This window comes from Herbaspirillum sp. RV1423 (genome assembly GCF_000577615.1).
Lineage (GTDB): Bacteria > Pseudomonadota > Gammaproteobacteria > Burkholderiales > Burkholderiaceae_D > Herbaspirillum.
In genome coordinates, this window is record NZ_CBXX010000010.1 from 1 (window position 1) to 56,175 (window position 56,175).

At 61.4% G+C, this 56,175-nt stretch carries 56 protein-coding genes and 5 pseudogenes (1 of these 61 only partly in view); 51 read left to right on the forward strand and 10 right to left on the reverse strand.

The genetic code is table 11. The features are described from left to right. From RV1423_RS11825 to RV1423_RS11840, 3 genes and pseudogenes are all read right to left on the reverse strand, one after another. Positions 1-559 (reverse strand): annotated as a pseudogene (locus RV1423_RS11825) (branched-chain amino acid ABC transporter permease); the annotation flags it as partial. 482 nt (positions 560-1,041) lie between these two features. Then, the gene (gene ispH, locus RV1423_RS11835; protein WP_034296758.1) at positions 1,042-2,001 is read right to left on the reverse strand and encodes a 4-hydroxy-3-methylbut-2-enyl diphosphate reductase; all 960 of its coding nucleotides are present in this window, start codon (positions 1,999-2,001) and stop codon (positions 1,042-1,044) included. A 10-nt stretch (positions 2,002-2,011) separates the two neighbouring features. Then, positions 2,012-2,467: a peptidylprolyl isomerase gene (locus RV1423_RS11840; protein WP_034296759.1), complete on the reverse strand. Its 456-nt coding sequence runs from the start codon at positions 2,465-2,467 to the stop codon at positions 2,012-2,014. A gap of 113 nt (positions 2,468-2,580) precedes the next feature. On the opposite strand from RV1423_RS11840, the gene radC (RV1423_RS11845) reads away from it, so the two are divergent. The 6 genes from radC (RV1423_RS11845) to RV1423_RS11870 all read left to right on the forward strand — a co-directional run bounded on the left by radC (RV1423_RS11845) (position 2,581) and on the right by RV1423_RS11870 (position 5,945). Continuing rightward, positions 2,581-3,255, forward strand: a complete 675-nt coding sequence (radC, locus tag RV1423_RS11845) for a DNA repair protein RadC (protein ID WP_034296761.1) — start codon at positions 2,581-2,583, stop codon at positions 3,253-3,255. Between the two features lie 148 nt (positions 3,256-3,403). Continuing rightward, positions 3,404-3,640 (forward strand): 50S ribosomal protein L28, encoded by a 237-nt coding sequence (gene rpmB, locus RV1423_RS11850; protein ID WP_007877026.1) that lies wholly within the window; start codon positions 3,404-3,406, stop codon positions 3,638-3,640. Positions 3,641-3,664: 24 nt separating this feature from the next. Next, positions 3,665-3,832 carry a 50S ribosomal protein L33 gene (gene rpmG, locus RV1423_RS11855; RefSeq protein WP_034296763.1) on the forward strand — a complete coding sequence of 56 codons (168 nt, stop codon included), beginning with the start codon at positions 3,665-3,667 and terminating at the stop codon, positions 3,830-3,832. A 235-nt stretch (positions 3,833-4,067) separates the two neighbouring features. Further along, entirely contained in the window at positions 4,068-5,270 is a 1,203-nt protein-coding gene (locus RV1423_RS11860) for a site-specific integrase (RefSeq protein WP_034296764.1), read from the forward strand. 23 nt (positions 5,271-5,293) lie between these two features. Then, complete coding sequence (locus RV1423_RS11865; RefSeq protein WP_034296765.1) at positions 5,294-5,635, forward strand: type II toxin-antitoxin system RelE/ParE family toxin; 342 nt, start codon at positions 5,294-5,296, stop codon at positions 5,633-5,635. Beyond that, positions 5,625-5,945, forward strand: a complete 321-nt coding sequence (locus tag RV1423_RS11870; RefSeq protein ID WP_034296767.1) for a DNA-binding protein — start codon at positions 5,625-5,627, stop codon at positions 5,943-5,945. The genes RV1423_RS11865 and RV1423_RS11870 overlap by 11 nt, the downstream gene beginning before the upstream one ends. A gap of 68 nt (positions 5,946-6,013) precedes the next feature. On the opposite strand, the gene RV1423_RS11875 is transcribed toward RV1423_RS11870, so the two are convergent. Beyond that, on the reverse strand, positions 6,014-6,823 hold the full coding sequence (locus RV1423_RS11875; protein WP_034296768.1) for an abortive infection family protein: 810 nt from the start codon (positions 6,821-6,823) through the stop codon (positions 6,014-6,016). A gap of 521 nt (positions 6,824-7,344) precedes the next feature. Here RV1423_RS11875 and RV1423_RS11880 point away from each other — a divergent pair. The 17 genes and pseudogenes from RV1423_RS11880 to RV1423_RS11950 all read left to right on the forward strand — a co-directional run bounded on the left by RV1423_RS11880 (position 7,345) and on the right by RV1423_RS11950 (position 26,508). Beyond that, a complete protein-coding gene (locus tag RV1423_RS11880; protein WP_034296770.1) occupies positions 7,345-7,812 on the forward strand; it encodes a hypothetical protein in 468 nt (155 codons plus the stop codon). Beyond that, on the forward strand, positions 7,809-9,932 hold the full coding sequence (locus RV1423_RS28530) for a DNA cytosine methyltransferase (protein ID WP_051516646.1): 2,124 nt from the start codon (positions 7,809-7,811) through the stop codon (positions 9,930-9,932). The genes RV1423_RS11880 and RV1423_RS28530 overlap by 4 nt, the downstream gene beginning before the upstream one ends. 24 nt (positions 9,933-9,956) lie before the next feature. Beyond that, positions 9,957-12,596 (forward strand): Z1 domain-containing protein, encoded by a 2,640-nt coding sequence (locus RV1423_RS11890; protein WP_051516647.1) that lies wholly within the window; start codon positions 9,957-9,959, stop codon positions 12,594-12,596. After that, positions 12,593-13,639: a PD-(D/E)XK motif protein gene (locus RV1423_RS11895; RefSeq protein WP_034296773.1), complete on the forward strand. Its 1,047-nt coding sequence runs from the start codon at positions 12,593-12,595 to the stop codon at positions 13,637-13,639. The genes RV1423_RS11890 and RV1423_RS11895 overlap by 4 nt, the downstream gene beginning before the upstream one ends. Then, the gene (locus tag RV1423_RS11900; RefSeq protein WP_034296775.1) at positions 13,611-15,503 is read left to right on the forward strand and encodes a hypothetical protein; all 1,893 of its coding nucleotides are present in this window, start codon (positions 13,611-13,613) and stop codon (positions 15,501-15,503) included. The genes RV1423_RS11895 and RV1423_RS11900 overlap by 29 nt, the downstream gene beginning before the upstream one ends. Continuing rightward, entirely contained in the window at positions 15,500-16,405 is a 906-nt protein-coding gene (locus RV1423_RS11905) for a hypothetical protein (RefSeq protein WP_155835093.1), read from the forward strand. The genes RV1423_RS11900 and RV1423_RS11905 overlap by 4 nt, the downstream gene beginning before the upstream one ends. A 3-nt stretch (positions 16,406-16,408) precedes the next feature. Further along, entirely contained in the window at positions 16,409-17,209 is an 801-nt protein-coding gene (locus tag RV1423_RS28535; protein WP_051516648.1) for a hypothetical protein, read from the forward strand. 4 nt (positions 17,210-17,213) lie between these two features. Beyond that, positions 17,214-17,618 carry a very short patch repair endonuclease gene (locus RV1423_RS11915; protein WP_197034928.1) on the forward strand — a complete coding sequence of 135 codons (405 nt, stop codon included), beginning with the start codon at positions 17,214-17,216 and terminating at the stop codon, positions 17,616-17,618. Between the two features lie 392 nt (positions 17,619-18,010). Next, positions 18,011-18,517 carry a DNA repair protein RadC gene (gene radC / locus RV1423_RS11920; protein WP_034296779.1) on the forward strand — a complete coding sequence of 169 codons (507 nt, stop codon included), beginning with the start codon at positions 18,011-18,013 and terminating at the stop codon, positions 18,515-18,517. Between the two features lie 535 nt (positions 18,518-19,052). Continuing rightward, positions 19,053-19,880 carry a DUF932 domain-containing protein gene (locus RV1423_RS11925; RefSeq protein WP_034296781.1) on the forward strand — a complete coding sequence of 276 codons (828 nt, stop codon included), beginning with the start codon at positions 19,053-19,055 and terminating at the stop codon, positions 19,878-19,880. An 88-nt stretch (positions 19,881-19,968) separates the two neighbouring features. Then, entirely contained in the window at positions 19,969-20,094 is a 126-nt protein-coding gene (locus RV1423_RS30830) for a hypothetical protein (RefSeq protein ID WP_255344206.1), read from the forward strand. Positions 20,095-20,876: 782 nt separating this feature from the next. Beyond that, a complete protein-coding gene (gene istA, locus RV1423_RS11930; RefSeq protein ID WP_034296783.1) occupies positions 20,877-22,376 on the forward strand; it encodes an IS21 family transposase in 1,500 nt (499 codons plus the stop codon). After that, positions 22,336-23,127 carry an IS21-like element helper ATPase IstB gene (istB, locus tag RV1423_RS11935; protein WP_081768798.1) on the forward strand — a complete coding sequence of 264 codons (792 nt, stop codon included), beginning with the start codon at positions 22,336-22,338 and terminating at the stop codon, positions 23,125-23,127. The genes istA and istB overlap by 41 nt, the downstream gene beginning before the upstream one ends. Then, positions 23,124-23,342, forward strand: coding sequence for a hypothetical protein (locus RV1423_RS11940; protein WP_034296786.1), 219 nt, complete (start codon positions 23,124-23,126; stop codon positions 23,340-23,342). The genes istB and RV1423_RS11940 overlap by 4 nt, the downstream gene beginning before the upstream one ends. A 189-nt stretch (positions 23,343-23,531) precedes the next feature. Further along, positions 23,532-25,436: pseudogene (locus RV1423_RS11945) on the forward strand (ParB/RepB/Spo0J family partition protein); the annotation flags it as partial. A 270-nt stretch (positions 25,437-25,706) separates the two neighbouring features. Continuing rightward, the gene (locus tag RV1423_RS29800; RefSeq protein WP_155835094.1) at positions 25,707-26,207 is read left to right on the forward strand and encodes a hypothetical protein; all 501 of its coding nucleotides are present in this window, start codon (positions 25,707-25,709) and stop codon (positions 26,205-26,207) included. Then, positions 26,200-26,508, forward strand: coding sequence for a DUF736 domain-containing protein (locus RV1423_RS11950; protein ID WP_034296788.1), 309 nt, complete (start codon positions 26,200-26,202; stop codon positions 26,506-26,508). The genes RV1423_RS29800 and RV1423_RS11950 overlap by 8 nt, the downstream gene beginning before the upstream one ends. A gap of 47 nt (positions 26,509-26,555) precedes the next feature. Here the strand turns inward: RV1423_RS11950 and RV1423_RS11955 are convergent, their stop codons facing one another. Continuing rightward, complete coding sequence (locus RV1423_RS11955; protein WP_034296790.1) at positions 26,556-26,852, reverse strand: helix-turn-helix domain-containing protein; 297 nt, start codon at positions 26,850-26,852, stop codon at positions 26,556-26,558. Positions 26,853-27,294: 442 nt separating this feature from the next. Here RV1423_RS11955 and RV1423_RS11960 point away from each other — a divergent pair, with 442 nt between their 5' ends. The 12 genes and pseudogenes from RV1423_RS11960 to RV1423_RS12010 all read left to right on the forward strand — a co-directional run bounded on the left by RV1423_RS11960 (position 27,295) and on the right by RV1423_RS12010 (position 35,334). Further along, positions 27,295-27,645 carry a DUF2958 domain-containing protein gene (locus RV1423_RS11960; RefSeq protein WP_034296791.1) on the forward strand — a complete coding sequence of 117 codons (351 nt, stop codon included), beginning with the start codon at positions 27,295-27,297 and terminating at the stop codon, positions 27,643-27,645. Between the two features lie 361 nt (positions 27,646-28,006). Further along, positions 28,007-28,804 carry a DUF2285 domain-containing protein gene (locus RV1423_RS11965; RefSeq protein WP_034296793.1) on the forward strand — a complete coding sequence of 266 codons (798 nt, stop codon included), beginning with the start codon at positions 28,007-28,009 and terminating at the stop codon, positions 28,802-28,804. Between the two features lie 84 nt (positions 28,805-28,888). Then, positions 28,889-29,185: a helix-turn-helix domain-containing protein gene (locus tag RV1423_RS11970; protein ID WP_034296794.1), complete on the forward strand. Its 297-nt coding sequence runs from the start codon at positions 28,889-28,891 to the stop codon at positions 29,183-29,185. A 35-nt stretch (positions 29,186-29,220) separates the two neighbouring features. Further along, positions 29,221-29,700: pseudogene (locus tag RV1423_RS11975) on the forward strand (replication initiator protein A); the annotation flags it as partial. 243 nt (positions 29,701-29,943) lie between these two features. Beyond that, positions 29,944-30,315 (forward strand): annotated as a pseudogene (locus RV1423_RS11980) (replication initiator protein A); the annotation flags it as partial. A 241-nt stretch (positions 30,316-30,556) separates the two neighbouring features. Further along, positions 30,557-30,730, forward strand: a pseudogene (locus tag RV1423_RS29040) (transposase); the annotation flags it as partial. Between the two features lie 166 nt (positions 30,731-30,896). Continuing rightward, complete coding sequence (gene parA / locus RV1423_RS11985; protein ID WP_034296795.1) at positions 30,897-31,535, forward strand: ParA family partition ATPase; 639 nt, start codon at positions 30,897-30,899, stop codon at positions 31,533-31,535. Continuing rightward, positions 31,532-31,774 (forward strand): hypothetical protein, encoded by a 243-nt coding sequence (locus RV1423_RS11990; protein WP_034296797.1) that lies wholly within the window; start codon positions 31,532-31,534, stop codon positions 31,772-31,774. Before parA ends, RV1423_RS11990 begins: the two co-directional genes overlap by 4 nt. Next, complete coding sequence (locus RV1423_RS11995; protein WP_034296799.1) at positions 31,771-32,313, forward strand: DUF2840 domain-containing protein; 543 nt, start codon at positions 31,771-31,773, stop codon at positions 32,311-32,313. Before RV1423_RS11990 ends, RV1423_RS11995 begins: the two co-directional genes overlap by 4 nt. Continuing rightward, on the forward strand, positions 32,310-32,870 hold the full coding sequence (locus tag RV1423_RS12000) for a S26 family signal peptidase (RefSeq protein ID WP_034296800.1): 561 nt from the start codon (positions 32,310-32,312) through the stop codon (positions 32,868-32,870). Before RV1423_RS11995 ends, RV1423_RS12000 begins: the two co-directional genes overlap by 4 nt. Further along, complete coding sequence (locus RV1423_RS29805) at positions 32,867-33,388, forward strand: hypothetical protein (protein ID WP_155835095.1); 522 nt, start codon at positions 32,867-32,869, stop codon at positions 33,386-33,388. Before RV1423_RS12000 ends, RV1423_RS29805 begins: the two co-directional genes overlap by 4 nt. Next, positions 33,385-35,334: a relaxase/mobilization nuclease and DUF3363 domain-containing protein gene (locus tag RV1423_RS12010; protein WP_034296805.1), complete on the forward strand. Its 1,950-nt coding sequence runs from the start codon at positions 33,385-33,387 to the stop codon at positions 35,332-35,334. Before RV1423_RS29805 ends, RV1423_RS12010 begins: the two co-directional genes overlap by 4 nt. 21 nt (positions 35,335-35,355) lie before the next feature. Here RV1423_RS12010 and RV1423_RS12015 read toward each other — a convergent pair whose 3' ends face one another. Then, positions 35,356-36,270: a LysR family transcriptional regulator gene (locus RV1423_RS12015; protein ID WP_034296968.1), complete on the reverse strand. Its 915-nt coding sequence runs from the start codon at positions 36,268-36,270 to the stop codon at positions 35,356-35,358. A 192-nt stretch (positions 36,271-36,462) separates the two neighbouring features. On the opposite strand from RV1423_RS12015, the gene RV1423_RS12020 reads away from it, so the two are divergent. The 16 genes from RV1423_RS12020 (at position 36,463) to RV1423_RS12095 (ending at position 52,341) form a co-directional block, all read left to right on the forward strand. Then, on the forward strand, positions 36,463-37,599 hold the full coding sequence (locus RV1423_RS12020; protein ID WP_034296969.1) for an MFS transporter: 1,137 nt from the start codon (positions 36,463-36,465) through the stop codon (positions 37,597-37,599). A gap of 16 nt (positions 37,600-37,615) precedes the next feature. Next, complete coding sequence (locus tag RV1423_RS12025; RefSeq protein WP_034296806.1) at positions 37,616-38,650, forward strand: EthD domain-containing protein; 1,035 nt, start codon at positions 37,616-37,618, stop codon at positions 38,648-38,650. Between the two features lie 300 nt (positions 38,651-38,950). After that, entirely contained in the window at positions 38,951-39,853 is a 903-nt protein-coding gene (locus RV1423_RS12030) for a LysR family transcriptional regulator (RefSeq protein ID WP_034296808.1), read from the forward strand. A gap of 11 nt (positions 39,854-39,864) precedes the next feature. Next, positions 39,865-40,107, forward strand: a complete 243-nt coding sequence (locus tag RV1423_RS12035; protein WP_034296809.1) for an EexN family lipoprotein — start codon at positions 39,865-39,867, stop codon at positions 40,105-40,107. 282 nt (positions 40,108-40,389) lie between these two features. Then, on the forward strand, positions 40,390-42,381 hold the full coding sequence (locus RV1423_RS12040; RefSeq protein WP_034296810.1) for a conjugal transfer protein TraG: 1,992 nt from the start codon (positions 40,390-40,392) through the stop codon (positions 42,379-42,381). Then, positions 42,378-42,830: a ribbon-helix-helix protein, CopG family gene (locus RV1423_RS12045; protein ID WP_034296812.1), complete on the forward strand. Its 453-nt coding sequence runs from the start codon at positions 42,378-42,380 to the stop codon at positions 42,828-42,830. The genes RV1423_RS12040 and RV1423_RS12045 overlap by 4 nt, the downstream gene beginning before the upstream one ends. Beyond that, on the forward strand, positions 42,827-43,855 hold the full coding sequence (trbB, locus tag RV1423_RS12050; protein WP_034296814.1) for a P-type conjugative transfer ATPase TrbB: 1,029 nt from the start codon (positions 42,827-42,829) through the stop codon (positions 43,853-43,855). Before RV1423_RS12045 ends, trbB begins: the two co-directional genes overlap by 4 nt. Next, positions 43,852-44,223 carry a TrbC/VirB2 family protein gene (locus tag RV1423_RS12055; protein WP_034296815.1) on the forward strand — a complete coding sequence of 124 codons (372 nt, stop codon included), beginning with the start codon at positions 43,852-43,854 and terminating at the stop codon, positions 44,221-44,223. Before trbB ends, RV1423_RS12055 begins: the two co-directional genes overlap by 4 nt. Beyond that, entirely contained in the window at positions 44,220-44,492 is a 273-nt protein-coding gene (locus RV1423_RS12060) for a VirB3 family type IV secretion system protein (RefSeq protein WP_034296817.1), read from the forward strand. The genes RV1423_RS12055 and RV1423_RS12060 overlap by 4 nt, the downstream gene beginning before the upstream one ends. Before the next feature lie 18 nt (positions 44,493-44,510). Then, positions 44,511-46,940, forward strand: a complete 2,430-nt coding sequence (gene trbE, locus RV1423_RS12065) for a conjugal transfer protein TrbE (protein WP_034296818.1) — start codon at positions 44,511-44,513, stop codon at positions 46,938-46,940. Then, positions 46,937-47,665, forward strand: a complete 729-nt coding sequence (trbJ, locus tag RV1423_RS12070; RefSeq protein WP_034296819.1) for a P-type conjugative transfer protein TrbJ — start codon at positions 46,937-46,939, stop codon at positions 47,663-47,665. Before trbE ends, trbJ begins: the two co-directional genes overlap by 4 nt. Positions 47,666-47,676: 11 nt before the next feature. Next, on the forward strand, positions 47,677-49,071 hold the full coding sequence (gene trbL, locus RV1423_RS12075) for a P-type conjugative transfer protein TrbL (protein ID WP_034296821.1): 1,395 nt from the start codon (positions 47,677-47,679) through the stop codon (positions 49,069-49,071). 12 nt (positions 49,072-49,083) lie between these two features. Continuing rightward, the gene (trbF, locus tag RV1423_RS12080; protein WP_034296823.1) at positions 49,084-49,788 is read left to right on the forward strand and encodes a conjugal transfer protein TrbF; all 705 of its coding nucleotides are present in this window, start codon (positions 49,084-49,086) and stop codon (positions 49,786-49,788) included. Next, on the forward strand, positions 49,785-50,774 hold the full coding sequence (trbG, locus tag RV1423_RS12085; protein ID WP_051516649.1) for a P-type conjugative transfer protein TrbG: 990 nt from the start codon (positions 49,785-49,787) through the stop codon (positions 50,772-50,774). Before trbF ends, trbG begins: the two co-directional genes overlap by 4 nt. Before the next feature lie 2 nt (positions 50,775-50,776). Then, complete coding sequence (locus tag RV1423_RS12090) at positions 50,777-52,075, forward strand: TrbI/VirB10 family protein (protein ID WP_034296825.1); 1,299 nt, start codon at positions 50,777-50,779, stop codon at positions 52,073-52,075. Then, positions 52,072-52,341, forward strand: coding sequence for a DUF2274 domain-containing protein (locus RV1423_RS12095; RefSeq protein ID WP_034296827.1), 270 nt, complete (start codon positions 52,072-52,074; stop codon positions 52,339-52,341). The genes RV1423_RS12090 and RV1423_RS12095 overlap by 4 nt, the downstream gene beginning before the upstream one ends. A gap of 395 nt (positions 52,342-52,736) precedes the next feature. Here RV1423_RS12095 and RV1423_RS12100 read toward each other — a convergent pair whose 3' ends face one another. From RV1423_RS12100 to RV1423_RS12115, 4 genes are all read right to left on the reverse strand, one after another. After that, the gene (locus RV1423_RS12100; RefSeq protein WP_197034930.1) at positions 52,737-53,081 is read right to left on the reverse strand and encodes an MliC family protein; all 345 of its coding nucleotides are present in this window, start codon (positions 53,079-53,081) and stop codon (positions 52,737-52,739) included. Between the two features lie 22 nt (positions 53,082-53,103). Continuing rightward, positions 53,104-54,300 (reverse strand): acyl-CoA desaturase, encoded by a 1,197-nt coding sequence (locus RV1423_RS12105; protein WP_034296829.1) that lies wholly within the window; start codon positions 54,298-54,300, stop codon positions 53,104-53,106. Positions 54,301-54,388: 88 nt separating this feature from the next. Next, on the reverse strand, positions 54,389-55,750 hold the full coding sequence (locus tag RV1423_RS12110; protein WP_034296830.1) for a mechanosensitive ion channel family protein: 1,362 nt from the start codon (positions 55,748-55,750) through the stop codon (positions 54,389-54,391). 35 nt (positions 55,751-55,785) lie between these two features. Then, positions 55,786-56,175: the 3' portion of a phospholipase D family protein gene (locus RV1423_RS12115; protein WP_034296832.1), read on the reverse strand. 195 nt of this gene lie beyond the right edge of the window; only the last 390 of its 585 coding nucleotides appear in the window; the start codon falls outside the window, past its right edge; its stop codon occupies positions 55,786-55,788.

Here is a 56,175-nt window from a genome sequence, read left to right on the forward strand (position 1 = left end):
CAATGCGCGGGTTCTCGGCGGTGGCGCGCATGGCGCGGCCCATCTTGGTCTTCTCGACAATCAGCACCAGACCGATCATGGCGGCCAGCGCCAGCATCAGCAGCATGATCTGCGTCGGCGAGATCAGCGCGCCGGCGATGTGCACCGGGTCGGAGGGCATGATTTGCGGGAATGGTACGGGGCTGCGGCCCCAGATCATCATGGCCAGCGTTTGCAGCAGGATCGATACGCCGATGGCGGTGATCAGCGGCGCCAGACGCGGCGCGTTGCGCAGCGGCCTGTACGCTACCCGTTCGATGATCATGCTGACGATCACGCATACCGGGATCGCGCCGAGGATGGCGATGATCAGCTTGACGATCCCCGGCAGCCCCGGCGCCACCGCCTGTACCAGCTTCAGGATGCTCAGCCCCGCCATCGCTCCGATCATCAGCACGTCGCCGTGCGCAAAGTTGATCAGGTTCAAAACCCCGTACACCATCGTGTAACCCAGGGCGATCAGCGCGTACATGCTCCCTAACACCAGGCCGTTGATGATTTGCTGGATGAATATGTCCATGAATGCGGCTTCCTAAATTTGTGTAACGAATAAACAAGATATGTCGCTGCAGGAAGTCCAAGCCTCTGCAATTGCATGCGAGCTTTAGAGCAAAAACTGTTCCTGATCGGGAAAAGGAAGAAAATGACCTGAAGCCGCGACGGATGTCGCTTTCAACGCGATGACACTATGAATGCAAACCAGAGGAATATGAGAAACGCGTCAAGATGGAGCGCGTATGGGCAAGGTGGGGCAGATTGTTGAAAATGCTCATGATCGGGGGCGTTCCTTCTTGGTCGAAAGGTATGACGGCAATCGAGAGGCGAGCATGCCCTTGTGGGGACTCGCCGGCTGGAGCGGGATTATACCTAAGCAGCCGAGGCAATACGAGAACGAGTGGACATGTCGGTCCGGCCTGGGCATGAGGACGATTACAGATACAAAAAAAGCGCGATGATGCGCACTTTTTTCTTCAAACTATTGCTGAACGGATATCGAAAAACTCAACCGTTGCTGACAGAGCGGCCGCTACCCAAACCCTTGGGCATCGGGAAAGTGACGCTCTCTTCAATACCGTCAAGAATGCGTACACTGCGTTTCGATCCTTCCTTGAGCCTGTCGATCACGGCCTGGACCAGTACTTCCGGTGCCGACGCACCGGCGGTGACGCCGATGCGTTGCTTGCCGACCAGCCAATCGGCATTGATCAGCTCGGCATTATCGACCATGTAGGCCGGGATGCCCTTTTTCTCGGCGACTTCGCGCAGGCGGTTGGAGTTGGAACTGTTAGGACTGCCGACCACGATGACGACATCGACTTGCGGCGCCATGAACTTGACCGCTTCCTGGCGGTTGGTGGTGGCGTAGCAGATGTCGCCTTTTTTCGGTTCGGCGATATTTGGGAATCTGTTTTTGAGCGCCGCAATGATGTCGCTCGTGTCGTCAACCGATAACGTGGTTTGCGACACATAGGCCAGCATCTCGGGATCGGCGACGTCGAGCTTCAATACATCGTCGACGGTTTCGACGAGGTACATGCCGGCTTCGGTCTGGCCCATGGTGCCTTCGACTTCAGGATGGCCTTCGTGGCCGATCATGATGATCTCGCGGCCTTCGCGGCGCATCTTGGCCACTTCCATATGCACCTTGGTCACCAGCGGGCAAGTGGCGTCGAACACGATCAAGCCGCGCTCCTGCGCTTCGGCCTGGACGGCCTTGGAAACGCCGTGCGCGGAAAAGATCACGGTATTCCCGGCCGGTACGTCGGCCAATTCTTCGATGAAAATCGCACCCTTGTTGCGCAGGTCGGCAACCACATAAGCATTGTGGACGATCTCATGGCGCACATAGATCGGAGCGCCGAATTGCTTCAGCGCACGCTCGACGATTTCAATGGCGCGGTCGACGCCAGCGCAAAAACCACGCGGCTGTGCCAATAAAATTTCAGATTCTTGCTTATCCATATCGAGTACCTTACAGAATCCCGATGATTTTTACTTCAAATCTGAGCGTTTGTCCGGCAAGCGGATGATTGAAATCGAATAGCGCGCCCTGCTCGTCGATCTCGCGCAGCACGCCGGCAAAGCGTCCGCCGCCCGGTGCGGCGAAATCGACGAGATCGCCGACGCGATACTCTTCATCCATGGAAGAATTTTCTTCCAGCGTGGTGCGCGAAATGCGCTGAATCAATTCCGGATTGCGCGGTCCAAACGCCTGCTCCGGCGCCAGATCGAAAGTCTGATGGGTCCCTTCCGGTAATCCCAGCAGACAGGCCTCAAGGAACGGCGCCAGTTGGCCTTGGCCGAATTGCAGCGTGGCAGGCTTTTCCTCGAAGGTGCTGACGATATTCTCGCCAGTCAGCGAGGCCAGGCGGTAGTGCAAGGTAAGGTAGGCGTTTTCGGTGACGACCGGGACGGATGCGTTGGACATGAACAATTTTCAGTAAGCGTGACAAATAAGCGGGTCACTTCAAGGTGACAGCCCATTATTGTAAGCCACGTTGCCTGACTCCGTAAGAACAACCCTGTATTTGTAAGGACTCTATGGCAATCACCGATTGGCCGGAAGACCAACGCCCGCGCGAGCGCCTGATCAAACAAGGAGCGCACGCCCTGTCTGACGCCGAATTGCTGGCCGTGTTCCTGCGCGTGGGCGTGGCAGGCAAAAGCGCTGTCGATCTGGGCCGCGAGATGGTCGGGCATTTCGGTTCGCTGCAGGCGCTGTTTTCGTCCCGGCTGGCGGATTTCGTCCGCATCAACGGCCTGGGGCCGGCCAAGTATGCTCAACTGCAAGCGGTGCTGGAACTGGCCCGACGCGCGCTCTCCGAGGAACTGAAAGCCGGCGCCTCGCTCAACTCGCCACAGGCGGTGAAGCACTACCTGCAATTGCTGTTTCACGGCAAGGCTTACGAGACCTTCGTGGTCCTGTTCCTAGACGTCAAGAACCGCCTGATCGAATCGGAAGAATTGTTTCGCGGCACGCTGACCCAGGCCAGCGTCTATCCGCGTGAAGTGGTCAAGGCAGCGCTGGCGCACAATGCCGCCAATGTCATCCTCGCGCACAACCATCCATCCGGCGAGGCAACCCCCAGCAGCGCCGACCGGCACCTGACGCAAACGCTGAAACAGGCGCTGGCGTTAGTGGACATCCACATTCTCGACCACATCATCGTGGCCGGGACGCAGACGCATTCATTTGCCGAGCATGGCCAGCTATGAAAAATAGCTGCCTCGATAGCACCCGCTGAATTGTTAAATAAAATTTAAAAACGAGACACAATTGTTTTTCGCAAGTCATTGAAAAATCAATGTTTTTTAGCTATACTCTCTTTTTTTCCAATTTCTGGAATTTTTAAGGAGCATTAACATGGCACGTGTCTGCCAAGTCACCGGGAAGGGGCCGATGGTCGGCAACAACGTTTCCCATGCAAACAACAAGACCAAGCGTCGCTTTTTGCCCAACCTGCAAAACCGTCGCATTTTCGTTGAGTCGGAAAACCGCTGGGTTTCCCTGCGCTTGTCCAACGCCGGCCTGCGCGTGATCGACAAAGTCGGCATTGATGCCGTTTTGGCCGACATGCGTGCTCGCGGCGAAAAAGTCTAACTAGCAGAGTAAAGGAAATCTATCATGGCTAAATCCGGCCGCGACAAAATCAAGCTGGAGTCGACCGCAGGTACAGGTCACTTCTACACCACGACAAAGAACAAGCGTACAACGCCTGAAAAGCTCTCGATCATGAAGTTCGATCCGAAGGTACGTAAGCACGTCGAATACAAAGAGACCAAGATCAAGTAGTTGATTTTTCTCTTGTCGGTAAAAAAGCCCCGCGATTTGCATCCGGGGCTTTTTTATTTCATGCTGTGATCAGCACCGAATTTGGCTGATCTACGCTGAGGCCCGCCACAGCGAGTTTCCCTAGGGATCAAGTGGATTCACCATACCCCGGTGCTTTCCGCAACCCGATCCGGTTTCCATCCGCTTGGCTCCCAGCCGACACCTGGAAACTGGCTCATTCCTCCTAGGAGTCAGCATGGCCAAAATCAAACTCACCAAGACCGCTATAGACGCGGCGCAACCCCAGGCGCAGTCCGTCGAACTGCGCGACACCCTGGTGCCCGGCTTCATGTGTAAGGTTACACCAGCAGGCCGCAAGGTGTTCATGCTCCAGTACCGGACCAATGCCGGGGAGCGGCGCAAGCCCGCCATCGGCCTGTACGGCGAGCTGACCGTCGAGCAAGCCCGCTCGCTGGCGCAGACCTGGCTGGCCGAGGTCCGCCGGGGCGGCGACCCCGGCGGCGACAAGGCCGAGGCGCGCAAGGCACCGACCGTCAAGGAACTGTGCGGACGCTTCATGTCGGACTACTCCAAGGTCCGCAACAAGCCGAGCACGCAAAAAGGCTACCAGGGCAACATCGACCGCAACATCATCCCCATTCTGGGCCGCATGAAGGTCCAGGACGTCAAGCGCCCGGACGTTGCGACGATGATGAAGAAGCTGGAACCCACGCCGATGGAGGCCAACCACACGCTCGCCGTCATGCGAAAGATGTTCAACATGGCCGAAATTTGGGGCTTGCGGACGGATGGCACGAACCCGTGCCGGCACATCCCCCAATACCCTCAAGGCAAGACCACCCGGCTCATCACCGACGAGGAAATGGGCAAGTTGTTCCGGCATCTGGACAAGGTGGAGGCCGAAGGCAGCGAGCCACCCATCGTCACGCTGGCCATCCGCCTGCAGTTCGAGTTCGCGGCACGCCGCTCCGAAATCCTATTGCTGGAGTGGACCTGGGTCGATCTGGAGAATCGGCGCGTGGCCTGGCCTGATAGCAAAACCGGCGGCATGTCCAAACCGATGAGCGAGGAAGCGCACCACCTGCTCTCGACAGTACCGAGGCACGAGGGCTCGCTCTATGTGCTGCCGTCGCTGCGCGATCCGCTCAAGCACATGACGAACGGGGAGCACTACAACGGCTGGAGCCGCATCCTGAAAGCTGCCGGCGTGCAGCACGTCGGCACACACGGTATCCGGCACCGTTCGGCCACCGACATCGCCAATTCGGGCATCCCGGTCAAGGTCGGTATGGTGCTGACCGCGCACAAGACGGTGGCGATGTTCATGCGCTACATCCACACCGAGGATGCGCCGGTGCGTCAGGCGGCCGAACTGGTGGCGAACCGACGCAAGACGGTGGTGGCGGGCACGATTGCCACACCAGTCTCTGTATCTTGACTGTCATTCGTTTATAGACGAAAATGGCAACCTACGAGATTGAGCACTACCTGAGTCCCGGTGAGCACAAGGACTTGTACATCGACTGGCTGAAGCGGTTACGCGACACGCAAGTCAAGGTTGCGGTGGTACGGCGCGTGACCCGCATCGAGCAAGGCAACTTCGGTGACCACAAGTTCTGTCGCGAGGGCGTGTGGGAACTGCGCATCGATGCGGGGCCGGGCTACCGGGTGTACTACGCCTTGTCGGGCCGGCGTGTGGTGTTGCTGCTGTGCGGCGGCGACAAGAGGACTCAGGACGCGGACATCGCCCGGGCGGTGGATTACTGGCAGGATTGGCAACGGAGAACAGATGATGAGAAGTAGACCCCATGACGATGCGATGGCTGAGTTGTACCGCAACGATCCCGCGTTCGCGCTGGAAGTGGTCAACGGCATTCTGGAAGACGGCGACCAGGCCGAACTACTGATCATGTTGCGCCAGATGGCCCAAGCCTTCGGTGGCGTTCAGGCGGTGGCCGAACAGGCGCACCTGAACCCGACGCAACTCTATCGCACGCTCTCGCCGAAGGGCAATCCGGCGCTCAACAGCTTGCTGGCAATCCTCAAGGCGATGGGGCTGCGGCTGGCGGTGCAGCCGTTGACTGCGCCCGCCGCGCCGGCGCATGCCACCTGAATGTGGCGTTGATGTCGGTCTGCGACATGACGGCCATGGAGATGACAACGCCTGATGGCGGCTTTGAATCAGTCCCTGGGCTGCGCGCCTAGCCAGCGCTCCATGACAAAAATAACCACCGTATGCGATGCGTGGACTGCCAGCCGGGCCTCGGATGCCACGATCTGCGGCGGCTCAATGCCGCGTCCATGCGCTGACCCGATGTGCGTCCGGTAAGCGCCAACGCCATCAACGATCGAGGCCAAGCCTTGCAAAATCCTTTTCTGATCGTCCTGCAAGGTATGGTCAATGTTGAGGCCAAGATGCTGCTGCACGACTTTCCAGAGTGGGCCAATTGTCTGCTTCGCTGGCATTTCCAGTCGATTTGTTTCGATATAGGTCTTGCACAGTGCTTCGATGATGGCGCTGGATGCCGTGATCGCCGCATGAGGGTCACGATCAATTTGTGAAATTGCGCGACCAAACTCCGACTCAATGGACGCGAAGTCCCTGGTCTTGAAATAGTCAGCGAGTGTCTTGGCGGCCGGACTCGATCCCGCCAACGTAATGAAGCCATTCGTCTGGTACGACAACTGGTTCTTGGCCAAATTAGCTCTGATGCGTTCTTGATCTGCGCCGACGTGGGGCGACAGATCGGATACTTCTTGATCCATGAATCGCTGAATGAGCTGACCGAGAACGTGCAGCGCATCGATGCTTGAATCGTCGTTGCAGCGCTTAAGCCAGGTACTGCACTTGGCTTCGAGGTTCCCTTCAGGTGGATCTCCTGGCGCACCGCTCTCCCTCAGAAGGGAATCCAGTTTGGAGTGGCTGTAGTAGGCCGCAGCAATGACCGGGGCAACTGCGCCGATGACCGAATTTGGAATCTTGTTGTTCAAGGTGTGCTCCCTCTGGATTGAGACGAAATACCTCCAGTTTCGCGCAATCCGGGCATCCCGGCGTGCCGCCGTCGGGCTCGCGGGCGTTGCCCCGCGCCTCGTGTCGAGTCGCGGCCGTGCGGCTTTGATCCCTGACGCCTCCAGCCGTCTCTGCGTTCCCGGCCTGCGCGCTGCGCTTGCCCTCCAAGGGGTCGGCTGTTCAGCCCATCCCCGCCGCACTCTGTTTGGCGCCCCTGACAGCCGCCGAACAGGCTGTGCCTGATCGGACTGCGCACCACGATGTGCTCACATCGATTTAGATGACGCAGCTATGTTGCTTTTTCTTTGGCGCTGCGTACCGATATGAACCTGAATGACGTGACCGAATGGCCGACACGATCGACAGACACAGCGACTGAGCACTCTGAACCCATGCCTGCGGTTCAACGGCCGAACCACCAAAACGTGCATGAAGCCTGTTACCATAACAACTGTTTATCTTGTTACTGGCAACAAGATATTTGCGGGGACAATATCACGATATGCTCAAGCTTACCCCACAACAAGTTGTGCAGGTTGCACAACTGTCGGACCAAACCCTTCGCCACTGGCGTCGGGTTCTGCCGCCGCTGGCCGGTTTGAACGGCTATACGCCGTGCTTTGCCCCAGGCGACGCACTGGCGCTTCTTGTCGTGCGTCATTTGGTCAAGGTTATGGGCATCAGTGTGGGAGCCTTGGCTTCTGCCTCCACGGGTCTTTTTGACCTTTGCCGCAATACCAGCTGGCCGCACCTGTCGGATCGGAGCCTTCTCATCCAAGTGGAGCTTGGTGCAGTGAACATCCTGACACGCGCACCTGATTTGGAGGAGCCCGCAATACTGGTTCCGATGCGCCCCTTTGCCGAGCAGCTTCAGGCTGCTTGGGCGAGCAGCTTTCCCCCCATCGATCAGCTCCCACTTCAATTCCCCGCGCCTGTCGTTTCGCGCCCAGCTCGGATGGCAGGCGCATGACTGAGTTGATGATCGAGCTTCGAGCTGAAAAAGCCGCGACTGCGCTATCCCCACCAGTGCTGGAAGGGGCTGGCACCGTCACTGCGGATTTGGGCCCAGTTTGGATTCTCGAAGAAGCGGCCGGCCATCTGCGTTCACAGGGCAAGAAGGGGGACGCACCACGAATGCAGCTCTATCGGCTCAACGGCGATGTACTTACCGCCGAGCACGAATTGGCCCTTGATGCAGATGCCAAGCGTGCCGATGTAGCCATGTCCCTTCTGGATCTCGCGAAAGCGCGCCGCGGCGTATTGGTCTGCAGCTATCGAACGGTCGCTACGGCACAACTCGTTGAACGCCTTGAGTCGGGCAATAGCGGGCTCCACTACGTCCTGGAGATTGATCCGACCCGCCGCGTCGCCTTTGCGCGCGCTCGTGACGGAGTTCGCTCCGCCCCGCCCAAAGAGCGAGTCGAGACGGCCAGCTGGCAGCCGGTCAGTCTAAGCAAGCCTGCCGGCGCCAGCGAGTGCTTTGCGACCAATCTCGGAAAAGCCTCGTTGGGAGACATTGAGGATCTAACTTGCTTTGCGCTGTCCATCGGCGGCATCAAGGGATACCAGCGCGGCGTTCTCGTTGGCATGACATCGTTGGAGCTGGATGACAAGCTGAAGAGACTTGCCCAACTACTCGCCTGGACTCGCTGGATTCGACTCGCAGTGCGAAAGGAAAAACGAACGCGAGCACAGCCTGCTTCAGGCCGCCTGCGCTCGAACGAAGCAGGAGAAGGCACCGCGTCTCTTGACATACTCGTACGCGCGAACCGGAGAATCGCGGCCGATCATGATGTGCGGGCAGCCGAGCAGCGCTCACTGCTTGCTGAGCGCCCGCCGCAATTGAAGCGCCGTCTCACAGCCGGCAAAAAAACTTTGAACGTCGTTGAGCTGTTCGCGGGTGCGGGTGGCATGGGTCTCGGGTTCCTCGGCGCGCGTGCTTCGGATGGCAGGGGCTACCGCATCGCAGGGTCGGCCGAGATACACCCCATCTACACGCAGACGATGAAGCAGAACCATGCCTACATGGAGAAGACCGGGTTGACGCCGGCCGGCACAACACCGTCCGAATATGCACCCATGGACCTTTGCTCAGACAAAGTTAGGGAGCGTTTGGGCGCGATGGCCAAAGGGCATGGCGATGTCGACGTGCTTATTGGAGGCCCGCCGTGCCAAGGTTTTTCGAGCGCGAACCGCAATAGCTGGTCGAGCTCCAATCCCAACAATAGGCTGGTGGACGCATTCTTGGACTGCGTCTCTCAAATGGCGCCCAAAGTTCTGCTGATGGAAAACGTCCAAGGAATATTGTGGACGCCGCGGGACGAGTCGGCTTCCGATTTAAGCGTCGCCGCACATGTGCTGGAGCGCTTGGCAGACATGGGCTATCTCGTATTTCCCAAGCTGCTGGACGCAGTTTGGTATGGCGCGCCGCAGAACCGCAATCGGTTTTTCCTTCTCGGCATTCACAAGGACGTGGGATACACGCCCGAAGAATTTGGACAATGGGGGCCATTCCCGCAGCCAAGCCATGGACCAGGCACAGGCAAAGCCTTCGTGACTGTTCGCGATGCTATTGCTGACCTCCCCAAGCTTGGGAACGGCGACGATCTTTCCGAGCGTCCGTACGAGCAGGACGCCGCACGCCTTCAGCAAAACCCCTTTCTTCGAGCCATGCGCGCCGGCGCGCCGAAGGGCATTATTTGGGACCACGTCACTTCCCGACACGCCGAATACGTCATCGACCGCTACAAGGGTATTGGCCAGGGACAGAACTGGCAGGCAGTACGCGAACTGATGACCAACTATGCCGACGTAGAGCGAACGCACAGCAACATCTACAGGCGACTTGCCTGGACCGAGCCGGCCATCACCATCGGCCACTATCGCAAGAGCATGATCATCCACCCGTCGCAGCACCGGGGGCTTTCTCTTCGCGAAGCTGCCCGGCTGCAGAGCTTCCCGGATTGGTTTCGTTTTGCCGGCTCGGCATCGGGCAGCCCCGGAGGGCTGATGCACAAGCAGCAGCAACTCGCCAATGCGGTCTGCCCAAGTGTGACAAAGGCCGTCGCAGAATTCATTCTCAATCTTTAGAGCAACAAAATTAAAGGGGGGCGCATGGCGCTGAGCAACGGAACAAACGATCAGATCGGCCAGCTGGCCGAACAAATCCTCGACTCTGTTCGCGCGGGAAGGACGCCCGAGGAAGCCGCTACGCGCCTATCGACACTCCTGCCCGCCAACTTGGTTGAACAAGCGTTGCTGCGCTACAGAGATGCCAGCCGTCGCGTTTGGACCATGAAGGAGCCGGGCAGCATTCACAAGAAGCACTTCGACCCCTGGTATCTTGGGCCAGACCCATCGGACAAACTGTGGCATTCCTATGCCAAACATCTGCACGACAAGGGATGGGACCCGGCCGCCATCAAAGACATTGATGACGCGTCGACGCGGGTTGTATCGTTGCTCGACCCGCCGGGGAAGGCGCAGATTCGGACGCGTGGGCTCGTACTCGGCCATGTGCAGAGCGGCAAGACCGCAAGCTTCACAGCCGTCATCGCAAAGGCCGCCGACGTAGGCTACCGGTTCATCATCGTGCTGTCGGGGATGAACAACGTCCTGCGCTATCAGACGCAGTTGCGCATCGACGAAGATTTGATTGCTGCCAACCTGGAGCATTGGATCACGGTCACCGACATTCAGGACGATTTCGCCGCAAAGACCAACGTCAACTCGTTCCTTACTGAAAAGCATTCGACGAAGGTGCTGGGCGTCGTGAAGAAGAACAGCGCCCGCCTCAAACGCCTTCACAAATGGCTCACTGGCGCACGGCCTGAAGTTCTGCGCGCATGTCCTGTGCTGATCATCGACGACGAAGCCGACCAGGCCAGTCCCAACTCGCATCCAAAGCCGGATGAGCGAACCAAGATCAATGAGCTGATCCTCAAGCTGCTGGCCGACCTCCCCAAGGCGGCGTACGTGGGCTACACCGCGACGCCGTTCGCAAATCTCTTCATCGATCCATCACTGCCGGAAGACCTTTACCCGAGCGACTTCATTGTCGACCTTCCCCGCGGCAAGGGTTATTTCGGCGCGGAACAAATCTTTGGCCGCGCACCGCTGGACGAGAACGAAGAGCCGGTAGACGGCCTGAACGTCATTCGGCTTGTACCAGATCAGGAAGCGCTGCAGCTGAGGCCGCCGAGCAGGGACGCTCGCTTCACGTTCACCCCGGAAATCACGCCCACGCTGCGCGAAGCGACGCTGTACTTCTGGATGGCCACGGCCGCCCGGCATACGCGCGGCCAGCGGGGCAAGCACGCCACGATGCTCATCCACACCACACAGTACGCAGTGGTCCACCGCAACGCCAAAACTGCAGTCGATGCGTTTCAGGCCGCTGTTCTAAAGCAGATTCAAAAGGGCGATGCCGCGTTGACCGCCGAACTGGAGGCGCTCTGGCTGCGGGAACAATCTGCCCTACCTTCGCAAGAATTGAACGAAAACCCGGTTGCGTTCAGCGACGTGATGACGAAGCTCGCCCAAGTCGTCAAGCGCACCGAATCGAAGGTGGAGAACGGCACCAGCCCAACGCTCGACCGGGTCGACTATCAACCGGACGCCGACGGAAACGGCCGCATCTACATCGTCATCGGCGGCAATGTGCTGTCGCGCGGATTGACCTTGGAGGGGCTGACCGTCAGCTTCTTTATCCGCTCTGCCTCGGCGTACGACACGCTCCTTCAAATGGGCCGCTGGTTTGGGTACAGGCCTGGCTACGCCGACCTTGCAAGAGTATGGATGACGAAGGAGCTACGCGACTACTTCTTCGATTTGGCCAGCGTCGAACGCGAAATCCGCCAGGACATCTCGCGCTACAAGCATGGAACCGTCACGCCGATGGAATTTGCCGTTCGGATTCGACAGCACCCCGCGCTCGCCATAACGGCCAAGTTGAAGATGCAGCACGCAGTGCAGGCCAAGATGGCTTTCAATGCCAGGGAAGTGCAGACGATCGTGTTCCGCCATGAAGATCTGGCTTGGCTTGACCGGAACCTTAAGGCCGCACGGGATCTTGTCGGCCGACTGCGCCAAGACGGGATGCAGCCCACCACCGTAGCCGACAAGCCGCACCGTCTGTTCCTGAACGTACCGTCGTCCCGTGTGCTTGAGTTCCTCGGTGAATACGAGATTGACCAGAGCAACAGTGAAATGCCGAAGGCTCTGCTGCGCAGCTACATTCAAGAGCAGAACCAGCGCGGCCACATTACAAGCTGGACGGTCGCAATTGTTACGCGCAAGCAGCCTATCGCTGAGCTTGGGACCATCGATCTCGGCTTTGACGACGAAGTGCCGCTCGTGAACCGCGCTCGATTCCTGCGTGAGCGGAATCCTCAGGTTGTCGACATCAAGGCGCTGATGTCGGAAACCGACGTCGCCATCGACGTGCCGCTGCAGTCTTCTGAGTTGCGCGGGCGGGACCGCGACCAGTTGCGAGACCTGAGGGACGGCGCGTCCCCGGATAAGGGACTTCTTTTGATCTATCCGATCGCAAAGAACTCCCAGCCTCGCAAAGACAGCAAGGAGCGTGCGCCGCTCGGAGCCGTGCAAAACGTCATTGGTCTCGCTTTGGCCTTCCCCGACGTGCCTCAGAACGACCTGACGCCGCAGAACTACATGACGGTAGAGCTTCCAGATTCCAGCATCGAGCAGATCGACATCGACGACCTCGAAGACATGGCAGAGACAGAGGAATGACAAGCAACAGCCAATGGAGTGCAGAAGACGGCTGGCGCCAGCTGGAATTGGCCTCGACAGTCCCAACGCAGGGCGAGTTTCGGGTATTCGACACCACACTGCATACTGTGCAGGGTGCGGTGCTCCTGGCGCTCGATGCATCGGGACTCCGTCATGTCCTCGTTCCCGTCGGCGACGACTTTCAGCCCGTCCACGATCGGCGCAGCGGCGGTGTTCATTTGACGACGCACCCGCTGGTCGATGCAGCCGGGCAGCGGCAGTTTCTTGACCTTGCCTGTCAAAAGCAGCATCTCAACGGCGTCTTTACGCACTTGGCCGACGAGGTGCTTGCCGCGCTTCGCGAAAACTCGGACAGGCCGTTCCAGACGTGCCGAGAGACTCTGCAGCGATGGCGCGAGCTGCTTGACCGCGAGATGCCAACCATCCTGTCCATGGAAGCGCTGTGCGGATTATTCGGCGAGCTCTGGCACCTTGCTCGCGTTGCAGAGATAGATCCTCTGGGGATCTCGGCCTGGCAGGGTCCACATGGCGCAAGGCACGACTTCACAGTCGCGGGCTGTGCTCTGGAGGTCAAGACAACGATCCGGCGCGACGAATGGAAGTTTCGCGTTCATGGCCTGAAGCAGTTGGAAAAGCCTGGCGATGCAGCGCTGTACCTGTGCGCGATGCGCTTGGAATTGAATGGCGCTTCTGGCACCACTGTCCCGGATATTCTTCAGCAGATACTGCAGGCCGGCGTCGATCGACGCGACCTGCTGGGCCGCCTTTCCCTGGCCGGATACGACATGCGCGACGAAGCCCACTACCGGCAGTTTCGTTTCGATGTCATCGACCTTCGAACGTACGAAGTGGCTGGATCGTTCCCCCGGTTGATCGAGCCGTCTTTCGAGCCTGAGGGCGTGCCTGCCGGCGTCTCCGACATCCACTACACCATTGATCTGGCAGCTTCGCCTACCCCGCCTCTTCAGGCAAACTTTCTAGGCCGCGTGCACGCCGGGCTTGCAGGAGTCCGCGATGCCGGCACCTCTGGACCTGCAGTCTGAACTGTTCTCCGCCACAGGCGGTGCGGCCGCTGAAGGAGTTTCAAACCAGCTGGGCCGGCCGCGTGCTGACCGCTTCAGCCTGCTGGTGCGCGAGGCTGTCCAGAACAGCTGGGATGCAAGGCTGGCTCCGGTCGGCGGCGTGCGGTTCCAGGTGGATGGCTACACGCTCGGCCAGAACGCGCGGCGGGCGCTGGCTGACCAGGTATTTGTGGATACACCATCCTCCGTGGGTATTCGCACCCGCCTCCTCACCGATGCCGACTTCGCGGTGCTCGCCATCAGCGACTTCGGCACGCGCGGGCTCAGCGGTCCCACGCGCGGAGACGTGGTTCCGCAACCCGGCGAATCGACCAACTTCGTCGATTTCATGCGCTACATCGGCCGACCACCGAACCGTGCATACGCGGGCGGAACCTACGGATTCGGAAAGGCTGCCTACTTCCTTGCCAGTTCCCTGAAGACCATCTGCGTCCATACGCGCTTCAGCACAGGGACGAGGGTGGAGCAGCGCTTCATGGCTGCCGCGCTGGGGTCTCAGTTCGAAACAGATGGTCCTTCTGGCCAGCGATTCACCGGCAGGCACTGGTGGGGCCGCATGGCGCAGGATGGAGTTGTCGACCCGATCATCGGCGCAGATGCCGATCAGTTCGCGCAGTTGCTCGGAGGCATCGGCCGCGCGCCGGACGCAACGGGCACCACCATCTATGTGCTTGCCCCTGACTTCCAAGAGGCACAGCCACAAGTCGTGCTGGCCGATATGGGTCGAGCTTTAATGGACTATTTCTGGCCAAAGCTGGTCGATGGCCCGGATCAAACCCCCTCCATGACATTCAGCGTGCGATGGCAGGGCACCGAGTTGCCGTTGCCGGAGGTTAGCGAACCAGAGCTGGCTTTGTTTGTGCAGGCTTTTGTCGCAGCGTCCGCCAAACAGCCTTCCGACAGAGCAAAGCTGGAAGCCATCGCTTCCCAGCGGCCCAAGAAGCTTCTTGGTCATGTCGCTCTTGTGCGCCAGCCGGCGGCCTTGATGAAAAGTGCGGCCTCCGCTGCGGAGCCTGAAGATGTCGACTCAAGCATGTACCAGCGCGCATTGCGACGGCCGCTGCACCACATTGCCGTCATGCGGGCACCGAACTTCGTTGTGAAATACGTGGAAGGGCCTTCAGTACCTTATGAGCTTGTCGAGTATGCCGGCGTGTTTCGGGTCGATGCCGAGGCAGATGCAGCATTTGCACGTGCGGAGCCGCCGACGCATGACGATTGGATTCCCGATCTTTTGCTCGATGCCGCCGAGAAAACCTACGTGCGGGTGGCCCAGCGCAAGCTGAAGGAGGTAGTCCAAGCATACGCCGCACCCCATGCAATCGAAGCGGCAGGCGGTGGCATGCACTCAGTAGCGGCCTTCTCGCGCCTTCTCGGCGGGCTCGTACCATCGTTGAATCCTGATGCCAACAGGCCGACTCGTCCGCCTTCCACTCCCCGCGGGGGTGAGGGCAAGCCTGGCGCCGGCGGACGAGCCGCCCCCGCTCCTCAGATTGCATTTGTCGATGAACCGACCACCGAACTGATTGACGGCGTCCCAGCCATGGTCGCCCGCTTTCAAGTATCCGGACAAGCTTCCCAGCCTGTCCAGGTTGTGGCGCTGTCCAAGGTAGTCATAGCCGATGGCTTCGAGAGTGATCCGCCTGAAGGGTCTGAGCAGCCACGGGTCTTGAAATGGGTAGCGCCGGACGGCCAGACAGTAGCGGCTGGCACCGCCAGTTGCGAGGTTCCTGTCGACACCGGCATATGGGCAGTTGTTGTAAGCATTCCCCCTGATGCCATGATCTCCGTTTCCCTCAAGGCAGAGCCCAAGGTGGGCCAGTGAAGACTGCAACCGCAGTTCCCTATAAGCGCGCGGCGTCGCACCGCCTCACGGCCAGTCAGTGGGAAGTTATTTCGACTGAGCCTCCCTCTCCCCTTCCGCCGATTCTGTCGGGACTTGACTACGGTTCGGTGCTGCGCATCCGCCGAGAGGTAATCGTCGACCTGTCAGGTCTGCGCGCCGACTGCGGTCTTGCAGCAGATGTTCCGCTTCTTGTGGCAGCGAGCTGGTCGAGCGCCGGCACGATGCTCCGGCGCAGCCTCGGCAGTGTCAACCTCTCCAGCGATGACGACGCATGCCTGGTGGAAATCGCGGGAGACATCTCTGGAGGCGACATCGCTGGAACGCTGCACATCGATACCAGCATTCTGGTAGCTCATGCGCAAGACAGCGGCGCGCCGCTGGCAGCGCGGCATGCGGGAGCCGTGCTGCTGCAGGAGCGCCAGACAGTCCAGCTAGACACATCCACTTCGTTCTTCCCGGTCGAGGTTGTCGACTTCAACACCGGCTTATGGGCCAATCCGGATGCCGGCTGGAGACTCTCCTGGAATACGTTTGCCCTGGAGCAGCCGTTCCTTGGATCAGTGCGCCTGCTCATCAACGCCGCTCATCCACGGATTGTGCATGCTGTTTCGGGAGAAGCGCCAACCGCAGAGGCTTCGGCCATTCGCTCTGCCATTTATTTCGATGTCGCCAGAGCACTGGTGCTGGGGGCGCTGGCGAGCGAGGATTTTGTTGAACGAGACGGCGACTACGCTGACGGCAGCTGCGGCAAGGTTGTCTATACGATGATCCAAATGCTGTTTCCTGGCGACGGCATCGGCGGCCTGGCAACTGCTGCCGGCCAACGGGCGGATCATTTCAACTCCGACCTGCAAGGCAGGCTCAGGGTCTTTTGGAACTGAACCATGACCCTCTTTCCTCAGCTACCCCATCACGTCGCGCTTCAGATTGCCGAGGCCGCATGCTCAGCATCCATCCAGTCGCTCGCGGAAGGAGCGGCAGCCCAACATCTCGCCTGCGAGTACACGCCCACCGGGGGGACGCGCGCAACCACAGCGGCTTTGGAAAAGCTGCGCAACGATCTCCTGCGATTAGCACTTGCTGCCGGCTATCCGAACGACCCAAGCCAGCAGCAGGCAGCGGACTTCGATGCCGAAGCTGCTGTTGTACTCGCACAGCAGATGCCAATTGCGCCTGCGGAAGCCGCAAAGGGCGGGGTCTGGGAGTTCATTTCCTGCGTGCTCCTGCCAGATATCATCCGCTGGCGTTTTGGTGGAGCCGCTGGCGCCACCTCGATTGAGCGTTTTGTTTCGGGGCGCCGCAATGTTTATCAGCGCCTCTGGTGGCGTGCCTATCATCTGGCGCCGCGAACGGGCGATGGTCTCCGGCTTTCCCAGCTTCTGCAGTCGCTTGGAGAGGACGAGCTTGTCCAGTTGATGGAGCGCCCGTCGCTCGCCGGCATAGAAGGTCTGCCGGGTGCAATAGCTACGGGACTTTTGGCTGCATCGAAGCAGTATTCCGACCTGACGCGGCGCCAGTTGATCCGTGAGGCGCAGAAGCGGTTTCTCCGTCTCTCGTCTTTCCTGTCATTGGAGTCGATCGCCCCTGAAGAGGTTGATCGACACGTTGAAAGCATCTTTGATCAGGTTGCGGCCTCGCTTCCTCGCGCGCAGTCCACACCAGCGCCCTCTTCCAACCATGGCTGACAACATGACGCCCGAGCAGCGGCGGCTGACGATGTCGCGCATTCGCGGGCGCGACACCAAAGTGGAGCTGCTTGTTCGGAAGGAGCTGCACAGGCGCGGATATCGCTATCGAGTGAACGCAGCATGGCTGGTCGGCAAACCTGACATTGTGTTCACCAGAATTCGGCTTGCTGTCTTTGTGGACGGCGACTTTTGGCACGGCTGGAAGTTCGACCAATGGTCCGAAAAGCTGGCTCCCTATTGGCGCGACAAGATCGCTGGAAACATGGCCCGCGACCACAGGCACATGGTGCGGCTGCGCCGCGAAGGCTGGACGGTTATGCGCGTCTGGGAGCATGACGTCGAGAAAAACTTTGCACGCTGCATTGAGCGGATCGAGCAAAAGGCGGCCCAACTGCGCCAAACGTGAATTGAATCAATCGTTCGCTGTTTCGGCGATATTTACTGTGCAGTGAATATCTCCTTTATCGAAGCGTGGGCGTCCCGGCGTTCCGCCGTCAGGCTCTCGGGCGTTGCCCCGTGCCAGGCTGTGCCCGTCACGGCCCTTCGGCTTCGATCCTTCACGCCTCCGGCCGTCTCTGCGTTCCCGGCCTGCGCGCTGCGCTTGCCTTGGGGCAATGGAGTGTGGTGGTGGGGTGGCCTTGCTGTTCCCTTCAACGTACCACGCTGTTCTCGCTGTCAAGGTCTGCGCGCACGGTGTGCGCTTGCGTCCTTGCGGCCGTCTGCGAACCCTGACACCTGCGCTGCAGCGTGCTGGGGCCGGTCTCGGGCAATTCCGCCCGCTACAGACCGGAGCAGACCATGTCGCAACTTTCTCTTTCCCTCGATTCTTCCCTTCTCGTTCGCGATGTCGCGGGCGACTACCGTCCGGCCAATTCTGACGAGGTGCTGCAAGCCGCTCAGCGGCTACTGGGTGCGCAACTGCGCGGGCGTGAGGTGCTGACTTCGCCGCAGGCAGTGCGCGACTTCCTGCGCGTGAAACTGGGTGGTTTGGAGCACGAGGTGTTCGCGGTGCTGATGCTCGATGCGCAGAACCGCCTGATCGAATACGTCGAGCTGTTCCGGGGTACGGTGAGCCAGACATCGGTGTATCCGCGCGAGGTGGTCAAGGAATCACTGGCGTTCAACGCCGCAGCGGCGATTTTTTGCCATAACCATCCGTCGGGTGTCGCCGAGCCATCGCGGGCCGACGAGGTGTTGACGCAGACGCTGAAAACGGCGCTGTCGCTGGTGGACGTGCGGGTGTTGGATCACCTGATCGTCGCGGGCAACGACGTACTGAGTTTTGCGGAACGTGGGCTGCTATAGCCCGAGGGGGCATCGCCCCCTTTTTTGCCTCATCCGTATACCGCTGCGCGCTGCGCTTGCCCTCCGGGGGATCGGCTGGTCAGCCCATCCCCGCCGCACTCTGTTTGGCGCCCCTGCAATGCCGCCGAACAGGTTGCACCTGATCGGCCGACCGACACCTATCTAGGCGTGCCAGTAGCACGCAGGGGCGCTCGCCGCACGGCGTTGGTTTCAGCGCATCCCTGGCCCATCGGCCGCTGTTCGTCTTTCCCCAAGTCCATCGCTTTCTACCGCGACCGTAGCCCGCAGTGCCTGGCCGTCAAGGCGCGCAGGGCCGAGTCCTCGCCGTTGGCTGCGGGCCGCACCAACCCTGCGCTTCTTCCTTGACGGCCACGCCCTCGCTGGCCCGGTTTTTCGCGGGCGATGAACTCAGGAAAGACGGCGGCAAACAGGGACCGGCCCAGGTCTCTGCGCCGAACCAACCGAAGCCACAACGGGCTCCGAATCTTGGAATCCGGTCAGCTTTGAAACCACAGCATTTTTTTGGAGAAAGATCATGCAACTTGCAACCCGCTTCGCATCCCGCTCCCCCGTACTGCGCGCCGATTACCCGTTATCGGATGACCAGATTCGCGCCGTAGCCCCGTCCATCTTCGCCGAGGACAAACACGCCAGCCGCTCAGACCGCTATGCCTACATCCCGACCGGCGCAGTGCTGTCCGAACTGCGCAAGGAAGGGTTTCAACCCTTCATGGTGTGCCAAACCCGTGTGCGCGATGAAGGCAAGCGTGAGCACACCAAGCACATGGTACGGCTGCGCCATGCAGACCAGATCAACGGCGCGGAAGCCAACGAAATCATCTTGCTGAACTCGCACGATGGCACCAGCAGCTATCAAATGCTGGCAGGCATGTTCCGCTTCGTCTGCAAAAACGGACTGGTGTGCGGCGATACCGCGGCCGATCTGCGCATCCCACACAAAGGTGACGTGGTCGGGCAAGTAATCGAAGGCGCGTATGACGTGCTGGATGGTTTCGACCTTGTGCGCGAGCGGCGCGACGAAATGCGCGCCATCACGCTGGATCGGGGCGAAGCCGAAGTGTTCGCCCATGCCGCGCTGTCCCTCAAATACGACGACCCGGCTACACCCGCGCCAATCACTGAATCGCAATTACTGATGCCGCGCCGCCGCGACGACGACCGGCCCGACCTATGGAGTGCCTTCAACCGCGTGCAGGAGAACCTGACGCAAGGCGGGCTGACGGGGCGCAACGCCAACGGACACCGCCAACGCACCCGGCCCATTCAGGGCATTGACCAGAACGTCAAGGTCAATCGCGCCCTGTGGCTGCTGGCCGAGGGCATGAAGCAGCTCAAGGCCTGAACGAGCCCACCCGAGGGGGCTAGCCCTCTCGATCACCCGCCCATTTTTTCAAATCTTAAACGTCCCGCATGGGACAGGAGCTATCACCATGAACACCGTTACCCATCAAGAAGTCCAAGCCCTTGAAGCCGCCGCGCCCTCGCAAAACATGCTGCTGGTGCCGCTGTCGCAGCTTCGTCCGTCCAAGTGTGAACGGCTGTCAGTTTCCGCGTAAATCTGGTGTCGAGAACCTTACGGTCGTGCTCACCCGCTGAGTTCGTCGGCTCTTTGAACTTCCTTTGAATTGAATTGAGGTGCCCGCTGCGTTGGGCACGGAGGTGTCCTTTTCGAAGCTGCTTTGGACTGGGATGGCGGGAGGGAGCCAAGGCTGTGGCATGGCGCAACGCCGGTCTTTTGCGATACAAATCGCTTTGCCTGTGTAAGAAGCAGGCGCGACAGTGCTAGTAACTTGCAGGTCAACACACTGCCGCGCCCCGAGGCCCTACTGGAGAGCGACGTTGCGCGCGTAGTATTTCACAAAGCGTGTGAGGCTGTCCAGACACTGATTTCACGCATGGGCAGGACTGCCCATGCAAACCGATCAACCACCGCCGAGGCTCTTTCTTTGCGCCCGCTGCCGCAGCGCCGTAATCATTTGCAGCCACTGCGACCGTGGGCAGCGCTATTGCAGCGCCGCTTGTTCGCACCAAGCCCGAACTTGCGCCCAGCGCGCAGCCGCCAAGCGCTATCAGGACAGCCGCAAGGGCCGTCACGCCCACGCCCGGCGCCAGAGGCAATGGCGCTCGCGTCAACAAATAGTGACGCATCAGGGTAGCCCACCACCGCCCATTTTTGATGTACTCCCAACCGACCAAGCAACAGCCTCGCAAGTCGGCGTAAATCAGAACTGCAAGTGCCACTTCTGTGGCCGTTCGGTCTCTGTTTTTGTACGCCAGGACTTCCTGCGCTGTCGTTTTCGTCACCCATTGAGCCAACCAGCATGGAGTACCGATTCACATGAGCATTACCCCTGAACTCACAGCGCAAATCCTGCGCTACCACCACGCCGAGCACTGGCCGGTGGGAACCATCTCGTCCCAGTTGGGCGTGCACCGCGAGACCATCATGCGCGTTCTCACCCAAGCCGGCGTGGCCCCAAATGTGCCGGCACAACGAGCCTCGGGCGTGACCCCCTACATGCCCTTTATCGAGCAGACCTTAAAGCAGTTCCCCAGTCTCACTGCCAGCCGCTTGCACGCCATGGTCGTGGAGCGTGGCTATGGCGGTCGCCCCGACCACTTCCGCCACATCATCGCCAGGCACCGCCCGCGCCCGCCAGCCGAGGCCTACTTGCGCCTGCGCACCTTGCCCGGCGAACAATGCCAATGCGACTGGGGTCACTTTGGTCACATCCAAATCGGTCAAGCCAAGCGGCCATTGATGGCCTTTGTGATGGTTTTGTCCTGGTCCAGACGCATCTTTCTGCGTTTCTTCCTGGGTGCACACATGGAGAACTTCCTGCGCGGCCACGTCCAGGCCTTTGAATCCTGGGGTTCACTGCCCAGGGTCGTTTTGTACGATAACCTCAAGAGCGCGGTGCTCGAGCGCAAGGGGCAGGCCATCCGCTTCAACCCCGCCTTGCTGACACTCGCGGGGCATTACCACTTCGAGCCACGACCAGTAGCACCGGCCCGCGGTAATGAGAAGGGACGGGTGGAGCGCTCGATTCGCTACATCCGCGACAACTTCTTTGCCGCACGCGCCTTCTCCAGCCTCGACGACCTCAACGCACAGGCCGATGCCTGGGTGGCAGGCGCTGCAAGCCAGCGCCGCTGCCCCGAAGACACCAAGCTGTCGGTGCAGGAGGCCTTTGAGCAGGAGTTGCCCCAGCTCAGGGAACTACCAGCGACCCCGTTTAGTTGCGAGGAGCTCAAGATCGTCTCTGCCAGCAAGACGCCCTACATTCGCTTCGATCTGAACGACTATTCCATCCCCCACACCCATGTGCAACGCAGTCTCACCGTGCACGCCAGCCTCAATGAGGTCCGCATTCTGGATGGCCAGCAGGTCCTGGCCACCCACCGACGGTGCTGGGACAAGGGCGCGCAGATCGAGATCGACGCCCACCTGGACGAATTGGTGCAGCACAAGCGGGCCGCGCGGGTCCACCGCGATACCGACCGCCTGGTGCATGCGGTGCCCCAGATTCAGACTTTGCTTAACGAGGCAGCCAAACGGGGTGAGCCGCTGGGACGCACCGCCAGTCAGTTGCAGGAACTGCTCGATGTGCATGGGCGCACGCCGATGACTGCGGCCGTTGCAGATGCCCTGGATCGCGGTGTGCCACACCCCAATGCCGTTCGCCTGGCGCTTGAGCGCCAACGCCAGCAGCAAACCCCACCCCCGTTGGGTGTGGCGCTGCCAGAACATGTGCGCGAGCGTGACATCGCAGTGCGCCCCCACAGCCTGGATGGCTATGACCAACTCATTGGGAACCAAGACGATGCAAACGACTGATCCATCAACACTCAAACACCGCGCCCACGTCCTGCAACTGCACGGGGTGCTGGCCAACTGGAGCGCATGTTGCACTGAATCCTGGGTGGCCACGTTGCTGGACTGGGAGGAGCAGGAGAGGACCCGCCGCTCCATGGAGCGCCGGCTGCACAGTGCGCACATCGGGCGCTTCAAGCCTTTGGCCGATTACGACTGGAGCTGGCCCGAGCAGATTGATCAGGGGGCCGTGAGCGATTTGATGACGCTGCAGTTCATGCACAGCGCCAGCAACGCCATTCTGGTGGGCCCCTCCGGTGTTGGCAAGACCACTATCGCTCAGAATATCGCGCACCAGGCGGTGCTGCAGGGGCACACCGTCATGTTCACCACCGCCGGCAAGCTGCTGGGCGAGTTGGCCAGCCTGGACAGTGATTCGGCACTGCGAAGCCGATTGCGCCTGTATGCCAGGCCAGCCCTTTTGGTCATTGACGAGGTTGGCTATCTCTCGTATTCCAGCCGCTATGCCGACTTGTTGTTCGAGTTGATCAGCCGCCGTCACGAACAAAAGAGCACGCTTATCACCACCAACAAGTCCTTTGCCGAGTGGAATGAGGTGTTCCCCAACGCAGCCTGCGTGGTCGCACTTGTGGACCGGTTGGTCCACCATGCCGAGATCGTTGGCATCAAGGGCCAGTCGTACCGGCAGAAGGAGGCGCAGGAACATGCCAAGGCACGCTCTGGCAAGCGTAAATCTTCAAAGGGGACAACATGAAATCATGGAATCAACCCTCTGGCCTGCAAGCAGGGTTACCGTTCACGGTGGATTCCACCTGGACGCCGGAGCAGGCATTGGCGGTGTGGGAGTTGCTCGATGACCTGCGCGACCGCGTTTGGACCCATTACGGATGGGCCATTCAGAACCTGATGCGTGAACAGCACATTACCCTTGAGTCACTTGACGACTATGACCAGGACTTGCCGTTTTAAATAACGAAGAACTTCCACCCCCAATGGATAGGGCCCCTCATGGGGCCCTATCCATTGGGGCTCTGTGAACGCCAGATTCAGCCGCCAGAATTCGCCGCCATAAACGACCACCAAATTCGGCAGCCAATTTACGCCGCCATTTACCACCGCCAGATTTCTTCGGTTTTAGAGCGCCGCTAACAGTCCAAGCGCAATGTGCGCAAGACCTTGGGCACTTCCATCAACGAACTAGCCGCCAGCATAGAGCGCGTAGGCCTGCTGCAAAACCTGACCGTGACTCTTGCCAGCGATGGCGAGCATTACGAAGTGGTGGCCGGTGGTCGCCGCCTTGCGGCATTGAAACTGCTGGCGAAGAAGCGGCGCCTTGCCAAGGATTACCCGGTGCCTTGCCTGCTGGTGGCCGATGCCTCGGCCCGCACTGCCAGCCTGTCCGAGAACGTGCAGCGCGAAGCTATGCACCCCGCCGACCAGTTCGAGGCGTTCGCCGCCCTGATCGCGGAGGGTCGCCCCATCGAGGACATTGCCGCCGATTTCGGTGTCACGCCTTTGGTGGTGCAGCGCCGCTTGAAGCTGGCGAACGTTTCGCCGCGTTTGATGGCCGACTACCGGGCCGATGCGGTGAACCTTGACCAGTTGATGGCGTTGGCAATCACCGACGACCACGCCGCACAGGAGGCCGCGTTTTACGATGCGCCGAACTGGCAGCGCACCCCGACCGCCTTGCGCGAACGGCTGACCGAGCGGGAGATTGATGCCCACCGTCATCCGCTGGTGCGCTTTGTCGGGCTGGAAGCCTACGAGGCCGCAGGCGGTGGCATCCGGCGCGACCTGTTCGCGGATGCTGACCAAGGTATCTATTTGACCGATGCGGCATTGATAGACCGGCTGGCACAGGACAAGCTGGCAGGCATTGCCGACGAGGTGCGCCGCGAGGGCTGGGCGTGGGTGGAGGCCGTGCCCGCCGCTACCTATGCCGACCTGCAAGCCTTCCAGCGCGCGCCGAAGGAACGGCGCAAGCCCCATGCCCGTGAGGCCAAGCGCATCGCCAAGCTACAAGCGAAGGTGCAGGAAATCGGAGAAGCCTTGGATGCCGCCCTTGATGCCGAGGACGAAGAAAAGGCCGATGCCCTCAACGACGAAGGTGTCCGGCTTGGGGAGCAACTGGAAGCACTGGAAGCCGAATTGCTGGCCTATGGCTCGACTGTTCGCGCTGCTGCCGGTGCCATCGTCACCCTTGATCGGCAGGGCGAGCCTGTCATTCATTGCGGCCTGCTGCGTGATGCCGAGGCCAAGGCATTGCGCACGCTGGCGAGGGTGCAAGGCGGTATCGACCCGGAAGACACTGAGGACGAGGACAGCTCGGAGCCGAAGAAGGCCGGAATCTCCGAGAAGCTGGCACGCCGTTTGAGCGCCCACCGCACGGCGGCGCTGCAAATCGAGCTGGCACGCAATCCGCAGGCTTCGCTGGCCGCGCTGGTGCATGGCATGGTGCAGCGGGTCTTGCAGGACGGCTATGCGGTAGAGCTGCCCATCGGCATCAGCGTCCGCCCACAGGACAAGCTGGAAGGCTACGCCCCGGACTGGCCGCAATCGCCCGCCGCTGTCGCCTTGCGGGAACTACAGCAGGCATGGGGCGAGAAGCTGCCGGAGGACGATGCCGAACTGTTCGCCGTGCTGCTGGCAATGCCACAGGATGAACTGGTGCGGTTGTTGGCGGTGTGCGTGGCCTCAACGGTGGACGTGGTTTCCTCGCGGGAACACGATGCGCCGGGCAAGGTGCTGGCGCAGGCGGTCGGGCTGGACATGGGGGCATGGTGGAAGCCGACTGCCGAGGGGTATTTCTCCCACGTCTCCAAGGCGGTGATTCTGGAAGCTGTGCAGCAGTTCGCGCCGCAACACGTCACCCGATTGGCGAAGCTCAAGAAGGCCGACATTGTCAGCGAGGCCGAGCGGTTGGCAGTGGGGACAGGCTGGATGCCTGCCATGTTCAAGAGCGAGGACAGCACTGGCGCGGCGCAGGACGACACGCCAGAGGAGGCCCCACAGGATGCCGCCGCCGAAGTGGAGGAAGGGGCCGAAGCACTGGCCGCGTGAGGTCGCAACGACAAATGGCCCCGGAGCAGAAATGCACCGGGGTATTTTTTTGAAAAATCGGGCGCGGCAAGTGTGCCGCGCCCGGTCTAACAGCCGACCAGCCACCCCAAAAAACCAAAAACGCGCCCCGCCGCCATGGCGGGGCGTCAAATCGACAGGCACTCCGGCCCATGCCGGGCCTGCGCGTGCGATGCACTTGCCCAGATGGAGCCCCCGCCACGTTGGGCAGGGGATGGGGTGCGCTGCACCTTGCTGCGGCAGGTTGTACAAATGCGTGCCGCCCGCGATGCTGACGGTTGGCCATTTTTGCATCACGAAGGACAGTTCACCGACACGCCGCACAGCCTTGCCATGAAGATTCCACGCCACGCTTCAACCCGTTTGCCGTCTGGTGCAGGGAGCGTTCCCGCCAGTCGTTCCGAGCCAGACCTTGCCAGCATCAAGGTGCATGCCGGCGCAGCCTGCTTGCGGGGATGCCGAGTTGACCATCGTTCCATTCGGGCCAGTTCGACCCCTGCGTCCTTGGCTTGTCGTGAATCCTGGCGAGGGCACGGCTTGCGCCTCGGGCTTCATGGCTGCAACCGTCCGGCCCAAACAATTTCCCCGGCGCTGTGCGCCTTCCTCGCGCAGCAAATTCTTTGGGCCTCCCGGTCCTCCACGCTGTTGCGGCCGCTGCGCGGTGCGGCCAGCCCGTCCCGCGCCGGGCGGATCACCGACAAGGACGCGATGGGCGCGATCTTGCAACCCCGAAAGGAAATTCATCATGGCTAACATTGGCACCTTCACCGCAGACAAAGACGGCTTCACCGGCACGCTTCGCACCCTGACGCTCAACGTCAAGCTCAAGTTCATCCAGAACGACAAGACCAGCGAGAACGCTCCCGACTACCGCATCCAGGCCGCCAACGGGCTGGAGGTCGGCGCAGCGTGGAAGAAAATCAGTCAGGCCGAGCGGCCTTACCTGTCGGCGAGCCTGGACGACCCTTCGTTCCCGGCTACCATCTATGCCCGTCTGATCGAGGGCGAGGACGTCACGCACAATCTGATCTGGTCGCGCAGCAAGGGCGACTGATCGCCGCCCCGACGCCCCGCCCATCGTGGCGGGGCTTTCCCTGACGGTCAGTGCTCAGGATCGGAAGCCGTCAAACGGCTTTCCGTCTCCGTCATCAAGTCGGCCGAACTGCAACCCAGCGCCCGTGCGATCTTGAGGATGATCGCCAGCGTGGGCATGTGCTCGCCACGCTCGATCTTGCCCATGTGTGAGCGCTCGATGTCGGCCAGGTTGGCCAGCGTCTCCTGGGCGACCCCTTGCTCCGTTCTCAGCGCGCGCACTGCCGCGCCGAAGGCTTGTGCCGGTTCGGCCTCGAAAGTGGTGGCGCCGACCGGGCGGCCACGCTGGATTGATCGCTTCTGCATGCACAGAAGCGTCGATTAACAGCACAATTAAAACCACGTTATCTTTAACTCATTGGTTATTTCGGCCTACCATATTGGGTAGCGGTATCTCGCTCGTCATCGTGCTTTTACGCTTCTGCGTAAAGCCGGATTCGTATTTCTGTGCTTCCGTGGATTCGTTGACTTCCATCTGTACGCTTTTACGATCTTCCGTAAATCCTTAATGGCACATCTGAGGCTTTCCGTGCATCCAGCAATACGGCTTCGTGCGTCGTCGGCTTTGTGGGCATCCTGTCCGCTCTCGGGTTCACTCCACAGCGGACAAGTACGCGAGTCTGGCGCACGCCGCTTGCCGTCAACCCCGGCCCGCACCGGACCGTGTTGGGGTATGACGGCTGCGCTTGGCGCGTGCGCCCCAGTCGCCTCGCTCCGCCGTGGAGTGAACCCTTCAAAGGAAGCGACCATGACCCACCCTCTCATCACCGACGAACAACGCGCCCAACTGCTTGCCAATGGACAAGCCACTGCCGAAGGCCAGGGCATTGACCCGCCGCCCGTCGTCAAGCTGTTCACCCCGGACGCGCACGCGACCTGGCTGCTCACCGAACTCGATCCCGAAGATGGCGATACGGCCTTTGGCCTGTGTGATATCGGAATCGGCATGCCCGAGCTGGGCACCGTGCGGATATCCGAGCTGGCGTCCATCGTCGGACCGTTGAAGCTGCCCATCGAGCGGGATCTGTATTTCGTTGCGCAGCGCACGCTGTCAGACTATGCGCGGCTCGCCCGCATCAACGGTTCGATCATTGACTGATAGAACCGCATGGCCCGCTGCGGCGGGCCATCCAGGCGCTGCCGCCTCCGGCGTACTGTGTCTATTTCGGTCTCAGTTCAGACCCTGATCGCATCAATCCAGACTATGCACCGTAGCGGTGCAAACACGACCCAAACAGTCACGATGCCTGGTGAGCCTTGCGGCACCGTGTTCGGATGCTGCGCACCATCTCCGGTTGCGCAGCCGTCGCATTCGGACGCCCACTGCAACGCTTCGGAGTCCATCGGGTTTGACATTGCCAGTTTATTGAATACCCCATGACGTTTTGACGATGACTCCATAGCTTCGTAGCGCCGATGCCCGTGGCGACTGTTCCTGCTATCCGACAGGAGGTTGCGCCATGGCTGAGTTGAGTTCCGATCATTGGCATCCGAGCGCCGCGTATCTCTACGTCCTGCATCTGGACGGCCCGGCCTTGGCCTGGGAATACTTGCGGCGCGACCTGGACTACCAGCGTGACTGGTTACGCCGTCACCGCCACCCCGGCCAGGCGCAGCGCTGGGGCCTGCGTCTGCTGGAAGACCCCGACCAGGATGCGCGGGACGTGCACCCAGTCTGGTTTCCCGACCACGATACCGTGGTGCAGCTCTATCCCGATGCCGATCCGCCACCCAATGCCAGCCTCTTCGAATTCTGGTGTATCCCCGGCCACAAACAACTGATCCATGACGGTCGACGCCTGGTGCTGGTCGTCCGGCAACCGGGTTGCTGCCTGCGCTTGGCACTCGCGCCAGCGCTGGAGGACGGCATGGCCTATGTCTACGCCATCCGCGCCTGCCAAGCGCCTTGCGTCCGCTATCGCGCGCTGGCGGGCGAACTGAACAAGCTGCAGGAGGCCAGCAACACCACGCCTGCGGGAGTGGTCAAACCGCGTCCATCCCCGTCGTCATTGCTGGAACTACACACCCTACAGGCGCTCGACGGCACCCTGGCGGGTGCGTCTTTGCGCACGGTGGCCGACGTGCTGTTCGGCCCCGATGCCGTGGCCGAGGGCTGGCACGCTGATGGCGATCTGCGCGCCCGCGTGCGCCGCCTGGTGCAGCGCGGGAAAAAGCTGATGCGCGGCGGCTATCGCCGCCTCGCACAGCTTCCGCCGCTTGAGCAGGGACGTTTTGCATCGGACGCGAATCGTCCCTGAGCAAAACGCCGTGCTTTCTTGAGACTGGCCTCCATCCGGTCGCGCTGTTGTGGCCGGCGACCCTGACCGATGGAGGTTCACACCATGAGACCAGCTCCTTTGCGGCCCGCTACCGCACCCACAACTACTGCCACGCAGCCAGCCCGCTACCTCACCAATGACGAGGCCGCAGAGTTTCTGCGGCTGTCGCCGCGCACGTTAGAAAAACAGCGCGTCATCGGCGGCGGACCGCGCTTCCGCAAATTCGGCCGACGTGTCATGTACGCGGTGGCCGACCTCGAAACCTGGGCGGATGCCCGCAGTTTCGAGGCCACCTCTGATCCCGAATACGCCGAGCGCCATTCTGGCGACAGCCGCGATGGTCAACATGGGCGCCGCTGAGGTTAGACAGGCCAGGCGCGCCGGTGGCCCTCACCATGTCCAGCCCATCGCTGCCGCCAGCGCAGCCGATGCAGCAGCGCGAACAGCTCGACCTGTTTCGCGCGCTGCCGGGCGACATGGCGCCTCGCGACGCCCAGGACCTGATGGCCTATCCGTTTTTCTCGCTGGCCAAGTCGCGGCGTATCGCGCCGATCGACTTTCGTTCCGGTGGCGTGACCGTACGCGTGGAGGGAACACAAGAGCACGGCATCGCCACAATCTGGGATGCCGACATCCTGATCTGGGCGGCCAGCCAGATCGTGGAAGCGCGGGATGCTGGCATCCGCAGCTCCCGCCGGATGCAGGCCACCCCCTACGAGATCCTGCGTTTCATTGGGCGCGGTACGTCGTTGCACGACTACCAACGCCTGAAGGCGGCGCTGGACCGCTTGCAGTCCACCAGCGTGGCAACCTCGATCCGGGAAACGACAGGCCGACGCCTGCACCGCTTCTCATGGATCAACGAGTGGAAGGAGCGGGCCGACTGTTAACGGCGGCGTAAATCCGCTGAAAAATGGCGGCGGAAATTGGTGTCGAGCAAATTTTGTTTGCCAAGGTCACAAAGGGGCTTTGTGACCCAATGTGATTGTTTTCCCCTGTGGGCCGCATCAAGGGTACGCTTCGCCGGGCTGTCGCCCGCCCTTGACCCGACCCACAGGGCATATTTCGTGCCTGCTTTTATGCCGCCACCAGATTTACGCGGAAACTGACAGCCATCGACAGCCGACAGCAAGGGGGTTCCGCTGGGCCTCGAATTGATTCTGCCGGACTGGTTCTATGCCGGCGTGCTGGACGAAGCCCTGGTACTGACCATCGACCCGGCGTATTTCAAGCTCACGGGCGGCATCGAGCGCTGGCTGTATCGGCTGGTGCGCAAACACGGTGGCAAGCAGCCCGGTGGCTGGCAGTTCGACTTCCCGCACCTGCACCGCAAATCGGGCAGCTCGGCACGCTTCTCGGACTTCGCCTACGACCTGCGTGCCTTGGTGGCACGGCAGTCGTTGCCGGGTTACACCCTGAGCATCGAGCGATTGCCGGGAGAGCCGGAAATCCTGGCTTTCCGGCCCGTGCCGCAAACGGCACGGGGATAAGTCGTGGACAACCTGTGAATGGCCTCGTGCTATCAGGCGCAAGGTGGCTCGTGCTATCGGGAGTACGTCTCTCGTGCTATCAGGAGTACGAATCGCCCGCAAAGCCAGTAACGGCGCTGGTTCCCGCCTCCCTTAACTTACCTAACTTAAAACCTCTAACTTTTAATATCAATCACAAGGTTAAATCCACCGGCTTCCAGCCGGTCAGCTTCAGCAGTGAAAATGAGGGTGCTGGGGGTGTAAATTGTTCGAAGAATTTCCGCATCTGAAGAAGCGGTAACGGGGGGGGGCGACTCATTTGGGCGCGGGCTACTTTTGTGCCACGGTAGGGCAGATAACTGAAGAGATGATCAAGAACTATTTGGAGCATCATTTTGAGCCGAACCCGAACGATGATTTCAAGACGGAACCGTAGAAGGACGCGTCGTTCAGGCGACGCGTATCAGGACTTCCAGTCCGCAACCCAAACCCACCAGCTTCAGCTGGTGGTTGTTTAGTAAGAGCGTGCCGGTTCGGTGGATAAGTGCTGAAACCGGCTTTGAACCCCGCTTTCAAAACCGTTTGCCAGCAGGAGCAAGGCCATGATCATCGCCTTGCTCAACCAAAAAGGCGGGGTCGGCAAGACCACGCTCGCCACCCACATCGCCGGTGAACTAGCGATGCAGGGCAAGCAAGTCATCCTGCTGGATGCCGATCCGCAAGGGTCATCCCTGGATTGGACACAACGGCGCAGCCAGCAAGGGCTGCCCAGATTGTTCAGCGCAGTCGGCTTGGCAAGGGAAACCCTGCACCAGGAAGCGCCAGAACTGGCCAGGCGCTGCGATCACATCGTTATTGATGGGCCGCCCAGAATCGCCGCACTCGCGCGCTCCGCGCTGCTGGCGGCCGACTGCGTGCTGATCCCGGTGCAACCCAGCCCTTATGACGTCTGGGCCAGCGCCGAGATGGTAGCGTTGATCCGCGAGGCCCAGGTCTTCAGGCCAACGCTGCGCGCGGCCTTCGTCATCAACCGGCGTGTCAGTACCACGGTCATCGGACGCGAAGCGCGCAACTCGCTTGCCGATCAACCGCTGCCCGCACTGCGCGCAGAGGTGCGCCAACGTATCGTCTTCGCCGACAGCGTGGCGGCTGGCCGGCTTGCACGCGAGCTGGTGCCGGACAGCGCTGCTGCGCGCGAAATCACTGCGCTGGTGGATGAGCTGCTGCGGTGGTCGCCATGAGCAGCAAGCGCATCGCCATCGGCGCACGTCCACCGGCGAATCCGCAAGCCGAAGCCTGGATTCGCCAAGGGGAAGGTGCAGACATCAACAAGGGCGACCTCTACACCGCACGCCTGACCCTCGACGTGACGCCCGCGCTGCGCGCTCGCATCAAGGTCTCTGCTTTCACCCAAGGCACCACGGTGGCCGAACTGCTGCGCGCCATGCTGGAACGGGAGTTTCCGGAGAAGACGTCATGACTACAAATACGCAGAACCAAACACCAACGAAAGCAGCGGTATCGCCGTCATTACACGCTGTCACTGGCCACGCAGGCAACATGCCGTTGACCCGCGTGGCGCTCGCTTACGTGGACAAGCGCATCAATCTCTATCTGCGCTTCGGCAACCCGGCGCGCACCATCCAGCTTGACCGCTGGCGGCGCAGCGCGGTGTTCCTGGCGGCATCCATCTTCTGTCGCATTCGCTGGGAGTCCAACGACTACGGTACGACACGCTGGCAACTCATGGTGATGCAGGCCTGCACGCCGCTGGACGAGGTGCAGCGCATTCCCGGCATACACCCCGGCGCGCGCATCCTGCTGCACGCCGAAGGTGAGCGACAGGCGCAGTCCCTGCTGCCATTGATCGACGCCATCGAGGCGCTGGGCATCAACCCCATCGACGTGTCGCCCGCGTACTGGCGCACGCTGGGCAACCGTCTCTCTGCACACCTGGCGCTGCCGCAATACACCGCCGAGCGGCATGCCGCCTGGCTCGCCGGGAGGGAATTGCAATGACTGCGGCAACGATCAAACCTCGCTCGCGCATGCGCACTCACCTCGTGCTGGCAGTGCTGTCCGCTTGCGGCCTTGCCGCGCTGGCCTGGGCATCCTTCGTGACGCCTTCGGCACATGTCGTCTACAACCCGTCCAACAGTGTGCCGGTCGGCTGGTATCGCATCGAATCGGTCAATTCGCCAGCCGACTCGCTGCACGTCGGCAGCATCGTGCTGGCCCAGCTTCCGGCAGAAGCGGCCGCACTGGCTGCGCAGCGTGGCTACTTGCCGCCGCACATCCCGCTGCTCAAACGTGTTGGTGCGGTTGCATCTCAACACGTCTGCATCGTGAATGGTGTCGTGCGCATTGACGGCGTGCCCGTGGCCGCCGTGTTGCGCGCCGACCGGTTGGGTCGCCCTCTACCTTCCTGGCCGCAGTGTCGGGCGCTTGCCGAAGGTGAATTGTTTTTGCTCAGCGCGACTAATCCGGCGTCGTTCGATAGCCGGTATTTCGGGCCGATTGCTGCATCCACCGTGATCGGTACGGCGCAGCCGATTTACCTGGAGAAGCAACCATGAAATCGACCGGCTGCATGCAGACTGACCGGGGGTCTTTACGGTTTCGTTTTTGCGTTGACGTGCTATCGGAGCTGTCGTTGCCGATACTGGCGCAACGTCATTGTGCGTGCAGCTTGAACGCATTTGCGCCGCGCTTTTCCCTGCATCCGTTGCTGCGTTTGAGGAACAGTTCTTCGCACGCTTTCGCGCACGTTTGCGTGCGCTCCAACGTGCAGATGGCTTGCCCCGAGCGCGCCATGCCGCAGGCATGGCTGGCGCTCGTCGGCCGACAGGCTGCGCGGGACGCAGCGCCGCCGGGGCACCGCAGACCCGTGCCGCGAGGCCGGGGAAAGGTGCAGGGCAAGATAAAAGGACGCGGCACTTCGGCGCGTCGAAAGCCTTGTCTGCACGTGGGTTGGAGCGGCACGCGCTTTGAGTGGCTCTGTGCCGTGATCAGCGCGAAGACCGCGCCCGCATTGATCGAATGGCGTGCTTCGCCCGCTGGGCTTGGCAGTGCTGCGCTGGAGTTCATGCCATGAGCAACCAGGACGATGACCGGTTCCGCGTCCGCCCCGGCGCGCCCAAGAACCGTCAGCAGAAGTTCGTTTCGCAGGTTTTGAAGGAAGTCAGCAAGGCTGGTGGGAAGTCGGTACGCAAGTCGGGGGCGCGGCCTGGCGCACGCCTCGGTCGCGGGCATGTGGCCGCCCAGTTTACTAGCCGCACTGCGCAGCCGGGTTCACGGCACGTCACCATCAAGACCCGGCTGGTGAATCTTAAGCAGGCCGGATCGCGTTCGACCACCACGCACCTGCGCTACATCGAGCGCGAGGGTGTCGGCCGCGATGGCGAACCGGGCCAGGCCTATGGACTCACGACGGACAACGCTGACTTAGCGCCTTTCGAGGAACGCGGCCGGGAGGATCGGCACCAGTTCCGCTTCATTGTTTCGCCCGAGGATGCCGAGCAGCTCGACGACCTGCGCCGCTACACGCGACACCTAATGGGCCGCATGGAGGCCGATCTGGGAACTAACCTGGACTGGGTGGCGGTGAACCACTGGAACACCGACAACCCGCACACCCACATCGTGCTGCGCGGCAAGGACGACACCGGCAAAGACCTCATCATCTCCCGTGATTACATCTCGCAAGGAATGCGCGAGCGCGCCTCAGAACTGGCGACTGAATGGCTGGGGTTGCGTACTGAGTTGGAGATCCGGCAGAGCCTGCGGCGGGAGGTCGATCAGGAACGCTGGACCGGCTTAGACCGCACACTGCAACGAGAAGCGCAAGGTGGGTTGGTCCACATCAATCAACCCACCGAAGACCCCAAACGCAGGCAGCAGCGCGTGCTATTGAACGGACGACTGCAACGCTTGCAGCGCATGGGGCTGGCGCACGAGTCAGCACCCGGTGTGTGGGCTCTCCACGCCGAGACCGAACAGGTTCTGCGGACGATGGGCGAGCGTGGCGACATCGTGCGCACGATGCAACGAGCCATGGGCGGCGTGCCACGCGACTTGGCGGTGTTCGAGCCGGGCGAGAACACCCGACTCGTGATCGGTCGCGTGGTGGCCAAGGGCATGGCCGACGAGATGTATGACCGGGGCTATCTTGTCGTCGATGGCATCGAAGGCAAGGCACACTACGTTGCATTGAATGCCAAGGTGGAACTGGAGCAGTACCCGGTGGGCGCCGTGGTCGAAGCTCGTGGTTCAGCCGACATTCGCGCAGCCGACAAGAACATCGCCGCACTCGCAGTCGATGGCGTGTACCGCACCGACCATCACCTGACGATGGCCAAGGTTCAGGCCACGTCTGGGCGCGATCCTAAAGAAGTGGTCGATGCCCATGTGCGCCGCCTGGAAGCACTGCGCCGGGCGGGCATTGTGGAACGTATGGCCGAAGGCGTCTGGCGCGTGCCAGCAGACCTGCCCGAGCAAGGTCGGCAATACGACATGCAGCGGCTGGGTGGTGTGGCAGTCGAGATGCGTTCGCACTTGCCCATTGAGCGGCAAATGCGCGTGATCGGCGCGACCTGGCTGGATCAGCAATTGATCGGTGGTGCCAGCGGTATAGCGGACAACGGGTTCGGCAGCGAGGTACATGACGCGCTGCGGCAGCGGTCGGATTTTCTGATTGAACAGGGTCTGGCCGAGCGACGCGGACAGCACGTGATTCTGGCGCGCAATCTGTTAGCGACGTTGCGCGGTCGGGAAGTCGCGGTGGCGGCGCAAGACATCGCCGCCGAAACCGGTTTAGCTCATCGCCCCGTGGCCGATGGTGAGCGCATCACCGGTGTCTACCGGAGCAGTGTGATGCTCGCGAGCGGACGCTTCGCGATGCTCGACGATGGCATGGGATTCAGTCTGGTGCCGTGGAAGCCGGTGATTGAGCAGCGGCTGGGGCAGACCATCAGCGCCGTGGTGCGCGGCAATAGCGTTTCATGGGAGTTTACAAGGCAGCGGGGGCCGTCGATTGGCTGAGACGGTCGGGCAGTGAATCTCTCAAGCGATATCCCAAGGCGAAACTGGCAGGAATCCGGAAACCAACTCATCCACCACCACACGCACTTTGCTCGACAGGTGCCGCGTTTGCGGCCACAGAGCATGAATCGGGAAGCCCTGAGTTTCAATCTGCGGTAACACGGCCTCTAGCCGGCCGGATTTCGAATGCTCTGCGACCAGCCAGTTGGACAGCAGCGCCAGACCATGGCCCGCCAGTGCGGCATCCAAAATGGCTTCGCTATGGTTGAACCACAGGCGTCCACGAACGGGGGGCGACAGCGGATGACCGTCGGCACCCACAAACAGCCAGGGTCTGGCATTGCTGCCGCGCTCGAAGGTGATGCACGCATGATTTGCCAGTTCTTCCAGGTTTGTCGGGCGGCCATGTGCGTCCAAATAGGCCGGGCTGGCACAGACCACCGCCTTCTGTACTCCAAGATGCCGGGCTACCACGGTGGCTCTGTCATCCAACGGTCCGATACGAATCACGAGGTCGATCCCTTCCTCGACCATATCGACCCGCCGGTCGGTTAGGGTTACCTCAAGTTCCAGCGCCGGATAGCGAGAGGCTACATCGAGCAGAACGGGCAGCACCCAGCGCCTGCCGAAGACCACAGGGAGATCGACCCGCAAGCGGCCGGTCGGCATCTGCTGGTGGGTGGTCACCGCCGACTGCACGCCCTCCAGTTCCGCGAGGGCACGAACACAACCCTGATAGAAAGTCTGCCCCTCATTCGTCAGGCTTAAGCTGCGCGTCGTCCTGTTGAACAGTCGCACGCCCAAGTGGTCCTCCAGGCGCGCGACGCTCTTGGCGACACCGGATTTGGAAATGCCCAACCGCTCTCCCGCGAGGGTGAAACTGCCGGCGTCGGCTACCTGCACGAAGACACCGATGCCCTTGAGGTGCTCAGTCATGATCAATTTGAGGTCTCAATTGGAGAATTCTTGTCAACTCTGATTGTAATATAGGCCTATTTATCTTTCAATAGATCGTCAATAAGATGGCAACCATCATAGAGGGCGCTGTCCGCGTCCTCTTAACATGGAGCACGCATCTTGCCGACGACGGTCCCCCATCCCACCTCTGAACGAACCAGTTCTCCCGTAATCCGGGGACAGGTATTCCTGCTGGCGCTAGGCGCGGGTGTTGGGGTCGCCAACGTCTACTACATCCAGCCGGGTCTCCATCTAGTCCAGCAGACGTTCGGCGCAGATGCCGATGCGGTAGGCTGGGTGCCCACGCTGACTCAGGTCGGCTATGCCCTGGGTATGCTATTACTGGCTCCGCTCGGCGACTTGATGGACCGCAAGCGCCTGATCCTGGGCAAGGCATTGCTACTGGCCCTGGCGCTGATCGCATCAGCCCTCGCGCCAACCCTGGCTTTCCTCGCCACGGCAGGAATCATCGTCGGACTGCTGAGCAGCATCGGGCAGGATTTCATCCCCATCGCGGCACAGCTCGCATCCGAGGAACACCGCGGTCGCGTGGTGGGAACGGTAACGACCGGCCTGCTCAGCGGCATCTTGCTGTCCAGGACATTGGGTGGACTGGTGGCACAAGGCCTGGGCTGGCGGGCCATCTACTGGATCGCCGTCAGCCTGCTGCTGATCGTCGCGGTGGCGGTATGGCGTTTTCTGCCACATCTGCCGGCTGCTACGCAGGGGAACTACGGTCGGCTGCTGCGAAGTCTGGCGGCGCTTTGGCAGCAACACCGGGCCTTGCGCCGATCCGTCTCCACGCAAGCGCTGCTGGCGGCTTCGCTGGGCGCGTTCTGGTCCACGCTGGCACTAATGCTGGCGGGGCCACCTTTTCAGCTTGGTGCCGGCGTGGCGGGTGCATTCGGCCTAGCGGGTGCCGCTGGTGCGCTGGCCGCACCGCTGTTCGGCCATTTGGCCGACCGCACCGGCCCGCTTCCTGCAATCCGGCTGGGAGCCCTGCTAGTGATGCTGTCGTTTGGCGGCATGTGGTTGCTCTCTGGCTCGCTGCCAGTGCTAATCGCCGGTACCGTGTTGTTCGACCTGGGGGTCATGGCCGCTTTGGTGTCGCACCAGACCATCGTCAATGATCTGGACCCTTCCGCGCGCAGTCGCCTGAACGCGCTGTTGATGACCGGCGCCATGTTCGGCATGGCGGCAGGTGCCTGGGCGGGTAGCTGGGCTTGGGCGCACTACGGCTGGCCAGGCATCTGCGCGGTTGGTATGGCGGTGGGTACCGGCGCCCTGGCGCGTTCGTTTTCTCGTTAATCATTCGGAGACTTTTATGACCCCATCGTTTGCACAGGAAAAACTGTTGCGTGCCCCCTATCTGCAACCCCGATCGGGCACCGACGAACCGCTGATCGTGCTGTGTTCCTTCCTGTCACGGGCCGACAACACCCCGTTGCAGGAACGTCGGCGCGGCGATGGCCATATGCTTGACGCGCAGGGCCAAGTGATCGCCGACCCGGCAGTTGATCCCGCCGCCAACGCCTTCGAGGGCAACCCCAACCTGAACTTCGAGAAATGGGGGGAATATTGGCGCAAGGTGCACGGCGTGCGCTTCACCTACGTCGAGGAGCCGGACGACCGCAGCCTAGAGCGTTTGCAACGCTATGATCAACTACATCGGGTTGCGGCGGGTCCGACGGAGAGCAGTACACCGCCTTACGCCGCTCCGATCGATGACGACGGTCGCCTGTTCCCGACCGTCGTTGGGCATATAGCGCCATACCGGCGTCCTCGCTGGGACGGAATCGCCTATCTCAACTTCGCCGGCCCCGAAGACATCGCCGCCGCGCTAGCCAACAAGCGCGTGCGCTCGAAGATATTGCCGGAGGATCAAGCGATCTTCCGCGATATCGGCCCGGTACTGTCGCGCCAGTACATCCTGCTGCCCAGCGCTAGCGGCAACGATGCCATCACTTTGGTGAAGACGCATGTCCGGCGTCCTGACAGCAGCCGCGCCGAATTCCAGCGCTGGTGGTTGCAAGAGCATGCCGACACAGTGCTCGCACAGCCGGACACACCACGTCTGGTCAAGCGTTACGTGCAGCTCCACAACATCGGTCCGACCGAGACTGGCCAACCGTTCTTCCATCCAGAAACCAGCGGGATCGACGGCGTGACGCTGATGGCGTTTGCCAGCATGAACGATCTGGAGGACTTCCTGCTAACAAATAGCCAGCGTGTGATCGCCGACAGCGAAGCGACCATGACTGCGGCAGGCTCAACCGAATACTGGACGGCGCTGGGGTTTGTGCTGGTCAACCGCATTGCGCCGGAGCAGGTATCTCGACGTACGCAGGTCGGGGCTTAGCCCTCACAGTGGCGTACTCGTGGCGTGCGGGAAGCAATACCGACGACTTTGTGATGACCTTCGAACTCGATCCTGAGCAGGCTTATACAGCGTCATCCCTGTACGTTGCGGAATTCAACATTGGCATCGGTGCCGGCGCCTGATTGGGGAAGCGGCGCTCGTAGTCAACAGCGTCGTATCCATCTTGAAGGCAACGTTGCTACCGGAGTCATCGCGTTACTTGGGCTCACGATTCCGTGGCCATTGCGAAAACGGAGGGAATCGGCCGCGTGAAGATTCGACGCGCCGTACAGACACAGTATGGAGATCCGCCATTTGCGCTATTTCATTGCCGTAGCCGAAGAGTTGCACTTCGCGCGCGCAGCCGAGCGCCTGCATATCGAGCAGTCGCCGCTGTCCCGAGCGATCAAGGACCTGGAGTATGACTTGGGCGTGCAGTTGTTCGAGCGAACCACGCGCAGCACTCGTCTAACTTGGGCCGGACAAGTATTCCTGGACGAAGCTCGCCGCGTGCTGTCCACGTTGGAACAGGCCGTGGCCAGCACTAAAGCCGCCGCCACCGGCTATCGCGGCACGTTGCGCATTGCGTTGTCCGATGGCATTGATCCGCTGCGGCTCGCTGCGCTGTTGGCGCAATGCCGCGAGGATGAACCTGATGTAGAAATCCGCCTGTTCGAAGTGCCCCTGGCCGAGCAGCTAAAAGGCCTGCGCGGCGGCTTGTATGACGCTGGATTCGCCCAAGCATCCGATGTCGGCGAAGACATCGTCGTTCAGTCCGTATGGAACGATCCACTGGTGATCGCTGTTCCGGCGCGTCATCCACTGCTGGCGCGCAAGCGCATTCCGTTGGAGGAATTGATCCGCTACCCGCTGGTGCTCTGTCACCCGGAGATTTGCGAGGGCTGCTATCGGCAGATCGAGCGCATCTTGCGCACTGTCGATGTAGAACCTCTAGTCGCCGAACATGCGGCGACCTTCGACCTGATGATGACGCTGGTGGCCGCTGGCTATGGACTCAGCTTTGCCAGCGAGTCCCACATGATGGTCTGCCGTCACCCGGAGGTTGTGGCTCGCCCACTGGCGGGGCGAGCCCTCATGCTGAGCACCTACCTGCTGCGTCCCAATACGGAATCCTCCGAACCGTTGAGCCGCTTCATCGCCCGAGCGCTTGAGGCAACCGTCAGCTCCACCATCATCCAATGAGAGGTCATGCAATGAAGACATTCCCAGTGTTGATTATCACCATGGCGCTAACTGCCTGCGGTCAGTCAGCGAGCACCGATACGGTCGAATCGTTGGCGGCTAACCCCGAACGATTGAAGGAACTGCGCACGCAATGCAAAGCCGACCGTGCGAAGCTGGGAGACGCGTTGTGCAACGCAGTGGCCGAAGCCACACGCAAACGCTTCATGGGCAACGGCACGCCGTACACGCCCGAGTCGGCCCCAAAGAACTAATTCCACGCAAGTAGCGACACTGCGGCCGGTCAATGCCCGCCGTATGGCTCGGTACATGTCGGTTCTTCACATCGGCAAGAAATATTTCAGCAAATCACCCTACACGCCGCAATGCACTGTCCTTTGCCGCGATGCGCTCCATTTTCCCCCAGCTAGAAATCTTGTTTTCTTCGTCTTCGCTATCCCGATAACGGTCTTTGACCGGCACTGAGTTGACACCGAACCTCACGTCTGCGGCACGTCTTTGTGCGCGTGATGTGCAGAAGAAATTCGGAGGTCAAGATGCAAGGGACCAGTGTGCTGTTCGGTCAGGTGTTGACGGTGTTCGGCATCGTCATCGCCGGCGTGTGGGGTGCCACGCAATGGACCGCCGCTGCCCTAGGTTACCAGCTACGCCTGGGCGCGCCCTGGTTCGATTTTTTCGGCACGCCGGTCTATCACCCGTGGCGGCTTTTCGAGTGGTGGTTTTTCTTCGACGCTTACGCGCCGCACATCTTCAACACGGGTGGTGCCATCGCCGGTGCCAGTGGCCTGGCTGCCATGGTGGTCGCCATCGGCATGTCGATCTGGCGCTCGCGGCAGTCCAAGCTGGTCACGACCTACGGCTCGGCCCGCTGGGCCGATGCCAAGGAAATCCGCAAGGCCGGGCTGACCGGCCCGGCCGGTGTCTTCCTCGGCTTGCATGACGGCCGGTATCTGCGTCATGAAGGGCCGGAACACGTCCTGACCTTCGCGCCCACGCGCTCGGGCAAAGGCGTGGGTCTGGTGGTGCCGACGCTGTTGTCATGGCCTGCATCCGCAGTGATCCACGACATCAAGGGCGAGAACTGGAACATCACCGCTGGCTGGCGCTCGCGCTTCTCGCATTGCCTGCTGTTCAACCCCACTGATCCGAAGTCGGCCGCGTACAACCCGCTACTGGAAGTCCGTCGCGGTGCGCATGAAGTGCGCGACGTGCAGAACATCGCGGACATTTTGGTCGATCCCGAAGGGGCACTGGAGCGGCGCAACCACTGGGAGAAGACTTCGCACGCGCTGCTGGTCGGCGCGATCCTGCATGTGCTCTATGCGGGCGAAGACAAGACGCTACGCGGCGTCGCCAACTTCTTGTCCGATCCGGCGTGCCCGTTCGAGGTGACCTTGCACCGGATGATGAGCACGCGGCACCTGGGCGCGAGCACACATCCTGTTGTCGCATCGGCCGCGCGCGAAGTGCTCAACAAGAGCGACAACGAGCGCTCGGGTGTGCTGTCCACGGCCATGAGTTTTCTGGGTCTGTACCGCGACCCCACCGTGGCCGAAGTGACTTCGCGCTGCGACTGGCGCATCGCCGACCTGATCTCGGCCGAGCATCCGGTGTCGTTATATCTGGTGGTTCCGCCTTCGGACATCAGTCGCACTAAGCCGCTGATACGTCTGATCTTGAACCAGATCGGACGACGGCTCACCGAATCACTGGACGGCAGCGATGGCGTGGGGCGCAAGCACAAGCTGCTGCTGATGCTCGATGAGTTCCCGGCGCTCGGGCGTCTCGACTTCTTCGAATCGGCTCTGGCCTTCATGGCCGGCTATGGCCTGCGCGCCTTCCTGATCTCGCAATCGCTCAACCAGATCGACAAGGCCTACGGCCAGAACCATTCGATCCTGGACAACTGTCATGTGCGCGTGACCTTCGCCACCAACGACGAACGCACGGCCAAGCGGATTTCAGAAACACTGGGCACCGCTACCGAGCTGCGCGCGCAACGCAACTATGCAGGCCATCGTCTGGCGCCCTGGCTGGGCCACCTGATGGTGTCACGCCAGGAAACGGCAAGGCCACTATTGACGCCGGGCGAAGTTATGCAACTGCCCTCCGATGAGTCGGTGGTGATGGTGTCCGGGCATGCGCCGATCAAGGCCAAGAAGTTGCGCTACTACGCGGACGCCAATTTCAAGCGGCGGGTGTTGCCACCGCCTGTGCTCTCGCTAGGTGGATACGCCGATGTCCCACCGGCTCGCGCAGACGACTGGAGTGCATTGGCTGTCCCTGCCATGCCGGTCGCTTATGCGACGGCTGGGCTGGGCGGAGCGGCCGATGACGGCGGCCCGCGCCAGCAGCCGGAGCTGTCCGAAGTCACCACCTACAGCCCTGAAACCGAACAGCCCAGCAGCGACCTGTCGCTACTCGATGACGACGACTTTCCGCTTCCCCTCCCAAACCAGCTCGACCCGCGCTTGCAGCGCACGGCACGGCTGGCCGCGCTCGACCCTGACGACGGAATCCAGCTATGACCCAAGCCCGCCTGAATCTCTTTATCCAACACGAGCACGCCAAGCGCCTGGACGAACTGGCCGCCAAGAAAGGCGTGTCAAAATCCTCCATCGTTGCGGCGGCGCTCGCGTCCTGGCTCTCACCGGACGCGGGTGACCAGCGCGAGGCGGCCACCGCCAAACGGCTGGATCGGCTGTCGCGCCAGTTCGAGCGTCTGGAGCGTGACCAGAACATCCTGATCGAAACGCTGGCGCTATACGTGCGCTACTACCTCACGGTCAGCACGCCGGTGCCGGAGGCCCATCAGGAAGCCGCAAAAGCACAGGGCAAGGCGCGCTTCGAGCAGTTCATCGAACAGCTCGGTCGCCACCTGCTGCGCGGACGTAGCCTGGTCAAGGAGGTCTACGAGGAAATCCAGCCTGATGCCGCACGGCTGGCAGAAGCAGCGATGCAGGAGGACGGAGCATGAGCTCCGTCCCCAAGCTGCCATCTGCGCCGCCATCATCCGCCGCCACGTCGCTGGACCGGCGTATCCGAATGCTGCGTACGGCGATGGGGCCGCTGATCGCCGCTGCGCTGGAAGACCCGGATGTGGTGGAGATCATGCTCAACCCGGATGGCTCCTTGTGGATTGATCGGCTGTCGTCGGGTCGCTCGCCGACAGGCGTCAAACTGTCTGAGGCCGATGGCGAACGCATCATCCGGCTGGTTGCCGCGCATGTCGGCACCGAAGTACATCGCGGTCAGCCGCTGCTGACCGCCGAGCTGCCGGAAACCGGCGAGCGCTTCGAGGGCATCTTGCCGCCCGCCGCGCCGGGACCGGCTTTCGCCTTGCGCAAGCGCGCTGTGAGCATCATTGGTCTGGAGAGCTATGTTGCCGACGGCATCCTGACCGAGGAGCAAGCCGAGTTCCTGCGCCGCGCGGTGCGCGAGCGGCTGAACATTCTGATCGCTGGGGGCACTAGCACGGGTAAGACCACGCTGGCCAACGCCTTGCTGGCCGAGATCGCCGCCACTGGCGACCGGGTGCTGGTACTCGAAGACACCGTGGAGCTGCAGTGTGCCGCCCGCGACCACGTATCGCTGCGCACGCGGGCCGGCGTGGTGTCGATGGCCGAACTGGTGCGCGCCACGATGCGGCTGCGGCCTGATCGCGTCGTCGTTGGTGAGGTGCGCGGCGGTGAGGCACTGGACCTCATCAAGGTCTGGGGCACAGGCCACCCCGGCGGTATCGCCACCATCCACGCGAGTTCCGCCCACGGCGCGCTGCTGCGCCTGGAACAACTGATTCTCGAAGTCGCCTTGACCCCGCCACGGGCGCTGATCGCCGAGGCGGTGAATGTCGTTGTCTTCATCGCCGGGCGCGGCCGTGCCCGCCATGTCCAGACCATCGCCCGCGTTGTCGGTTTCGACGGCCACGGCTACCAACTCGACGACGCGCTCGTGCCGCCACTCCCTTCCATTTCCTTAACCACCCCTGGAGAACTGCCATGACGCGTACCCCTGCTCATACCGATACACTTGCCTTTCGTATTTCTGTAAATCCACATCTGCGGCTGGCGCTACACGTTGCCGTGCTCGCCGCACTGATGCTGTGCCTGGCAACGACTGCCCACGCGGCCGGCTCCAGCATGCCCTGGGAAGGGCCACTGCAATCCATCCTTGAATCGATCCAGGGACCGGTGGCCCGGATCGTGGCGGTAATCATCATCATTTCCACCGGCCTGGCGCTGGCCTTCGGCGATACGTCGGGCGGCTTCCGCAAGCTGATCCAGATCGTGTTTGGGCTGTCGATCGCGTTCGCCGCGTCCTCGTTCTTCCTGTCGTTCTTCTCGTTCTCGGGCGGGGCGGTGGTCGCATGAGTACCGAGATCGAGTTCGCTTCCGGCTTTGAAGTGCCGCTGCATCGGTCTTTGACCGAACCGATCCTGCTGGGCGGCGCGCCGCGCACCGTGGCGATCGCCAACGGCACGCTGGCCGCTGCCGTTGGTCTGGGCCTGCAACTGTGGATTCCCGGTCTGGTGCTGTGGATCGTCGGCCATTCGCTGGCGGTCTGGGGGGCGCGGCTCGATCCGCAGTTCATGGCTGTGTTCGCCCGGCACATCAAGCACCGCTCACTGCTGGATGTGTGAGACCGACAAGGACACACCATGATGAATCTCGCTGAATACCGCAAGCGTCCCGCGCTACTGGCCGACTGGTTGCCCTGGGCCGGGCTGGTCGCTCCGGGGGTTGTGCTCAACAAGGATGGTTCGTTCCAGCGCACGGCACGCTTTCGCGGGCCGGACCTGGACAGTGCCACGCAGGGTGAACTGATCGCCACGTCGGCGCGGCTGAACAATGCGCTGCGCCGGTTGGGATCGGGCTGGGCCTTGTTCGTCGAAGCCGAGCGGCGTGCCGCCGCCGACTACCCGCACTCGGATTTTCCCGAGCCGCTGTCCTGGCTGGTGGACGAGGAACGCCGGGCCTCGTTCGAGGAAGACCACAGCCACTTCGAGAGCAGCTACCACCTGACGCTGGTGTACCTGCCCGCCGAGGAATCGCGCGCCCGCGCCGCCAAGCTGCTGTACGAGAACACGCCGCAGGGCGGCGTGGACTGGCGCGAGCGGCTGGAGTCGTTCGTCTCGGAGACGGATCGTTTTTTTGACCTGCTCGATGGTGTCATGCCGGAGATCGTCTTGCTGGACGACAGCCAGACGCTGACCTATCTGCATGCGACCGTTTCGACGCGGCGCTATCGGGTCGCTGTGCCGGAGCATCCGCTCTACCTCGATGCCTTGCTGACCGATTCCGCGTTGGTGGGAGGTTTGGCACCCATGCTGGGTGACCAGCACTTGCGCGTGGCATCGGTGCGCGGTTTCCCGACCTCGACCTGGCCGGGGCTGCTGGACGACCTCAACCGGCTCGGCTTCGCCTACCGCTGGTCCACACGCTTTCTCTGCATGGACAAATCCGAAGCAGAAAAGGAGCTCACGCGCCTGCGCCGCCAGTGGTTCGCCAAGCGCAAGAACGTCGTGGCCTTGTTGCGCGAAACGATCTTCCAGCAGGAAAGTCCGCTGGTCGATACCGACGCTTCGAACAAGGCGAACGATGCTGATTCCGCCTTGCAGGAACTGGGCAGCGATCAAGTCGCCTTCGGCTATGTCACCGCGACGGTGACGGTACTCGATGCCGATGCCGGCGCAGCCGACGAGAAGCTGCGCAGAGTGGAACGTGTCATCCAGGGCCGTGGCTTCGTCACGATCCCGGAAACGCTCAATGCCGTGGAGGCGTGGCTGTCCTCGATTCCGGGCAATGCCTACGCCAACGTCCGTCAGCCGATCATCTCGACGCTGAACCTCGCGCACCTGATGCCGGTATCGGCGGTGTGGGCCGGGCCGGAGCGCAATGACCATCTGAACGGGCCACCATTGATCGTGACGCGCACCGATGGCGCCACGCCGTTCCGACTGGTGACGCACATCGGCGACGTGGGCCACACGCTGGTGGTCGGCCCGACCGGCATGGGCAAATCGGTGCTGCTTGCCACGTTGGCGATGCAGTTTCGTCGCTATCCCGGCTCGCGCATCTTTGCCTTCGACATGGGGCGCTCAATGCGCGCCACCATCCTGGGCCTGGGCGGCGAGCACTATGACCTGGGCACGGACGGCGAGATCGCCTTCCAGCCGTTGGCCCGCATCGACCAGGAGAGCTACCGCACCTGGGCCGCCGAGTGGCTGGAAGGGCGATTGCTGCATGAAGGCGCAGTTGTCGGCCCGGAAGAAAAGGCCGCTATCTGGTCGGCACTGGGGAGTCTGGCGGGTGCACCGGTGGAGCAGCGCACCTTGACCGGGCTGTCGGTACTGCTGCAATCGAATGCTTTACGTCAGGCCTTGCAGCCTTACGTGCTTGGCGGCGCGCACGGCAAGCTGCTGGACGCGGATTCGGATCGCTTGGGTTCTGGTTCCGTCCAGTGTTTCGAGATGGAAGAGCTGATGCATAGCAAGGCCGCTGTGCTGGCCGTGCTGGGCTATCTGTTCGCGCGTTTCGACGAACGCTTCGACGGCGCGCCGACCTTGCTGATTCTTGACGAGGCCTGGTTGTTCCTCGACGACCCGGTGTTTGCCGCGCGCATCCGCCAGTGGCTCAAGACGCTGCGCAAAAAGAACGTCAGCGTCATTTTTGCCACGCAGTCGCTGGCCGACATTCAGAACTCGTCCATAGCCCCGGCCATCGTGGAGAGCTGCGCCAGCCGCATCTTCCTGCCGAATCCGCAGGCGACCGAACCGCAGATTCGCACGATCTACGAAGGCTTTGGTTTGAACCGTCGCCAGATCGACATCGTGGCCGAGGCGGTTCCCAAACGCGACTACTACTACCAGTCCCGGCTGGGCAACCGCTTGTTCGACCTGGACCTGGGGCCGATCACGCTGGCCTTTGTGGGTGCCTCGACGCCGCAGGACCAGCGCGACCTTGATTCGGTATCCGGTTCAGTGCCGCCTCCCGACTTCGCAGCCGCCTGGCTGCGACATCGCGGCCTCGATTGGGCCGCCGACCTTGTTCCGTCCTTTCCATCCATTCCACAGGAGAACGCACCATGAAAAAGACCATCCTCGCCATTGCCGCCGCAGCGTTGGTGACCCTGATGCCCGTCGCACACGCGCAGTGGGTCGTGATCGATCCGTCCAACTTGGCCCAGAACATCATGACGGCCGCGCGCACGCTGGAGCAGATCAACAACCAGATCAGGCAGCTCCAGAATCAGGCGCAGTCGCTGATGAACCAGGCGAAGAACCTCACCGGTCTGGACTTCAGCGCGTTGAATGAACTGCGTGCGTCGCTGTCGGCGACCAACCAGCTTATCCAGCAGGCGCAAGGCCTGGCGTTCAACGTGTCGCAAATGGAGACCGAATTCCAGCGGCTCTACCCTGACGCGTATTCCGCCTCTATTCCGGGCGCGCAGATGGCGACCGATGCGCGTTCGCGCTGGCGCAATTCGCTGGAAGCGCTGCGCACCGCGACCAAGGTGCAGTCGCAAGCTGTGCAGAACTTCGCGTCCGACGAGCAGACGCTGACGGACCTGGTGAACCGCAGTCAGTCGGCGGTCGGCGCTTTGCAGGCCACACAGGCGACCAACCAGTTGCTGGCCTTGCAGGCCCGGCAGTCGATCCAGGCGCAGCAACTTCAGATTACGCAAGACCGTGCGACCGCGCTGGAGCAGGCGCGCATTGTTGCCGTGCAGGAGCGTGCCCGCGAAGTGCGGCGGCGTTTCATCGGTGACGGAACGCCGTACACCCCGCAGACCATCGATTTCTACAGGAACTGAGAGGCGATGCCATGAACGACGTTTCCGTCATCGACCATTTCCTCAGCGTCTTCTCGCATTACATCGACTCCGGTTTCGGTTTGCTACGAGGAGAAGTGGCTTTCCTGACTACCACGCTGGTGGTGATCGACATGACGCTGGCCGGCCTGTTCTGGGCCATGAGCCACGCCAGCGGTGGCGGCGATGACATCATTGGAAAGCTCATCAAGAAGGTGCTGTATGTGGGTACCTTCGCCTACATCATCGGTAACTTCAATCTGCTGGCCGGCATCGTGTTCCGGTCCTTCGCGGGCTTGGGGTTGGTGGCGTCCGGCTCGATGATCACGCAAGCCGAGTTCCTGCAGCCGGGGCGGCTGGCCAAGGTGGGCATCGACGCTGGTGCGCCGATCCTGAAGCAGATCGGCGACATGGCGGGCTTCCCCGAAGTGTTCGTGAACCTTGACGCGATCGTCGTTTTGTTCCTGGCCTGGCTGGTGCTGATCGTAAGTTTCTTCGTACTCGCGGTGCAGCTCTTCGTCACCTTGATCGAATTCAAGCTGACCACGCTTGCAGGCTTCGTGCTGGTGCCGTTCGCTCTGTGGAACAAGACCTCGTTTCTCGCTGAAAAAGTGTTGGGCAACGTGGTGTCGTCAGGCATCAAAGTGCTGGTGCTGGCGGTCATCGTAGGGATTGGCACGGGGTTGTTTGCCGAATTCCAGGTGACGCCGGATGAACCCTCCATCGACCACGCGCTGACCATCATGCTGGCCGCATTGGCGATGCTGGGCCTGGGAATCTTCGGGCCAGGCATCGCGACTGGGCTGGTGTCTGGGGCACCGCAGTTGGGTGCAGGTGCCGTTGCCGGAACCGCGTTGGGCGTAGCGGGAGCAGCGGTCGCCGTGGGTGCTGCCGCCACCGGCGTGGGCGGCGCGGTGGCGTCCGGTGCGCGTATGGCGCCGGGTGCCGCAAAGATGGCCGCGAGCGGTGCTCGCTCGATGACCTCGACCGCCAGCAGCGCGAAGTCCGCGTTCCAGGCCGGCTCTGCCGGTGCAGGTGGCGGACTCAAAGGAGCGGCAGCAGGCCTGGGCAACGTCGCCAAGACGGGTGCGCAATCGGTGGGGCAGAAGGTCGCCGCCGGAGCCAAGTCGATGAAGGACCGGGCGGCGGCGGCCATCAAGCCGGATGCCCCGGCATCCGGGGCTGGAGCTGGTGCCGGTGCCGGTGCGGCCAGCACGGCCAATGGCCCGGCCGCTCAAGGCGGTGCCGATGCCGCCCCCACTGACACCCAACAACCCGCGTGGGCCAAGCGCCTGCATCGCCGCCAGCAGATCAGCCATGCCGCCTCGACCGTCGCCCACACGCTGCGCGGTGGAGACGGCGGCGGCTCGGGCAGTAGCCCCAGCCTGCGCGACCCCTCGGATTCATAAGGAGAACATCTCATGCGATTCAAACGTTCATTGGTGCGCTATGCGGACACGCCGCAGCCTGCCACTCCCTACCAATCTGCCGAACAGGTTTGGGATGACCGTATCGGCTCGGCCCGCGTGCAGGCAAAGAACTGGCGGTTGATGGCTTTCGGTTGCCTGGTGCTGGCCTTGCTGATGGCTGGCGGCCTGGTCTGGCGCTCGGCGCAGTCCATCGTCACACCCTTTGTGGTGGAAGTGGACAGCGGCGGGCAGGTGCGCGCAGTCGGCGAAGCCGCCACGCCCTACAAGCCCAACGACGCGCAGACGGCCCACCACTTGGGGCGCTTCGTCACGCTGGTGCGCTCGCTCTCCATTGACCCTATCGTCGTGCGGCAAAACTGGCTGGATGCCTACGACTACACCACCGACCGCGGCGCGGCCGTGCTCAACGACTACGCGCGTACCAACGATCCCTTTGCCCGCATCGGCAAGGAGTCGGTCACGGTGCAGATCACCAGCATCGTGCGCGCCAGTGACGCGTCGTTCAACGTGCGGTGGACCGAACGCCGCTATGTCAACGGCGCAGCCGCTGGACTGGAGCGCTGGACCGCTGTTGTGTCCGTCGTCCTGCAAACGCCGCGCACCGAGGAACGGTTGCGCCGCAATCCGCTGGGCATCTACGTCAATGGGTTGTCGTGGAGCCGTGAACTCGATTCTTCCGAAGGAAACAAGCCATGAAACCGTCTTTGCGCATTTACGTATCTCTGTCCCTTCTGGCCGCCCTTGCTGGCTGCGCCACGCAGGGCAAGCCGCCACCGTCCATCACGCTCGATGAGCCGGTCGCGGCGCAGCCGCTGCCGGAGTTGCCCAAGCCCATCGAGGTGGTCGCGGTTCCGCAGCCCTTGCCATTGCCCGAGCAGTTGAAGCTGTTGCCGGAACCGGCTGATGAAAAGTCCAAACCAGAACCTGCCGACGAGAAGGTGCGCGTCTCACGGGCCAATCTGGAGGCCCGAATTGCGCCGACCCGCGAGGGTTACGTCAATGCGATCCAGGTCTGGCCGTTCACCGATGGTGCGCTGTACCAGGTCTATGCCAGTCCGGGTCGGGTGACCGTCGTGTCGCTCCAACCCGGTGAGGAACTGGTGACGGTCGCCGCCGGCGATACCGTGCGCTGGATCGTGGGCGATACGTCCAGCGGCGCGGGGGCCGGTCTGCGCGTGAGCATACTGGTCAAGCCAACGCGCAGCGGTCTCAAGACCAATCTGGTCGTTACCACTAACCGGCGCACCTACCTGATCGAGCTGACCTCGACTGAGAAGGCATGGATGGCGTCGGTGTCGTGGGACTACCCGAAAGACCGCATGCTGGCCCTGCAGCGCCAGGCGCAGGCGGCACAAGCCGCTGCACCGGTCGATGCCGGCTTGTCGCTGGAGAATATCCGCTTCCGCTACGCGATCACGGGTAGCAATCCGCCGTGGAAGCCGCTGCGCGCCTTCGACGATGGCGAGAAGGTCTATATCCAGTTCCCCGGTGGCATCGCCCAAGGCGAACTGCCGCCGCTATTCGTCATTGGCACGCAGGGCGATGGGCAACTGGTCAACTACCGCTTCCGTTCGCCGTACTACATCGTGGACCGGCTGTTCGGCGCAGCCGAACTGCGCCTGGGCGCGGACAAAGGCGACGTGGTGCGGATCGAGCGCACCGATGGCGTGCGGAGGAACTGACCATGAGCCAAGCGGACAATACCCCTGACACTCCGGTGCCAGACGTGCCGCCCAAGGTGGCCCCGGAGAATGTGACGCTGCGCTCCCAGCCACGTCCAGTCACACGCCTGAACCGGCGCATGCTGGCAATCCTCGTTGGCGGGCTGGCGACCGCCGTGCTCGGCGGCACCATCTGGTCGTTGCAATCGACGCAGCGCCGTGGCAATGCCGTGCCGGCGGAGCTGTACAACGTCGATCGCGTGTCGCGGTCCGAAGGACTCGACCGACTGCCGGCCGACTACTCCAAGCTGCCGCCTGCGGTGCCGCAGTTGGGTGCGCCGCTGCCAGGTGACCTGGGTGGCCCGATCCACAAAGCCGAACAGCAGGCGCAGGGCTACGGCAACCCGCAATCTGGCCCCAATCCGGCCGAAGCCGAACGCCTGGCGCGCCTGAAGCAGGCCGAGGAGGCGGCTGCTTCGTCAGTGTTCTTCCGTTCAGGTGGCCAAAAGGTGACTGCTACCGCGCAGCCGCAGGCCTTGCCTGTGGCCACAGCGCTGGCCGGGAATGCTGCTTTTGATCCGATGGCCGCTGGTCCTGCCTCGACAGTAGCGCAGTCCGCCGATCCCACGACAGTACAGAACCGGCAGGACCAGAAGGAGGCGTTTCTGTCCAAAGCCGGTTCTACGGAAACCCGTAATTCCGGTTCTCTGCAAATGCCCGCATCGCCATATCAAGTCATGGCCGGTACGGTCATCGCCGCTGCGCTGGTCACGGGCATCAAGTCCGACCTGCCGGGCGATGTGATTGCCACGGTGACGGAGCCGGTCTACGACACGGCCACCGGCAAGTACGTGCTGATCCCGCCGGGCTCGCGCTTGCTGGGCAAATACAACAGCCAGGTGAGCTATGGGCAGAGCCGCGTGCAGGTGGTGTGGAATCGGGTGATCCTGCCGGATACGTCTTCGTTCCAGCTCGACAAACTGGTCGGCACCGACCCGGCCGGTTATGCGGGCCTGGAAGACGGAGTGGATTGGCATTGGGATCGCGTCTTTGCAGGTGCTGCGCTCACCACCTTATTGGGCATCGGTGCCGAGCTGGCCGCACCGGAGAATCACAATGGAGGGGATCGCGTGATCATCGCCGGGCGCGACAGCCTGAAGGACTCTGTGAACCAGGTAGGCCAAGAGATGACCCGGCGCAACATGAACATGCAGCCAACGCTGACCGAGCGACCCGGCCTGCCGGTGCGCGTCATCGTCAATCGGGATCTGGTGTTGCGGCCGTATCAGCCACTTTTTTTCGTGCGTGGGGGATTACGATGAACGCATTACCCAAAAAATTGCGCCTTGGGCCGCTACCGAAGACAGAAAGCACAAAGCTGACCTTTGCCTGCCCAGCCAACCTAAAGGCCGACCTCGACCACTATGCGGCACTGCATGCGCAGACCTATGGCGAATCAGTGGAAGCAGTGACGTTGATTCCGCACATGCTGGAAGCGTTCATGGCTGGGGATCGGGGATTCAAGAAAAGGGACGCATCAAAGCCGGCGTTGCAGAAGTCACCCCAGCGAGAAGCAACACCTCCGTAGGCAAAGTCACAGTCAAAAGCACCCTCGAACGCGCAGTCTCCGAACTGCGCGTTCGCATTTTGGGGATCAGCCTTATGTATTGGTGGCATATGATTACGGAGGAAGTGGCCGACGCCTCCATCCGTGTTGCCCGCTGTGGCACGCCAAGACCCGCAACCGCAAGGCTCCTATGTGGCCCCCAGCCTACAAACCTACAGTGGGCTGAAGTCCCCAGGGAACACCATAAACTGTTGCTTTATATAGGATTTTCTCGTCATGCCCGCCATCAAAAAAGGCTTGACAGCGGACATTTTTTATTGCGAAAACGAAAACAATTGAGCAGAGAATCTGGAAGCAACCTCCAGTCCATCCGAACTGTAATCGCCGTTACCACTTTTCGATTTGCTTGCACTCTTTCAGGATCGGCTCCGCGTCCTCTCCCAGTGTTTTATCGGCGAGAAACCCTTCATTGCCTTGGTCCACCATATGTAGTGCCCGGCAGCGTATTTCGCCCCTGAAGCGGCCAGCACGCTGACGAACAACTGCCTTCTTCCCGCCACTGGCAGATAGGCGAACGATCCGGCATTGGTATTGAGATAGCGCACCGGCAAGCGAACCTCGCCGGCGCAACGGTAGATCAACCGCTGCTGGCTTTGAATCTTGACGTCGGGGAGACTCAGACCGGACGGTTTCGCCAATGTTGCACCGGGAAGCGCCGCCAGAGCGGCGACGCCTGCAACCAACGTGACAAACGGACGCATGCTCACAACCAGTCTTGCAAAATCAGGCGTAGCTGCGCAGACGCAATGCGAAATCGCGCAAAGCCTTGATGCCGGACGCTTCTGCGCGCACGCACCAGTCTTGCAATTGGTGCAGCAACTGTTCCCGGGTCGAGTTGGAACGGCCCCAGATCGCACCCAGTTCCACGCGCATTTCATGCATGGTTTGCAGGGCTTTGCTATGCGTGAACAGTTCCGACAATTGCTGCTTCTGGCCGTCTTCCAGGTTGGCCGGCTCGCGTTGCAGCAGCTTCTTGGACGACTTCAGAAAACGTGATTCGAGCTTGGCCTTCTCCGCCAGGTGCTCCAGTTCGTCAGCCCAGGCGCGCTTAAGCGACTTGGCGTACTTGGACATGACGTCATAGCGATTGGCGATCACGGATTGCAGCGTATCGAAATCGGCCACCAGCTTCTGACGATCGAACTTGGGCGCAGGAGCGACCTTCTTGACCTTGGCCAGGCCCACCGTTTCCAGGATGCGGATGTACATCCAGCCGATGTCGAATTCATACCACTTGGACGACAGTTTGGCCGATGTGCCGAAGGTGTGGTGGTTGTTGTGCAACTCTTCGCCACCGATGATGATGCCCCATGGGAACACGTTGGTCGCAGCATCGTTGCAATCGTAGTTGCGGTAGCCCCAGTAGTGGCCGATGCCGTTGATGATGCCGGCAGCGGTGATCGGAATCCAAAGCATCTGGACAGCCCAGACTGTCAGGCCGATGACGCCGAACAACATGACGTCGATGATCAGCATCAGGCCTACGCCTTGCCAACCGTACTTGCTGTAGATATTGTGTTCGATCCAGTCGTCCGGCGTGCCATGCCCATACTTTTCCATGGTTTCAGCGTTTTTGGATTCGGCGCGATACAACTCGGCGCCTTCCAGCAGGACCTTCTTGATGCCGCGCACTTGCGGGCTGTGCGGATCTTCTTCGGTTTCGCACTTGGCGTGGTGCTTGCGGTGGATCGCGGCCCACTCCTTGGTGACCATGCCTGTGGTCATCCACAACCAGAGACGGAAAAAGTGGCTTGGAATGGCGTGCAGGTCCAGCGCACGGTGCGCCTGGCAGCGATGCAGGTAAATGGTCACCCCTGCAATCGTGATGTGCGTCATGATCAGGGTATAAAAGAAAATCTGCCAACCGGATGCGTGCAGCAAGCCGTTCGAGAGAAAGTCCAGGATCGAATCTACAGTCATTACCACTCCAAAAGAAATACATCACGGCAATCGAAGTTGCCAAACCAGCTTGCCACCGATTTTTCCACCATCTACCACTTATATTCTTTTATTTCCCGGCATTGTACGCTGATTGTGCATCCTTGTGGGTGGAAGATGCCATTCCGGAAACACTTTGTTCAAAACTGCGCTCATCCATCACGCGGATGTCGCGTTTTGGATGCGCCACCTGGATGCCGTGGGTCTTGAATACTCTCCAGATAGCTCTGTTAACGTCTGAGAGTACATTCAGACGACCGTTTTCGGGATCGGTGATCCAAAAACCTATTTCCAACTGCAAACCGTCCTCGCCGATCTTGAGCAACAAGGCCTGCGGCAGAATCTGGTCGGATACCCGCTCCACTGCGATCACGGCCTTCTCCAGCATAGACAGCACTGTTTCGATATCGTCCTGATACAGGATGGTAACTTGTGTTGCCAGACGTATAATTTTCCGGTTCAACGAATAATTCTGCACCGGACTGGACATGAACATTTCGTTGGGCAAGACCGATTCGATGCCGTCAAGACCTTCCAGGATCGTGTAGCGCGTGTTGATTTGCGTCACTTTCCCGAAATAACGGTCCACATTCACCATGTCGCCGATCGCCAGGCTGCGTTCGAGCAGGATCACAAAACCGGAGACATAGCTGCTGGCGATTTTTTGCAAGCCGAGGCCGAGGCCGACGCCGAGTGCGCCGCCGAACACCGACAGCACCGTCAGGTCGATGCCGACCAGCGACAGGCTGACCAGGATCGCCACCAGAATCAGGACTGCCCGCACCAGCCGCGCCACCACCGTACGCAGCGACGAGTGCATGGTGTTGAGTCTCATCAACCGGTCTTCCAGCATAGCGCCGGCCCACAGGGCAATGATCAGCGTCACCAGCACCGATGCCGTGGCTTGCAGAATGGTCAGCAGCGATGCCTTGTGACGACCCAACGGCAGCGTGGTGGCGTCGAGATAGTCGACCAGGTCGGGCCACAGTCCGGTGATATAGAGCAGCACGCAAACCCAGACCAGCGTCGCGAACACTTTCTCGAACAACTGGAGAAAGGCGCCGGCGGTGGTCTCCTTGACGAAGATGCGCCGCAGCACATAGAACACGAAACGCATCGCCGCCTGCGAAATCATCAGCGGGATCATGACATGCCATAAGGTCACCGGCAGCTTCAAGCGTATCAGGAGCAGCCTGGCCAGCGCCAGCAGGACCAGAATCAGCAAGGGCGTGAGCACGCGCACGAAACTTTTGATGCCGATGTGCATGACGCTGCCGTCGTCGCCCGCGAATGTAAAGAGCTTGCGCAACCAGCGCGACAGCCCCCAGCCACACGCGATGCAGAGCGCGATGACTGCCAGTTGACGCATCAGTTCCGGCAGCGCCAGGTCGCCGAACAGGTATTCATACAAATCGGATAGCAAAGTCGACATGATTCTTTGTGGCTATGACTATGGAGGCAGATGCGCTATTTACTGGACAGATAGATTTCGGCTTCCTGGAAATGACGGGTCCAGTTGGCGGCGTATTTGGCGGCCAGAGGTGGATTCTTGCGCGCGATCAAAATGTTCTCGGCATTCTTGTTCTGGGCGGTCCAAGTGAAATTATAGCTACCGGTAATCACCGTAGCGTCGGCGCCGGCGGCATCGATGACGATGACCTTGTTATGCGCATTCTTGTATTTGGTCTCTTCTCGGACCTGAATGCCCGCCTCCTGCATGGCGGCGATGCGGTCGCGTCCCGTCTTGTTCAACTGACCGGCATCGACCAGCACGCGCACATCGACACCGCGCTTGTAGGCGGCGATCAGCGCATTGGTCAATGGCTTGCTGGTCAGGATATAAGCCTGCACCAGCAC

Coding starts and splice junctions, on each gene's coding strand:
- ispH (WP_034296758.1), bottom strand. CDS start 2,001: ATGGATAAGCAAGAATCTGAAATTTTATTGGCACAGCCGCGTGGTTTT.
- RV1423_RS11840 (WP_034296759.1), bottom strand. CDS start 2,467: ATGTCCAACGCATCCGTCCCGGTCGTCACCGAAAACGCCTACCTTACC.
- radC (WP_034296761.1), top strand. CDS start 2,581: ATGGCAATCACCGATTGGCCGGAAGACCAACGCCCGCGCGAGCGCCTG.
- rpmB (WP_007877026.1), top strand. CDS start 3,404: ATGGCACGTGTCTGCCAAGTCACCGGGAAGGGGCCGATGGTCGGCAAC.
- rpmG (WP_034296763.1), top strand. CDS start 3,665: ATGGCTAAATCCGGCCGCGACAAAATCAAGCTGGAGTCGACCGCAGGT.
- RV1423_RS11860 (WP_034296764.1), top strand. CDS start 4,068: ATGGCCAAAATCAAACTCACCAAGACCGCTATAGACGCGGCGCAACCC.
- RV1423_RS11865 (WP_034296765.1), top strand. CDS start 5,294: ATGGCAACCTACGAGATTGAGCACTACCTGAGTCCCGGTGAGCACAAG.
- RV1423_RS11870 (WP_034296767.1), top strand. CDS start 5,625: ATGAGAAGTAGACCCCATGACGATGCGATGGCTGAGTTGTACCGCAAC.
- RV1423_RS11880 (WP_034296770.1), top strand. CDS start 7,345: ATGCTCAAGCTTACCCCACAACAAGTTGTGCAGGTTGCACAACTGTCG.
- RV1423_RS28530 (WP_051516646.1), top strand. CDS start 7,809: ATGACTGAGTTGATGATCGAGCTTCGAGCTGAAAAAGCCGCGACTGCG.
- RV1423_RS11890 (WP_051516647.1), top strand. CDS start 9,957: ATGGCGCTGAGCAACGGAACAAACGATCAGATCGGCCAGCTGGCCGAA.
- RV1423_RS11895 (WP_034296773.1), top strand. CDS start 12,593: ATGACAAGCAACAGCCAATGGAGTGCAGAAGACGGCTGGCGCCAGCTG.
- RV1423_RS11900 (WP_034296775.1), top strand. CDS start 13,611: ATGCCGGCACCTCTGGACCTGCAGTCTGAACTGTTCTCCGCCACAGGC.
- RV1423_RS28535 (WP_051516648.1), top strand. CDS start 16,409: ATGACCCTCTTTCCTCAGCTACCCCATCACGTCGCGCTTCAGATTGCC.
- RV1423_RS11915 (WP_197034928.1), top strand. CDS start 17,214: ATGACGCCCGAGCAGCGGCGGCTGACGATGTCGCGCATTCGCGGGCGC.
- radC (WP_034296779.1), top strand. CDS start 18,011: ATGTCGCAACTTTCTCTTTCCCTCGATTCTTCCCTTCTCGTTCGCGAT.
- RV1423_RS11925 (WP_034296781.1), top strand. CDS start 19,053: ATGCAACTTGCAACCCGCTTCGCATCCCGCTCCCCCGTACTGCGCGCC.
- RV1423_RS30830 (WP_255344206.1), top strand. CDS start 19,969: ATGAACACCGTTACCCATCAAGAAGTCCAAGCCCTTGAAGCCGCCGCG.
- istA (WP_034296783.1), top strand. CDS start 20,877: ATGAGCATTACCCCTGAACTCACAGCGCAAATCCTGCGCTACCACCAC.
- istB (WP_081768798.1), top strand. CDS start 22,336: ATGACCAACTCATTGGGAACCAAGACGATGCAAACGACTGATCCATCA.
- RV1423_RS11940 (WP_034296786.1), top strand. CDS start 23,124: ATGAAATCATGGAATCAACCCTCTGGCCTGCAAGCAGGGTTACCGTTC.
- RV1423_RS29800 (WP_155835094.1), top strand. CDS start 25,707: ATGCGTGCCGCCCGCGATGCTGACGGTTGGCCATTTTTGCATCACGAA.
- RV1423_RS11950 (WP_034296788.1), top strand. CDS start 26,200: ATGGCTAACATTGGCACCTTCACCGCAGACAAAGACGGCTTCACCGGC.
- RV1423_RS11955 (WP_034296790.1), bottom strand. CDS start 26,852: ATGCAGAAGCGATCAATCCAGCGTGGCCGCCCGGTCGGCGCCACCACT.
- RV1423_RS11960 (WP_034296791.1), top strand. CDS start 27,295: ATGACCCACCCTCTCATCACCGACGAACAACGCGCCCAACTGCTTGCC.
- RV1423_RS11965 (WP_034296793.1), top strand. CDS start 28,007: ATGGCTGAGTTGAGTTCCGATCATTGGCATCCGAGCGCCGCGTATCTC.
- RV1423_RS11970 (WP_034296794.1), top strand. CDS start 28,889: ATGAGACCAGCTCCTTTGCGGCCCGCTACCGCACCCACAACTACTGCC.
- parA (WP_034296795.1), top strand. CDS start 30,897: ATGATCATCGCCTTGCTCAACCAAAAAGGCGGGGTCGGCAAGACCACG.
- RV1423_RS11990 (WP_034296797.1), top strand. CDS start 31,532: ATGAGCAGCAAGCGCATCGCCATCGGCGCACGTCCACCGGCGAATCCG.
- RV1423_RS11995 (WP_034296799.1), top strand. CDS start 31,771: ATGACTACAAATACGCAGAACCAAACACCAACGAAAGCAGCGGTATCG.
- RV1423_RS12000 (WP_034296800.1), top strand. CDS start 32,310: ATGACTGCGGCAACGATCAAACCTCGCTCGCGCATGCGCACTCACCTC.
- RV1423_RS29805 (WP_155835095.1), top strand. CDS start 32,867: ATGAAATCGACCGGCTGCATGCAGACTGACCGGGGGTCTTTACGGTTT.
- RV1423_RS12010 (WP_034296805.1), top strand. CDS start 33,385: ATGAGCAACCAGGACGATGACCGGTTCCGCGTCCGCCCCGGCGCGCCC.
- RV1423_RS12015 (WP_034296968.1), bottom strand. CDS start 36,270: ATGACTGAGCACCTCAAGGGCATCGGTGTCTTCGTGCAGGTAGCCGAC.
- RV1423_RS12025 (WP_034296806.1), top strand. CDS start 37,616: ATGACCCCATCGTTTGCACAGGAAAAACTGTTGCGTGCCCCCTATCTG.
- RV1423_RS12030 (WP_034296808.1), top strand. CDS start 38,951: ATGGAGATCCGCCATTTGCGCTATTTCATTGCCGTAGCCGAAGAGTTG.
- RV1423_RS12035 (WP_034296809.1), top strand. CDS start 39,865: ATGAAGACATTCCCAGTGTTGATTATCACCATGGCGCTAACTGCCTGC.
- RV1423_RS12040 (WP_034296810.1), top strand. CDS start 40,390: ATGCAAGGGACCAGTGTGCTGTTCGGTCAGGTGTTGACGGTGTTCGGC.
- RV1423_RS12045 (WP_034296812.1), top strand. CDS start 42,378: ATGACCCAAGCCCGCCTGAATCTCTTTATCCAACACGAGCACGCCAAG.
- trbB (WP_034296814.1), top strand. CDS start 42,827: ATGAGCTCCGTCCCCAAGCTGCCATCTGCGCCGCCATCATCCGCCGCC.
- RV1423_RS12055 (WP_034296815.1), top strand. CDS start 43,852: ATGACGCGTACCCCTGCTCATACCGATACACTTGCCTTTCGTATTTCT.
- RV1423_RS12060 (WP_034296817.1), top strand. CDS start 44,220: ATGAGTACCGAGATCGAGTTCGCTTCCGGCTTTGAAGTGCCGCTGCAT.
- trbE (WP_034296818.1), top strand. CDS start 44,511: ATGATGAATCTCGCTGAATACCGCAAGCGTCCCGCGCTACTGGCCGAC.
- trbJ (WP_034296819.1), top strand. CDS start 46,937: ATGAAAAAGACCATCCTCGCCATTGCCGCCGCAGCGTTGGTGACCCTG.
- trbL (WP_034296821.1), top strand. CDS start 47,677: ATGAACGACGTTTCCGTCATCGACCATTTCCTCAGCGTCTTCTCGCAT.
- trbF (WP_034296823.1), top strand. CDS start 49,084: ATGCGATTCAAACGTTCATTGGTGCGCTATGCGGACACGCCGCAGCCT.
- trbG (WP_051516649.1), top strand. CDS start 49,785: ATGAAACCGTCTTTGCGCATTTACGTATCTCTGTCCCTTCTGGCCGCC.
- RV1423_RS12090 (WP_034296825.1), top strand. CDS start 50,777: ATGAGCCAAGCGGACAATACCCCTGACACTCCGGTGCCAGACGTGCCG.
- RV1423_RS12095 (WP_034296827.1), top strand. CDS start 52,072: ATGAACGCATTACCCAAAAAATTGCGCCTTGGGCCGCTACCGAAGACA.
- RV1423_RS12100 (WP_197034930.1), bottom strand. CDS start 53,081: ATGCGTCCGTTTGTCACGTTGGTTGCAGGCGTCGCCGCTCTGGCGGCG.
- RV1423_RS12105 (WP_034296829.1), bottom strand. CDS start 54,300: ATGACTGTAGATTCGATCCTGGACTTTCTCTCGAACGGCTTGCTGCAC.
- RV1423_RS12110 (WP_034296830.1), bottom strand. CDS start 55,750: ATGTCGACTTTGCTATCCGATTTGTATGAATACCTGTTCGGCGACCTG.